The organism is Streptomyces sp. NPDC048291, assembly GCF_043201715.1.
Taxonomy (GTDB): Bacteria; Actinomycetota; Actinomycetes; order Streptomycetales; family Streptomycetaceae; genus Streptomyces.
In genome coordinates, this window is sequence record NZ_JBICZC010000016.1 from 226,581 (window position 1) to 270,798 (window position 44,218).

The window sequence follows — 44,218 nt, forward strand, 5'->3', positions numbered from 1 at the left end:
GCAGCGGCGGTGTCCACGGACCAAGCCCAGCAGACCGCAAGGGCAATGGCCAAGGCCGTTGCACACAACCGGCCGGAACGAGTCCCCGGGGCGGACATGACCGGTACGGGCGGCGAGAATCCACACGCCAGAACAACAAGCCGAGGGAGAGTCCGTGAACAGACCGGATCCGCGCCGCGCCACGGTCCTGTACGCGATGTCCGCGACCTGTGCCGCCATAGGCGCCCTGCTGTGGGTGCGCGGCCGGACCAGCACGCCCCCCAGGGTCTACGGGTCCTTCCTGGCAGCCGACTCCTACACCTCGTCAGCCTGGCAAGTGTGGTCACAGACAGTGCCCGAAGAACGCCTTGGCCTCTACCTCGTCATGGCCGGGCTGGTGTTGGCTGTGGCGGGGCGATTGCTCTCCGACCGGCGTGACTGAGCATCTCCGGGATGACGGCTTCTGCCACTGCACGAGTTCCGGCCGGTAGCTTGATCGGTATGGATCAGGGGCGGGTGGTCGAAGCGTTTCGTCTGGAGGCGGGCGAGCTTGCGCGGGCGATGACCGGGGTCTCAGCGGCCGAATGGGGTCTGCCGACACGGTGCGTGCCGTGGAACGTGAGTGACCTGCTGGCTCACATCCGAGTGGTGATCGCCTGGCTGCCGGGCATGCTGGCCGCGCCAGCACCACCGCCCCGTGCCGAGGTCTCGGCTGCGGAGTACTACCGGCCCGACGACCGCTTCGCTCCTGATACCAACGCGACCCGGATCGCCCTGGCCCAGGACCACGCGGCCGCACAGCTCAACGGCGCCGCGCTCGCCGACGACTTCAACACCGTGTGGCAACAGGTGGACCGACTGTGCCGGACCGAACCCGAAGGGCGTGTGGTTCGCACCCGGCACGGCGATCCGATGCTCCTGTCGGAGTTCCTGCTGACGCGGGTGGTCGAGGTCGCCGTGCACGGCTTGGACCTGGCCGACGCCCTGGGGCGCGAACCGTGGCTGACCTCCCAGGCAGCAGATTTGGTGCAGAGTCTTCTGCTCGGTGGCCCGGAGGGGGCGGCGGGGCTGGACGAGCTGGGCTGGGGTCGACTTCGCTTCCTGCGCAAGGCGACGGGGCGCGAGCCGATCACCAGCGAGGAAGCGTTGGACGTCGGCCGTCTGGGAATCCGATGGCTCACCCTGGGTTGAAATGACCTGACCTGCGAAGTTATTACTGCATCAGCAAGGGTTGACCGACGACTCGCGCAGCGCGGCGACCGGGGCGAGTTCGGCGCGGGTCTGGGCCCACAGGACCAGGCCGTAGGCGAAGACGGACAGGAGCGCGCCGGAGAGTCCCAGGACCGCGAACGGGCGCGCCGCGGTGAGGAGTTCACCGCGTCTGCGGTACAGGGCGTACGCGGGGATCGCGAGGCCCTGGAGGGCCATCAGCCAGGCGATGTAGCCGACGGAGGATCCCGAGGCCCGCACTCCGAGGCCGTCGAGGACGGTGTACGCGGCGATCGTCAGGCCGGTGGCGAGCGCGGCGCCGAGCGCCGTCCAGTCGGGGCGGCGGCCGCGCAGCCCCCACAGGGCGACGCCGGTGAGCCCGGCGCAGGACACGGCGATGCCCGCGGCGGCCGGGGCGTCGGGCACCTCGTGCACGAACACGGCGGCGAAGAGCGTGACGAGGAGCGGCGCGGTGCCGCGCGCGATCGGGTAGGCCTGGCCGAAGTCGCCGAGCCGGAAGGAGAGCATCAGCAGCGCGAAGTAGGCGACGTGGACGACGGCCGAGGCGATCAGGTACGGCCATGCGCCCGCCGCCGGGACCGCGGTGAACGGCATCAGCAGCAGCCCGATCAGCACGCCGCCGCCGGCGATCAGCGAGGAGCCGACGAGTTTGTCGCTGATCCGGTGGGCGATCGCGTTCCAGCCGGCGTGCGTGACCGCGGCGAGCAGGACGGCCGCGGTGACCGCCGGGGTCACGCCGTGGGCTCGCGTACGTCCGCGACGGTGGCGCCGGCGTGCTCCACCAGGGCGGCGGGGGCGATCGGGAAGACGGCGTGCGGGTTGCCGGCGGCGGCCCACACCACGTCGTGGCGGAGCAGCGCCCGGTCGGCGAGGACGCGGGTGCGGGTGCGGTGCCCGAAGGGCGGTACGCCGCCGATGGCGTACCCGGTCGTCTCGCGTACGACGTCCGCCTCGGCCCGGGTCACCTTCGCGGCGCCGAGTTCCTTGCGGACGAGTTCCACGTCGACCCGGGAGGCGCCGTCCATCAGCACCAGCACGGGCACCCCGTCGGCCGCGAAGATCAGGGACTTGCAGATCTCGCTCAGCTCGCAGCCGACCGCGGCGGCGGCCTCGGCGGCGGTACGGGTGGCGTCCGGGAACCGCCGGATCCGCGAGGTCAGTTCCCCGAGGCCCAGCTCCTCCAGGGCGGCGGCGAAACGAGGATGGGCTCCGGAGCCCTGGGCGTCGGCGTCAGTGGCGGCTGTCGTCATGGGGGCACGCTAACGGGGCGGGGGAAGGCGCGGCGAGTGGTTAAGTGCGGGATACACGAGGAAGCCGGTGGGGCACGAGGAAGCCGGTGAGGGCGCCCCGTCCCCACGGACCCTCACCGGCGGTCTGTCACGAGCCGTACGTCAGACGCGTACGAGCTCCCGGTCCTCGTCGTCGTGGCCGGCCTTCTCGTCGGACAGGGCGCGCAGGCCCTCGCCCTCGACGTCGACGTTGGGCAGCGCCCGGTCCAGCCACTTCGGCAGCCACCAGGCGCGCTTGCCGAGCAGGGCGAGCACCGCCGGGACGATCGCCATGCGGACGACGAACGCGTCGAAGAAGACGGCGATGGCGAGGCCGAAGCCGATCATCTTGATCATCGACTCGCTGGAGGTGATGAAGCCGCTGAAGACGGACATCATGATGATCGCGGCGGCGGCCACGACCCGGGCGCTGTGCCGGAAGCCGGTCACCACGGCCTGGCCGGGCGTCTCGCCGTGGACGTACGCCTCCCGCATCCGGGTCACCAGGAACACCTCGTAGTCCATGGCGAGACCGAAGACCACGCCCACCATGAAGATCGGCATCATCGACATGATCGGGCCGGTCTGCTCGACGCCGAGCAGGCCGCCGAGCCAGCCCCACTGGAAGACCGCGACGACGGCGCCGAGCGCGGCGAGCACGCTGAGCAGGAAGCCGAGGGCCGCCTTCAGCGGGACCAGGATGGAGCGGAAGACCGCGATCAGGAGGAGGAAGGCGAGGCCGACGACCAGCGCCAGGTACGGGACCAGCGCGTCGTTGAGCTTCTGCGAGAAGTCGATGTTCATCGCGGTGGTGCCGGTGACCAGGACCCGCGCGCCGGTGTCGGCCTTGACGTCGGCGCTCTGGTCGCGGATGGCGTGCACCAGGTCCTCGGTCTGCGCGGAGGACGGCTTGGAGTCCGGGATCACTGTGATCGTCGCGGTGTCGCCGGCCTTGTTGAACGCCGCCGGGGTCACCGTCACGACGTCCTTGAGGCCCTTGATGTCGTCGGCCACCCTGGTGGCCGCGGCCTTGGGGGTGTCGCTGTCCTTCGCGTCGACCACGATCATCAGCGGCCCGTTGAAGCCCGGGCCGAAGCCCTCGGACAGCAGGTCGTAGGCCCGGCGCTGGGTCGTGGAGGTGGGCTGCGAGCCGTCGTCGGGCAGGCCCAGTTCGAGCTGGGTGGCGGGGAGGGCGATGGCGCCGAGTCCGGCCACGCCGAGCAGCAGTACGGCCGCCGGGCGGCGGACCACGAAGCTCGCCCAGCGGGCGCCCAGGCCGGGCTTGTCCTGCCGGGCGGCGCGGGTGCCCGTCCGGCGCTTCTCGCCCGTGGCCCTGACCCGGCGGCCCGCGTAGCCGAGCATCGCCGGGATCATGGTGAGCGCGATGAGGACGGAGACCACGACCGTGCCCGCCGCCGCGAGGCCCATCTTGGTCAGCATCGGCACGCCGACGACCGAGAGACCCGCGAGCGCGATCACGACCGTGAGGCCCGCGAAGACCACCGCCGAGCCGGCCGTGCCGGCGGCGCGGCCGACCGCCTCCTCGCGGTCGCGGCCCTCGGCCAGCTCGCTGCGGTAGCGGGAGACGATGAACAGCGCGTAGTCGATGCCGACCGCGAGGCCGAGCATCAGCGCCAGGGTGGACGTGGTGTCGCCGAGGTCGAGCGTCTTGGCGAGGGCGGTGATGGTGGAGACGCCGATGCCGACGCCGATGATCGCCGTCAGCAGCGGCAGTCCGGCCGCGACCAGCGAGCCCAGGGTGACGACGAGGACGACGGCGGCGATGGCGAGACCGATGGCCTCTCCGGCGCCGCCCGCGTCGGCTCCGGCCTGGAGCGCGTCACCGCCGACCTCGACGGTGAGTCCGGCCTTCTCGGCGTCGTGCCCGGCCGTCTCCAGCGCGTCGCGGGAGGAGTCCTTGAGCTCGGTGCCGGAGACCTCGTAGCGCACCGAGGCGTAGGCGACCGTGCCGTCCTTGCTGACGGCGTGCTGCTGGTAGGGGTCGGTGACGGAGGTGACCTCCGAGCCGTCGCCCAGTTCCTTCAGGGTCTTCTTGACGGTGGCCTTGTTGAGCTTGTCCGTCATCTTCTCGCCGGCCGGCGCCTTGAAGACGACCCGCGCGGTGGCGCCGTCGGAGCTGGAACCGGGGAAGCGCTGGTCCAGCAGGTCGAAGGCCTTCTGGGCCTCGGTGCCGGGGATCGAGAACGAGCTGGAGCCGGCCGCGGGGGCGGAGGCGGCGGCGACGCCGGCGAGGGTCAGCAGCGCCACCCATATGAGGGCGACGAAGTGCCGTCGCCGAAAGGCGAACCGGCCCAGTTTGTAGAGAAACGTGGCCACGAGGGCGTACTCCCGGTCAGGTCGTGGGGTTTTCGGGGCAGGGGTGATCGGCCTGATGGGTGGCAGGCGTGATCGGCCCGACGACGTGAGCGGAGACGTCAGGTGGACTGGCTGTGGGGAGGGGTCAGCTGGTGGGTGCGCCGAGGGCGGGAAGCACCACGGCGTCGATGTACGACAGCAGGAAGGCCTGGGTGGGCGGCTGCTCGTCGATGAGCGAGCGGGCGGCGAACCCACCGATCATCATGTGCATCACGAAGCCGATCGCGGGGTTGTCCGCGCGGACCTCGCCACGGTCGATGGCCCGTTGCAGCACCTGGCGGAACTGGGCCATCTCGGGCTCGATCAGATGCTCCTTGAACGCCTGCAGGAGGTCCGGGTTGCCGTGGACCGCCATGGCGAGGCCACGCATCAACGCGGAGTTCTGCTCCATCTCGCAGTCGTCCGAACGCATCGTGAGGGTGTGCAGGTCACCCCGGAGCGACCCGGTGTCGATCTCGCCGAGGGAGCCCCCCGGCTTCTGGTACCGCACCGCTCTGGCCACCAGCTCGGCCTTGCCGCCCCACTGGCGGTAGAGGGTGGCCTTGCTGGACTTGGTGCGGGCGGCGACGGCGTCCATGGTGAGGGCGTCGTAGCCGACCTCGCGGAGCAGGTCGAGCACGGCCTCGTACAGCTCGGCCTCACGCTCGGGCGTGATCCGACTGCGACGCGCCGTTGCGACCTCAGTCATGCCACTCACCCTTCACCGCTCCATCGGTACCTTCGTTCTTACGTCTCGAAGATACCCTGCGATCTACAGAAACGAAACCGTTTCGTACGTGTGCTGTCTCACGTGGCTGAGAAATCCGTGAGTTCCCACGAGTTGCTGCCCATCCGCCCCCGGAAAAGCATGGGGAGGTGAGCTATCTGCGCCTGCCGCATCTCAGCGGCGACCTGTTGTGCTTCGTGGCCGAGGACGACCTCTGGCTGACCTCGCTCGACGCCCCGGGCCGCGCCTGGCGGCTCACCGTCGACCGCACCAAAGTGGGTCATCCGCGCTTCTCCCCCGACGGCCGCCGGATCGCGTACACGAGCTGGCGGAGCCTGGTGCCCGAGATCCACCTGGTCGACGCCGACGGCGGCCCCGGCCGGCAGCTGACGTACTGGGGCAGCGCCGACACCCAGGTGTGCGGCTGGACGCCCCCCGACAGGGACGGCACGGCGGACATCCTGGCGGTCGCCTCGCACGGGCAGCCCTTCTCCTATTTCACCTGGGCCTACAAGGTCTCCCCCGACGGCGACCCGGGCCGCAAACTGCCCTGGGGGCCGGTCGCCGACATCCAGGTCGCCGACATCGCCGACGAACGCAGGACCCTGCTGCTCACCGGCACCCCGCCGCACGAACCGGCCGGCTGGAAGCGCTACCGGGGCGGCGCCATGGGCCGGCTGTGGCTGCACGGGCAGCGGCTGCTCGAAGGAATCGGCGGCCATCTGGACTCCCCGATGTTCGTCGGCGGCCGGATCGCCTTCCTCTCCGACCACGAGGGCGTCGGCAACCTCTACTCCTGCGCCTACGACGGCTCCGACCTGCGCCGCCACACCGACCACGACGCCTTCTACGCCCGGCACGCCGCCAGCGACGGCACGCGTGTGGTCTACCAGTGCGCGGGCGACCTCTGGCTCGTCGACGACCTCGGCCCGGACGCGGCACCGCGCCGGCTCGACGTACGGCTCTCCGGGCCCCGGGCCGGGCGCCGCCCCTACCAGGTGCCGGCCGCCCAGCACGTCGACGGCGTCTCCGTCGACGAGACGGGACGGGCCGGCGCCGTCGTCGTACGCGGCAGCCTGTACTGGCTCACCCACCGCGACGGACCGGCCCGCACCATCGCCGACACCCCCGGGGTACGGGTACGGCTCCCGGAGATGCTCGGCTCGACCGGGCAGATCGCCTACGTCACCGACGCCTGCGGCGAGGACGCCGTCGAGATCGCCCACCTGCCCCGGGCGACCGGCGCCCGCCCACCGCGCCGCCTTGCCTGCGGAAAGCTGGGCCGGGTGCTCGAACTGGTCTCGGACCCGCTGGGCGAACGGCTGGCGGTGGCGGCCCACGACGGCCGGCTGCTGCTCATCGACGCGACCGAGGAGGTGGGCGACGTTGACGGGGTTGTCGATGACGTTGAGGGTGTTGACGGAGTTGACGGCGCTGACGCTTCCGTCGCCGTCAACGTTGACCATATTGATGATGCGGGGTCCGACGACGTGGTCACCGAGCTGATCCAGTCGGTCAACGGACCGGTCCGTGATCTGGCCTTCTCACCGGACGGGTCATGGTTGACCTGGTCGCATCCGGGCATCGGCCGTTCGCTCCGGCAGATCAAGATGGCCCGTATCAGCGACCGGCTCGTCATCGACGTCACCAACGGCCGCTTCGAGGACGAGAACCCGGTCTTCACCCGCGACGGCCGCTACCTCGCCTTCCTGTCCTGGCGCGGCTTCGACCCGGTGTACGACGTGCACACCGGCGACCTGTCCTTCCCGCTCGGCTGCCGCCCCTACCTGGTCCCGCTCTCGTCGGCGACCCCCTCCCCGTTCGCGCTCAACCCGGACGGACGGCCGGCCGCCGGCGGCCTGGACCCCATGGAGGACGAGGAGCCCGGCGAGGGCGGCGCGGTGACGGTCGAGGTGGAGGGGCTGGAGAGCCGGGTGACGCCGTTCCCGGTCACCGCCTCCAAGTACTCGGCGCTGTACCCGGTCGCCGGCGGCGGCCTGGTCTGGCTGCGCTGGCCGATCTCGGGCGCGCTGGGCGAGACCTTCGTCAACCCGGCCGACACCAGCGGGCGGCCGACCCTGGAGTACTTCAACATCAGCAAGGCGAAGAAGTCCGAACTGGTGGACCACCTCGACTGGTTCACGGTCAGCGGCGACGGCAGCCGGCTGGTCGTGGTCGACGAGGGCGAGCTGCGGGCCGTGCCGTCGACCGAGTCCGGCGACGGCGACACGACCGTCTGGATCGACCTGCGCCGCATCCTCCACGAGGTCGACCCGCCCGCCGAGTGGCGCCAGTCGTACGCCGAGGCCGGCCGCCTCATCCGGGACTACTTCTGGGACCCCGGGATGTGCGGCATCGACTGGGACGGGGTGCTCGACCAGTACCGCCCGCTGGTCGAACGGGTCGCCTCCCCCGACGACTTCGCCGACCTCCTCCGCGAACTCCTCGGCGAGCTCGGCACCTCGCACGCCTACGTCACCCCGGCCCGCCGCAACGAGGGCCCGCCGCACTACCAGCGCCTCCAGGGCCTGCTCGGCGCCAACTTCGTACGCCGGGACGGCGGCTGGGCGGTCAAGCGGATCCTGCCCGGCGACTCCTCCGACTCCAAGGCGCGTTCCCCGCTGGCCGGCACCGGCATCCGGGAGGGCGCGGTCCTCACCCACGTCGACGGCAGGCCGGTGGACCCGGTGACCGGGCCGTTCCCGCTGCTCGCCGGGGCGGGGGCCACGACGGTGGAGCTGACGTTCACCCCGGGCGAGGGCGAGTCGGGGCCGCCGCGCCGGGTCGCCGTCCTCCCGCTGATCGACGAACGGCCGCTGCGCTACCAGGACTGGGTGGCCAAACGCCGCGAGGTGGTACGGGAGATGAGCGGCGGCAAGTGCGGCTACCTGCACATCCCGGACATGGGCGGCTCGGGCTGGGCCCAGTTCAACCGCGATCTGCGGATGGAGGTCTCCCGCCCTGCGCTCATCGTGGACGTGCGCGGCAACGCGGGCGGCCACATCAGCGAACTCGTGGTGGAGAAGCTCACCCGGACCATCCTCGGCTGGGACCTGACGAGGAACGCGCAGCCGGTGTCGTACGCCTCCAACGCCCCGCGCGGCCCGATCGTCGCGCTCGCCGACGAGGCCACTTCCTCCGACGGCGACATGATCACGGCCGCGATCAAGCTGCTGAAGCTCGGGCCGGTCGTCGGGCAGCGCACCTGGGGCGGAGTGGTCGGCATGACCGGCCGCCACCGCCTGGGCGACGGCACGGTGATCACGGTGCCGATGAACGCGGCCTGGTTCGAGGACTACGGCTGGTCCGTCGAGAACCACGGCGTCGCCCCCGACATCGAGGTCCTGCGCACCCCGATGGACTGGGCGGAGGGCCGCCACGTCGAGATGGACGACGCCATCCAACTGGCCCTGGACCTCCTGACCGACCACCCGGCAGCGGTCCCGCCCGACCACAGCGAAGTCCCGAACAGGGCCCGCCCGATGCTTCCCCCGAGGCCGACGGCCACTTGAGACGCCGGGGAGCGTCCTTGCCAGAGGGGCGCGGGGAACTGCGCGACAAGCCCCCACCGGGGCGCACCCGCCCCCAACCGCCACCACCCCGAAACCAACGTGGGGCACCCTCCAAAAGAAGGGCGCCCCACGCCGTTTCGGCCAAACCAAGTGCAACGACTACGCGTCGTAGTCCTGGTCGAACCGGTCCTGCATCTCCTGCTCGGTGTCGTCCATGTTCTGACGACCCCGCTCAGCCGCCTGCCGGCCGCGCTCCTGCGTCTGCTGCCCGCGCTGCTGCGTGTGCTGGGCACCCTGCTGGCCACGCTGCTGCGCCTGCTGACCGCGCTGCTGGGCCTGCTGGCCGTGCTGCTGCGCCTGCTGCTGGCCCTCGTGCATCTTCTGCTTGGCCTGTCCCTGCGTCTTGCCGGCCTTGTCCTTCATACCCATGTGGGTTCACTCCTGTGGAGGGTGAGGGGATCGGCCCTCAGTGGGGCCTCGACCAGACTCACACGGGCCGACTACGCGCGCATTTCGATCAGTTACGGTGCGTAGCACGCGCCTCCTCGTCGGCCGCCCCACCTGCACCGACGAGCCCCGTACGCATGCCCTGCAACCGGGGCGCGAACCGCTTCATCTCCCGCTGCCCGACCGTGCCGATCAGCGTCGGCAGATACCCGCGCACGCCCTGCATGCCCCGCAGCCAGCGCTGCCCGTACACGTGCGCCGAGCGCCGCTCGATGCCGGCCACGATCCGGTCCACGGCCGGACCCAGCGGGTACGTCTTGTTCGCCGGCCACGGCAGCCTCTGCCGCAACTCCCGCATCACCTCGTCCTGGTCGGCTCCGCGCACCATGTCGGTGTCCGTCCAGGACAGGTACCCGACCCCGACCCGCACGCCCTGGTGGCCGACCTCGGCGCGCAGGCTGTGCGCGTACGCCTCCACGCCCGCCTTGGACGCGCAGTAGGCCGTCATCATCGGGGCCGGCGTGATCGCGGCCAGCGAGGCGATCTGCAACAGGTAGCCGCGGCTCTCGGTGAGAACCGGCAGGAACGCGCGCGCCGTCACCGCCGAGCCGATCAGGTTGACCTCGATCACCCGCCGCCAGGCCACCGGGTCCGACTCGGCGAACGGACCGCCGTTCGCCACCCCGGCGTTGGCCACCACGATGTCGACCTTCCCGAACCGCTCCTTGACCTCCCGCGCGACCCGGCCCATCGCCTCGTGGTCGGTGACGTCGGCGTACCAGTACGCGCTGTCGCCGTGCAGCCTGCCGGAGACCTCCTTGAGGGCCTCCTCCTCCAGCCCGACCAGGGCGACCGTGGCCCCGCGCGCGGAGAGCTTGCGGGCGAGCAACTCCCCGACCCCGCGCGCCGCTCCGGTGACGACGGCGACCTGTCCTTCGAGACCGACCCTGCTCATGAGCCCTCCTTGATCCGCGCGGGCCCGTCGGCGCCGGCTTCCTCAGGGGCGTCGGTCACGTACGCGGTGACCAGCTCCCGGATCTTTCCGTTGACCAGCCCCGGTGCCTCGACCGGCGTCATGTGGCCCATGCCCGGCAGTTCGGTGAGGCCGAGGGGGTGCGGCAGCGCGGCGATCAGCGCGCGGGCGTGCACCGGGGGCGTGAGCCGGTCGGCCGTGCCGGTGACGACCGCCGTGGGCGCGCTCAACTCCCGTACGCCGTGGTCGAGGTCGAGCTGCGCGAGAACGCGAGCCCAGGTGTGGCGCACGGCGCTCGGGCAGGCGTGCACGATCCGTGCGCACGCCTCGACCATGTGCGGGGCGGAACCCGGGCCCATGGTCGCGTACTTGAGGATGCGCCGCGCGAGGGGCGTGACCGGCCCGAGCGGGGCGCGCGAGGCCAGGACACCCGCCGTCAGCCGGGTGCGCAGGCCACCGGCGCGCAACGGCAGTACGCGCGCTTCCTCGACCAGCCGCGAACTGCCGGTGCTGCACAGCAGGACGGCGGCGGCGTGCTCGCGGAAACGGGGGCGCCCGGCGGCCGCCATGACGGTCATGCCGCCCATCGAGTGGCCGACGATCACGGCACGCTCCCCGCGGGCGAGGGTCCCCGCGAGCACCGCTTCGAGGTCGTCCGCCAGCGCCCGGGTACTGCACGCGGGGCTCGCGGGACTGCGCCCGTGCCCCCGCTGGTCGTACGCGATGACCCGGTGGTCGACGGCCAGTTCCCGTGTCTGCGCGGCCCAGAAGGCGGTCGAGCAGGTCCAGCCGTGGGCGAGGACGACGGGGGGCGCGTCCTCGGCGCCGTGCACCTCGACGTGCAGGCGGGCGCCGTCGGCGGAGACCACGGTGAGTTCGCGGGCGGGCGCGGGCGGCGCGTACGGCCCGGAGGTCACATGGGTGAGCCGGCTCACGCGCCCACCTCCGCGTCCGCGGCCCGCTCGCCGCCGGTGCTGACGGCGCCGGTGCTGTCGGCGCCGGTGCTGTCGGCGCCGGTGCTGTCGGCGCCGGTCGGCTGGGGCGCGCGGATCACGTCGTACTCCGCGAGATCCACCCGCTGGGTCGCGCGCCGGAACTCCGTGGTCGTGCCGGGCCAGATGGTGGTGTTGCGGCCGCTCGGGTCCAGGTACCAGCTGGTGCAGCCGCCGGTGTTCCAGACGGTGCGCTTCATGCGCTCCTGGACCTTGTGGTTCCAGGCGGCCACGGCACCGGGGCGCGCGTCCAGGGCGGCCCGCCCGCCGAGGACGCGGAGCTGGCGCAGGTAGTCGGCCATGTAGTTCAGCTGGGACTCGATCATGAGGATCATGGAGGAGTTCCCGAGGCCGGTGTTGGGCCCGATGATCGTCATCCAGTTCGGGAACCCGGCGGCCGAGGCGCCGCGCAGCGCCTCCATGCCGCCCTTCCAGGTCTCCGCGAGGGTCCGTCCGTCGGCGCCGACGACCCGTTCGGCGATGGGCATGTCGGTGACGTGGAAGCCGGTGCCGAAGACGATCGCGTCGACCTCGGCGCTGGTGCCGTCGGCGGCGACGACCGTCGACCCGCGGATCTCGCCGAGCCCGCTCGCCACCACGTCCACGTTCGGCCGGGCCAGCGCCGGATAGTAGGTGCTGGAGAGCAGGATCCGCTTGCAGCCGATGCGGTAGTCCGGGGTCAGCTTGGCGCGCAGCGCGGGGTCCTTGATCGCGCGGGCCATGTTGCGCTTGGCGAGGCTCTCCACCAGGCCGAGTTCGTCGGGCCGCTTGGTGAAGGCCTGGACCTGGAGCTCCCGGATGCCCCACAGGAGGCCGCGCCTGGCCTGGGTGGTGAAGGGCAGCGCGCGGTGCAGCCGGCGTTCGGCGGCGCTGATGGCCCGGTCGACGCGGGGCATCACCCACGGCGGGGTGCGCTGGAAGAGGGTGAGGTGTGCGACCTCGGGCTGGACGGCCGGCACGATCTGGATCGCGGAGGCGCCGGTGCCGACCATGGCGACCCGCTTGCCGCGCAGGTCGTAGTCGTGGTCCCAGCGGGCCGAGTGGAAGACCTTGCCGGGGAAAGAGTCCAGCCCCGGGATCTCGGGGATCTTCGGGTCGGAGAGCGGCCCGGTGGCGGAGACGACGACGTCGGCGGAGAAGGTGCCGGCGGCGGTCTCGATCTCCCAGCGCAGCGCCTCCGCGTCCCAGGCCATCCGCTTGACCTCGGCATCGAAGCGGAGGTGGGGGCGGAGTCCGAACACGTCGGTGACGTGCTCCAGGTAGGCGCGGATGTGCTCCTGCCCGGAGAAGGTGCGCGGCCAGTCGGGGTTGGGCGCGAAGGAGAAGGAGTACAGGTGGGAGGGCACGTCGCAGGCGCACCCCGGATAGCTGTTGTCCCGCCAGGTACCACCGACGCTGCCGGCCCGTTCCAGGACGACGAAGTCGGTGATCCCCTCCCTGCGCAACCGCACGGCCGCGCCCAGCCCGCCGAACCCGGACCCGATCACCGCCACCCGTACATGCTCGTGCTGGGCCATCCCTGAGCCTCCACACCTCGCCCGCAATTACGCCAGTGAACACTGGCACGGTTGGACTGTAGAGCAGCTCCGTACCGATGGGTAGGGTCTGCACGAGGGAAAGTTACCGGCGGTACAACATAGGCTGCGCCCGTGGCAGACGACGACGGACCGCGCGAGTACCGCATGGAGGAACTGGCCGCACTGGCCGGCATCACCGTGCGCACCCTGCGCTTCTACCGCGAGCGCAAGCTGATCCGGCCGCCCCGCCGCGAGGGCCGTATCGCCTGGTACGACGACCACCACCTGGCCCGGCTGCGCACGATCTCGGCGCTCCTGGAGCGCGGCCACACCCTGAACGGCATCGCCGAGCTGGCGGAGGCCCTCGACCACGGCAAGGACGTCGCCGAACTGCTCGGCGTCGACACCCCCACCGAGGAGGAGCCGGTCCGCCTGACCCCCGAGGAGCTCGCCGCCCGCTTCGAGGGCGAGGTCACCCCGGAGAACCTCGCCGCCGCGATGGACCTCGGCTACCTCGGCACCGACGGCGACGACATCGTCCACATCAGCCGCCGCCTGCTGGACGCCTCCGAGGCCCTGGTCCGCGAGGGCTTCCCGCTCGCCGAGGTCCTGGCGGCCGGCCGCAGCGTCCGCGAACACGCCGACGCCCTCGCCGAACTCTTCGCCGACCTCGTCCTGCGCCACGGCCCCGAGCAGGACATGGAACGCCTGCGCCCGCTGGCCCGCAGCGTGGTGGAGGCAGAGGTGTCACTGGCGCTGGACCGCAGGCTGCGGAAGAACCCGTAGCAGGATCGGTCGGAGGCCGTCAGAAGTCGTCGGAGGCCGTCAGAGGTCGTACACGACGGTGACCGGCGCATGGTCGGACCACCGCTCGGCATGCGTGGCCGCCCGCTCCACGAACCCCTTGACCGCCTTGCCCGCGAGCCCGGGCGTGCCCAGCTGGTAGTCGATGCGCCATCCGGAATCGTTGTCGAAGGCCCGGCCCCGGTACGACCACCAGGTGTACGGCCCCTCCGCCTCCGGATGCAGCGCGCGCACGACGTCGACGTAGCCGCCGTCGGCCGGGTCCAGGACCTTGCCGAGCCATTCCCGCTCCTCCGGGAGGAAGCCGGAGTTCTTGGTGTTGCCGCGCCAGTTCTTCAGGTCGGCCTGCTGGTGGGCGATGTTCCAGTCGCCGCAGACGACGACCTCGCGCCCGTCGGCGGCGGCCCGCTCGCGCAGGTCCTTCAGATGGGCGAGGAACTCGGTCATGAACCGGTACTTCTCGTCCTGCCGCTCGGTGCCCACCTCGCCGGAGGGGAGGTAGAGCGAGACGACGGTGACCCCGGGCAGGTCGGCCTCGACGTAGCGGCCGCTCGTGTCGAACTCGTCCGACCCGAAGCCGACGCGCACGCGGTCCGGCTCACGCCGGGTGTACAGGGAGACGCCCGCGCGCCCCTTGGCCGCCGCGGGGGCGTGCACCACGTGCCAGCCGCCGGGCGCGCGCACCTCTTCCGGGAGCTGCTGCGGCTCCGCGCGCACCTCCTGGAGGCAGAGCACGTCCGCGGAGGTCTCGGCGAGCCACTCCACGAAGCCCTTCTTGGCGGCGGCCCGCAGCCCGTTCACATTCACCGTGGTCACAGTCAGCACCAGGGCACGATACCGGCACACTGGACGGAGTCCCGATGCCCACCGCGCTCGCCGCCCGCACGAATATACGATGCCTCACATGAATATACGCCCGGTTGCCTTCGACCACCCCGACGCCGTCAAGCTGAACGACGAGGTCCAGGCCGAGTACCAGCAGCGCTACGGCGACGGCGGCGACGCCACCGTCCTCGGCACGGCCGACTTCAGGCCGCCGAACGGCGTCTACCTGATCGCGTACGACGAGTCCGACCGCCCGGTGGCCACCGGCGGCTGGCGCAGCCAGGACGCGAACGGCGAGGGCAACGAGGACGGCGACGCCGAGCTCAAGCGCATGTTCGTCGTCGAGGGGATGCGCGGCCGGGGTCTCGCCCGCCGCATGCTCACGGCCCTCGAGGCCGACGCCCGCGCGGCCGGCCGCATCCGCATGGTCCTGGAAACCGGCACCAAGCAGCCGGAGGCCATCGCCCTGTACACCTCCAGCGGCTACGAACCGTGCGTCAAGTTCGGCTACTACCGCGCATACGAATCGAGCCGCTGCTTCGCGAAGGCCCTGCGGACGGATCCGCCGGCCGGCCTGTAGGGCGCGTCACCCCCTCAAGCGTGCCGGTGGTAGGCCTTGTTGGCGATGCGCCAGCCGTCGCCGCCGCGGACCAGCAGGAAGATGTCGGTGAACGTGTCCGCGCCGTGGACGAGCGTCATGGTCGCGGTGGCGACGGTGCCGTGGACGTCGACGGCGTCGATACGGCGGGAGCGCGTCGGTTCGTCCGGGGCCGGCCGGCCCGGGAAGAGCGCGCAGTACCGGTCGAGGGGCCACGAGACGAACACGCCGTCCCGCATCCCTTCGACGTGGGCGGTGGGCAGGAACGCGTCGCGGAAGTGGGCGGGGTCGCCGGTGGCGTGTCCGCGGATGTAGGCGTGGAGCGGTTCGAGCACGGCAGCGTCGGCGGCGGGGGCCGTGGCAAGCGTGTGCGGTGCGGTCATACGAGCCACGGTGGTGCACCGTGACGGCTGCGACAAGCGCAGATCTCGCAGGGCAGCTCTGCGAGAGCCGCATGTCGGCTGGATACTGGGGTCATGGAGCTGACGGTGTGGCGGACCTTCGTGACCGTGTGCCGGCTCCGGTCGCTGTCGGCGGCGGCCGTCGAGCTCAGCCACACGCAGTCGGCGGTCTCCCGGCAGATCGCCGGACTGGAGCGGCAGCTCGGCGTACCGCTCCTTGAACGCCATGCGCGCGGCGTACGACCGACAGCGGCGGGCGAGGTGTTCCGGCGCCATGCCCTGGCCACGCTCACCGAGGCCGACCGCACGGTGCGCGCCGTACGGGATGTCCGTGACGGGGCGTTCGAACGGCCCCTGGCGGTCGGCGCGACGCCCTCTCTCGCCGCGGGGATGGTCCCGGAGGCCGTCCGGGCGCTGCTGAGGCAGTCCGGATCGATCCGCTGGAGCCTGCCGCCCGGCCTCAGCGCGCAGCTGCACCACCGTGTGACCGCCGGTGATCTCGACCTCGCCGTCGTCACCGACGCACCGCCCGGGCTGCCCCACGACCAGCGGGTCGAACAGTTGTTCCTCGGGCTGGACGACATGGTCGTCGTACTGCCCGTCGGTCATCCGCGGGCCGGGCGCGGTCCCGTGCGCATGCAGACGCTGGCCGACGAGATCTGGGTCGAGGACAACGACGGCTCGGCAGCGCTCCTGCGCGGGCACGCCGCCCGCGCCGGGGTCGGCGCGCGCATCGATCTCACGGCGGCCGATCTGCCCGGCAAGCTGGCCCTGGTCGCGACCGGTCACGCCATCGCGCTGATACCCGGTGTGCTGACGAGCGCGCTGCGGACCGACGCCACCACCGTGGCCCTCGTCGATCCGCCGACCCGTGGGATCTACGCGATCACACCGCGCCGCGACCCCCACCCCTTCGCGGCGCCCCTGCTCGACCATCTCGCCGCGGCCTACGAAGCGTCAGCAGGTCGCACTCGGCGGGGAAGTCGGCAGGGCACCTCCGAGAACGACGAAGACCCCACACGATCTTGACGATCGTGCGGGGTCTCACCGTGCAGTGGACCTGAGGGGATTCGAACCCCTGGCCCCCTCGATGCGAACGAGGTGCGCTACCGGACTGCGCCACAGGCCCTTGCAACGAGTGAAACTCTAGCATCCCCGTCAGGGTGCTTGGAAATCCGTTCCCTGACTGGTCAGGAGCGGGGTGCCGAGGCGCCCCGCGCCCTCGCCGTCAGGTCACTCGTTGGCCGCACGGGGGCGGTCGCCGTCCTCGTACTGGTCGAAGAGGGGGGTGCGGCCGCGTTCCCGGGCCCGGCGGGCGGAGGCCGCGCGGCGGGCGTCGGTGCGGCCGTCCGCCGGTGCCGTCCGGTCGTCGTCGGCCGGCTCGGCCTCCTCCGCCTCGGCCTGGGGCTCCGCCGGCCTGCTCTCCTGCTCCGGCGCGACGGCGCTGGACCGCGCCGAGCTCCACGCGTCCGGCGCTCCCAGGTCCACGTCCGAGGTGGCGCGTGGGGCGACCGGTGCGGTCACGTACGTCGGCAGGGGTACCGGCACCGGGTCCCAGCTCTCCCCGTGTCCGGGCCGCCGCTGCCGCTCGCGCTGCTGGTCGACCCACTCGGCGTGGTCGGTCTGCTCGACGAGGGCGCGCCGGTCGGCGGCGAGCGCGGACAGGCCGGGGTCGGTTGCGGTCGCTGGTCCCTCCTCCGGTTCGTCCGCGCGGGCGCCCGCGGGGTCGAGGGGCGCGCGTCGGCGCGGCTGGCGTTCGCGCAACCGCTGTGCGGCGGCCTCGGCCTGACGCCGGTCCATCTGGTAGGCGAAGCGGCGGCGTTCCTGTGCGCGCAGGTAGGCGATGTAGGCGCTGAGCATGACGGCGGGCACGCCCGGTGCCCACAGGAAGGCGAGTCCCCCGACGGCGGCGACGATCGCGCCCAGCGTGAAGGCGACGAAGAGCATGACGGTGGTGCGCCGGCGGCGGGCGAGCGCCTTCGAACGCCGGGCGCGTTCCGCCGCCGCCTGTGGGGAAGGCGCGCGCCGGGGGGTCGGAATCTGTTTACGGGCGTGCGTGGAGCCCGACTTGGGCGCGGGCGTGGAGCCCGACTTGGGCGCGGAGGTGGAGGCGGATGCCGGGGCCGGTACGGATGCGGCGCCCGTCTGACGGGGCGGCGCGGACGCGGACTTGGCCGCCGGCGCGGCCGTCTGGTCGCGCGCCGGTTCCTGGCGTCCGGGCGCCTCCTGCTCCTTCTCCGCCTGGACGTCCGCCCGGACCTGACGGCGGGTCGGAGGCATGGCGAAGGCCCGGACGTCCACCGAGTCGGTGGCGGCGTCCGGTTCGCCGGCGTCCTGCTCCCCCTCCGAGGCGGAGCGCGCCCGCAGGTCCTTGGCGTACCGGCGCTCCATCCCCGCCCGTCCGGACAGCAGCCGGATGGCGGTGCTGAAGCGTTCCGTCGGACGGGCCTCGTTCAGCTCGTCCTGCCTACGGAGCCACATCGGCACCAAGTAGGCGGCCCAGGCCCCGACAATGACTGCGTAGATGAGGCCGCTGCTGCTCACGCCTCACACGGTAGAGGGGTTTGCGTGGGGCCATCTGCCAATTGCGCCGGTGTGTCGCACGATCCGGCTGATATTTCGAGCTTTTTTTGTGACCGATGCGATCAGTAGGCCGCCGGAGCCGCGAATTCAACGCCCCGAGACGGTCAAGAACCGATCAATTTCGAACACGCATTCAATTTGTTCGGCTAGCCGGGATTCCCCGGGGTGTTCTGCGGATTGCGGGGCCCGTGCGGAGTGCCGGAACGCGCCCGCTGCCAGCGGCCGAGCAACCCCTCGGGCACCTCTTCCGCGGTGAGCGCGTAGACGAGGTGGTCGCGCCATGCGCCGTCGATGTGGAGATAACGCGGCCGCAGCCCCTCCTCGCGGAATCCGAGTTTCTCCACGACCCGTCGGCTGGGCCGGTTCTCGGGGCGAATGCAGACCTCGATGCGGTGCAGACCAACGGTGCGGAAACAGTGGTCCACCACGAGCGCGACGGCCGTCGGCATCACCCCGCGGCCGGCCACCGACTGGTCCACCCAGTAGCCGACGTGCCCCGAGCACATCGACCCCCAGGTGATCCCGGCGACGGTCAACTGCCCGACCAGGCGCCCCTGGTACTCGATGACGAACGGCAGCATGCGGCCGGAGTTCGCCTCGGACCGCAGGTGCCGGACCATCTGCCGGTAGGTCGGCCGGTGCGCGATCGGCCCGCTGGGCGTGGGCGGCGGGATGGTGGCCTCCCAGGGGCGCAGCCAGTCCCGGTTGCGCCGGTTGACCTCGCGCCAGGCCCGCTGGTCACGCACCCTTATGGGCCGGAGGACGACGTCGCCGTCCACCAGCACGACGGGCCAGGACAGGCTGTTCAGCTCGCACCCCCACTGCTCGGCCCGGGGTGGTCGCCGCCGCGGATCTGGTCGACGGCGTGCGCCAGCAGCGGTTCCAGGACGGCGAGGCCGTCCCGCACCCCGCCGGTGGACCCCGGAAGGTTGACGATCAGTGTCCGGCCCGCCACCCCGGCCAGACCCCGGGAGAGCACGGCGGTGGGCACCTTCTCCCGTCCGAACGCCCGGACGGCCTCGGCGATGCCCGGCACCTCGTAGTCGAGCACCGCGCGGGTCGCCTCCGGCGTCCGGTCGGTGGGCGAGATGCCGGTGCCGCCGGTGGTGACGACGACGTCGTACCCGGCCTCGACCCCGGCGCGCAGCTCGGCCGCCACGGGTTCCCCGTCGGGCACGACCCGCGGCCCGTCCACGGTGAACCCGAGGCCCGCCAGGCCCGCCGCGACCAGCGGTCCGCCCCTGTCCTCGTAGACACCGGCGGCGGCCCGGTTGGAGGCGGTCACGACCAGCGCGCGATACGGCGCGCGCGGCGCGGCGTCGGCGCCCGGCACGGCGTTCACGGCCGGCTCCAGTCGCCCGACTTCCCGCCCGTCTTCTCCTCCACGCGTACGTCCGTGATGACCGCTCCCTTGTCGACCGCCTTGACCATGTCGATCACGGTGAGCGCCGCGACGGAGACCGCCGTGAGCGCCTCCATCTCGACACCCGTGCGGTCCGTCGTCCGCACCGTGGCCAGGATCTCCACCGCGTCGTCCGCGACCGCCAGATCCAGTTTCACACCGGAGAGGGCCAAGGGGTGACACAGCGGGATCAGGTCCGGGGTGCGTTTGGCCCCCATGATCCCGGCGATGCGCGCGGTGGCGAGGGCGTCGCCCTTCGGTACGCCGTCGCCGCGCAGCAGCTCGACGACGCGGGGCGAGACGAGGACGCGTCCGCTGGCGCGGGCGGTGCGCGCGGTCACGTCCTTGCCGGACACGTCGACCATGCGGGCGGCGCCCGCGTCGTCGAGGTGCGTCAGTCGGTCTGGTGCGGAGGGTCCGGGGGTGTCCCCCCGGAAGGGCTCAGTCATGCTGTGTGGCGCTCCCGGTCCTGGCCCGTCGCGGTGCGGCGCTCGGGCCTGCTGTGCGCGACACGGTACCGCCAAGACGGCCCGCACCAGCGGGCAGGACCGCCCGGCGGGCGGGCAGGGGTACCCGGGTCAGCCGAGCAGGACGACCTCGACGTCGGTGCCGGGCTCGACGGACTCCACGTCCTCGGGTACGACGATCAGCGCGTCGGCGTGGGCCAGGGCCGCGACCAGGTGCGAACCGGCGCCGCCCACGGCGGTCACCTCGCCGTTGGCGTACTTCCCGCGCAGGAACTGCCTGCGCCCCTTGGGCGAGCTCAGCGCCTTGCCGGCCCTGAGGGTCGCCGTGGTCCGGGGCCGGTGGGCGTCGTCGAGGCCCATCAGGGTGCGGATGGCGGGGCGGACGAACAGCTCGAAGGAGACGTACGACGACACGGGGTTGCCCGGAAGCGCCAGCAGAGGCGTGTGGTCGGGGCCGATGGTGCCGAAGCCCTGGGGCTTGCCGGGCTGCATGGCGAGCTTGCGGAAGTCGATGCCGCTGCCCGGCTCGTCCTCGTCGCCGACGTGCGCCAGGGCCTCCTTGACGACGTCGTACGCGCCCACGCTGACACCGCCGGTGGTGACCAGCAGGTCGGCGCGGACGAGCTGGTCCTCGATGGTGGCGCGCAGGGTCTCGGCGTCGTCGACGACGGCGCCCACCCGGTAGGCGATGGCGCCCGCGTCCCGGGCGGCGGCGGTGAGGGCGAAGCTGTTGGAGTCGTAGATCTGGCCGCTGCCGAGCGCCTCGTCGGGCTGGACGAGTTCGCTGCCGGTGGAGACGACGACCACGCGCGGGCGCGGGCGCACGCGTGCCGTGCCGCGGCCGATCGCGGCGAGCAGTGCGATCTGCGGCGGGCCGAGGACGGTGCCGGCGGCCAGGGCGAGGTCGCCGGCCTTCACGTCGCTGCCCCGCGCGCGTACGTGCGCGCGTGCCTCGGCCGGCCGGTGCACCCGCACGTGCCCCTCGGCACCCTCGGGCGCGAGGCTGCGCGCCCGCATCCCGGCGACCGGTCCCTCGCCGAGTCCGCCGTCGGTCCACTCCACGGGGACGACGGCCTCGGCGCCGGGCGGCAGCGGGGCGCCGGTCATGATGCGGACCGCCTGGCCGGGGCCCACCGGGGTCAGCTCGGCCGCGCCCGCCGCGACGTCCCCGACGACCTCCAGGACGGCCGGGAACTCCTCGCTCGCGCCCGCCACGTCCGCGACCCGTACCGCGTACCCGTCCATGGAGCTGTTGTCGAACGGCGGCAGCGACAGCGGCACCGTGACGTCGTCGACCAGGACGCAACCCTGGGCGTCGAGGAGTTGCAGCTCGATGGGTTCCAGGGGGCGGACGGCGGTGAGGATGTCCTCCAGGTGCTCGTCCACCGACCACAGGTGGTCCGGGCCGGCGGGGCGGGTCGCGGCGGTGCTCAACTCTGCTGCATCTCCTCGGCTACGTAACTGCGAAGCCAGGTCCGGAAGTCCGGGCCCAGGTCTTCACGTTCGCACGCGAGCCGGACAATGGCACGCAGGTAGTCGCCGCGGTCACCGGTGTCATAGCGGCGCCCCTTGAAGACGACGCCGTGCACGGGACCGCCGACCTTCTCGTCCTGGGCGAGCTGCTGGAGGGCGTCGGTGAGCTGGATCTCGCCGCCGCGGCCCGGCTCGGTGCGCCGCAGTATGTCGAAGACGTGCGGGTCGAGGACGTAGCGGCCGATCACCGCGTAGCTGGACGGGGCGTCCGCCGGGTCCGGCTTCTCGACCAGGCCGGTCACCTTGACGACGTCACTGTCGGCGGTGGTCTCCACGGCGGCGGAGCCGTAGAGGTGGATCTGCTCGGGGTCGACCTCCATGAGCGCGATCACGCTGCCGCCGTGCCGCTCCTGGACCTCGATCATGCGCTGGAGCAGGGGGTCGCGGGGGTCGATCAGGTCGTCGCCGAGCAGGACGGCGAAGGGCTCGTGGCCCACGTGCGGGGCGGCGCAGAGCACGGCGTGCCCGAGGCCCCTGGGGTCGCCCTGGCGGACGTAGTGCATGGTGGCCAGGTCGCTGGACTCCTGCACCTTGGCGAGCCGGCCGGCGTCGCCCTTCTTCTGGAGCGCCGACTCCAGCTCGTAGTTGCGGTCGAAGTGGTCTTCCAGGGGGCGCTTGTTGCGTCCGGTGATCATGAGGACGTCGTCGAGCCCCGCCGACACGGCCTCCTCGACCACGTACTGGATCGCCGGCTTGTCGACGACCGGCAGCATCTCCTTGGGAGTGGCCTTGGTGGCCGGCAGGAACCGGGTGCCGAGGCCTGCCGCGGGGATGACAGCCTTGCTGATCCTGGGGTGCGACTGAGTCATGTCCGCAACCTTATCCGGTGCCTTTGTGGAGAATCTGTGGCTCCGGGCAATTGGCACTCATATGAGCAGATTGAGGAAAGGTGCGGGAACGACCTGTGGAGCACGGCGGACCTGAAGCCGAGGGTGACAAGCGAACGTTGCGCCGAGAATTCCTCGGGGTGAGGAACAGGTTGACGGCGGATGTCGTCGGGGAGGCGGCCGACGCGCTGGCCGGGCACGCGCTGGAACTGCCCGAGTTGGCTCATGCGCGCACGGTGGCGGCGTACGTCTCGGTCGGGCCCGAGCCCGGCACGCGCACGCTGCTGGACGCGCTGGTCACGCGGGGGGTGCGCGTCCTGCTCCCCGCCCTGCTGCCGGACCACGACCTGGACTGGGGCGCGTACACCGGGGAGGACTCCCTCGCCCGGGTCCAACACGGCGGCAAAATGGCGCTGTTCGAACCCTCCGGTGAACGCCTCGGGCCGGACGCCGTGCTCGGCGCGGACGTCGTGCTGCTGCCGGGGCTCGCGGTGGACGCGCGCGGGATGCGGCTGGGGCGCGGCGGAGGGTCGTACGACCGGGTGGTGGCGCGTCTGGAGCGCGCGGGCGCGCGCCCGGCGCTCGTGGTGCTGCTGTACGACACGGAGGTCGTCGGGCGGGTGCCCGCCCAGGCGCACGACCGGCCGGTGCAGGCGGTGGTGACGCCGTCGGGGGTACGCCGGTTCACGAGCCCCTGAGCCTCCGTCGGCCGCCCCATGCGAAACGGCCCTCCACGCGTGCGTGGAGGGCCGTTTCAGCGCCGGGTGACCGTCGGGCTCGGATCGTCGAGCCCAGGGCCGTCGGGCTCAGGGTTTGAGGACGAGGGTGTCGCTGGTGCTGCTGTCGACCGCCTTGTCCGAGAACGACCACGGGAGCAGTTCGCCGTCGGCCCACTTGCCCGTCTGGTCGGTGTAGTGCGAGCTGAAGGCGTGCCCGGAGGCTCCGGTGAGGTTGATCCACTTGGACTTGTCCAGGTCGTCGAGGTTGACGACCATCCGCATGGAGGGCACCCACACGACGCCGTAGCCGCCGGCGGCGTTCCAGCCGGTCGCGTCGACCGTGGCCTCGCCGCCGCTGAGCTTCCAGGGGCCGCGGTTGAGGATGTACTTGACGACGGCCGGGCCGTCGGTGCCCAGGGTCTGGTTCTTCAGGAACAGGCGGTGCAGCCGGCCCCAGCTCCAGGTGTCGATGTCCTTGCCGAGCTTGGCGGTCAGCTCCCAGCGGGCGTCGATCATGGCGCGCCTGAAGAGCTGGTCCATGTTGTCGGCCTTGGGGCGGTCGCCCGCGCCGGCCGGCGTCTTCCACCAGTCGCTGTCCGGCTTGTTCATGAGGTTGCGGACCACCTCGAACCAGCGGTCGCCGCCGTCCGGCTGGGCCTGGTCGGCGTCGCGCTCGCCGCACTCGCGCACCTTGGTGTCGTCGTCCACCGGACCGGTGCTGTCGACCTTGTCGACCCACAGGCACTGGCCCTTGACCCGCAGCTCCTTGGGCAGCTTGTTGCCGAAGGCGAGCTTGAGGACGTTGCGCCAGACCGCGTTGAAGTAGGCCGCGGCGGCGGAGTCGGCGTCCTGGGTGTAGTCCCAGCCCTCCAGGAGTTTCTGCGCCTCGCGGACGTCCTTGTCGTCCAGGTTGATCTTCAGCAGCTTGGGCACCAGCAGCTTGGCGATCTCGCTGCTGTTGTCCGTCTGCATCTGGCGCATGTCGTCCGTGGAGATCTTGCCGCCGTCCTTGATCTTCGACTCGATCAGGTCGGTGATGCGCTGGCTGCGGGTGCCGTAGCCCCAGTCCGTGGTGAGCGTGTAGGGGTACTTGTCCTTGTCGATCACGGCCTGGTTGGCGGTGACGATGTAGCCGCGCTTCGGGTTGTACTCGTAGGGCAGCTCGTCCTGCTTGATGAAGCCGGTCCACTTGTACTTGGAGTCCCAGCCCGGGGCCGGGATGGAGCCGTCGTCCACCGAGGAGCGGGTGGGGATCCTGCCGGGCAGCGTGTAGCCGATGTTGTTCTTGGTGTCGGCGTAGATCAGGTTCTGCGACGGCACGTCGAACTGGGCGGCCGCGCCCCGGAAGGAGTCCCAGTCGGACGCCTTGTCGAGCGCGAAGACGGCGTCCATGGTGGTGCCCGGGTCCAGGGCGGTCCAGCGCAGGGCGATTCCGTAGCCGTCGCCGCGGTCGGGTGCGGCGGTGTCGACGGTGGCCTTCTTGCCGACCTGGACGAGTTCGTCGTCACGGTCGGACAGCAGTGGCATGCCGTCGGCGGTCTGGCGTACGACGATCTTCTTGGACGTGCCGCCGGCGACCTTGATGGTCTCCGTCCGGCTCGTGAAGGGCCTGGTCTTGCCGTCGTACAGGTAGCCGTCGCCGGAGAGCTTCTCCAGGTAGAGGTCGGTGACGTCGACCCCGGAGTTGGTCATGCCCCAGGCGATGTCCGCGTTGTGGCCGATGACCACGCCGGGCATGCCGGCGAAGGTGTAGCCGGTGACGTCGTACTGGCACTTGCTGGAGATCGTGGTGCAGTGCAGGCCCATCTGGTACCAGACGGACGGCAGCGACGCCGACAGGTGCGGGTCGTTGGCGAGCAGCGGCTTGCCGGTGATGGTGTACTGGCCCCGGACGACCCAGGAGTTGGAGCCGATGCCCTGGCCGTTCACGCCGACGGCCGTGGGGACGTCGTCCAGGACGTTGTAGAGGCTCTCCAGCTGGCTCGTGAGCGCCGAACCGGTGGACGAGGAGGTCGTGGTGCCGCCCGTGTCCGTCGAGGCCCCCGAGCCGCTGGTGGAGCCGCTCTGCTCGAACGTCTTGGTGACCTCGTCGTACTGGCCCTGCTGGACGATCGGCTGGTTCCGGCTGTACGGGTAGTCCGGGTAGAGGTCCTTGATCTGCTGCGGGCCGAGACGGCTGGTCATCAGCGCGCGGTCGATCTCGTCGTCCATGTTGCCGCGCAGGTCCCAGGCCATCGCCTTCAGCCAGGAGACCGAGTCGACGGGGGTCCACTGCTCGGGCTTGTAGTCGTTGACGAAGCCGAGGGCCGCGTACTCCAGGGAGATGTCCTTGCCGTCCTTGCCCTGGAGGTAGGCGTTGACCCCCTTGGAGTAGGCCTGGAGGTACTTCTTCGTGGAGTCCGACAGCTTGGTTTCGTACTCCTCCTTCGCGACCCGGTCCCAGCCCATGGTGCGCAGGAACTCGTCGTTCTTCACCTGGCCCTTGCCGAACATCTCCGACAGGCGCCCGGAGGTCATGTGGCGGCGCACGTCCATCTCGTAGAACCGGTCCTGCGCCTGGACGTAGCCCTGCGCCATGAACAGGTCCTCGTCGGTCGAGGCGTAGATCTGCGGGATGCCGTAGCCGTCCCGCTTCACGGTCACGGGCCCGGAGAGACCTTCGAGCGTGATCGAACCCTTGGTCTGCGGGAAGGACGCGCGGACCGTGCTGACCGACCAGTACGCCCCGTAGAAGACGCCACCGACGACGGCGAGGACGAGCACCAGCACGACCAGTCGGGCTCTGCGCCCCTTCTTCCTGCCGGACTTGCCAGGCTTGTCACCCGTTGTGGCGGTGGTGTTGGGGGGCATCGCTGTCCTTGCTGTCCTAACGCGAGCGGCAGGCGGGCATGTGCTTTTGACTGAGCGCTGGAGCAACCATAGGCGCAGGGCCTCACGCCACTTGACCCGGTGTGGGGAACCTGCGGGCACGGGCGTTCGATCTTGCCGCGGGAAGCGTCAAGAAAGCGTCAAGAGTTAGGTAAGGTAATGAAGTACTTGGGTGCGGAGTGCCGCACTCTCGGTCCTGTGTACGTGAGCTTCCGCGTCCCCCGCGCGCAAGCCAAGGAAGGGAACCGCCGCTGACTGTCCACCATCTCAACCAGCTTCTGCTCGTCTGCTCCCTGGTCCTGCTCGTCGCCGTCGCGGCCGTCCGGATCTCCTCGCGCAGCGGGCTCCCCAGCCTGCTCGTGTACCTGGGGATCGGCGTCCTCATGGGCCAGGACGGCATCGGGAACATCCACTTCAGCAACGCCGAGCTGACCCAGGTCATCGGGTACGCGGCCCTGGTCGTGATCCTGGCCGAGGGCGGTCTCGGCACGAAGTGGAAGGAGGTCGAACCCGTCCTGGCGTCGGCCTCCATGCTGGCCCTCGTCGGGGTCGGCGTGAGCGTCGGCGTCACCGCGGCCGGCGCGCACTATCTCGTCGGGCTGGAATGGCGGCAGGCGCTCATCATCGGAGCGGTGGTGTCCTCGACGGACGCGGCGGCGGTGTTCTCGGTGCTGCGGCGCATTCCGCTGCCCGCGCGCGTGACGGGCACGCTGGAGGCGGAGTCCGGCTTCAACGACGCCCCGGTGGTCATCCTGGTCGTCGCCTTCTCCACCGCGGGACCGATCGAGCACTGGTACGTGCTGCTGGGCGAGATAGCCATGGAGCTGGCCATCGGCGCGGCCATAGGCCTCGCGGTCGGCTGGCTCGGCGCCTGGGGGCTGCGACACGTCGCGCTGCCCGCCTCTGGCCTCTACCCGATCGCCGTGATGGCCATCGCGGTCACGGCCTACGCCGCCGGCGCGCTGGCGCACGGCAGCGGCTTCCTCGCGGTCTACCTGGCCGCCATGGTGCTCGGCAACGCCAAGCTGCCGCACTGGCCGGCCACCCGCGGTTTCGCCGAGGGGCTCGGCTGGATCGCCCAGATCGGCATGTTCGTGCTGCTCGGCCTGCTGGTCACCCCGCACGAGCTCGGCGACGACTTCCTGCCCGCACTGGTCATCGGGCTGGTGCTCACCATGGTGGCGCGGCCACTGAGCGTGGTCCTCAGCCTCGCGCCCTTCCGGGTGCCCTGGGGGGAGCAGACCCTGATGTCCTGGGCCGGGCTGCGCGGCGCCGTGCCCATCATCCTGGCGACGATCCCCATGGTGAACGGCGTCGACACCAGCCACCGGATCTTCAACATCGTCTTCGTCCTGGTCGTCGTCTACACCCTCGTCCAGGGGCCGACCCTGCCCTGGCTGGCCCGCAAGCTGCGGCTCGGCGAGGGCCCCGAGGCCGCCGACCTCGGCATCGAGTCCGCGCCCCTGGAGCGGCTGCGCGGGCATCTGCTGTCCGTCTCCATCCCCGAGGGCTCCCGGATGCACGGCGTGGAGATCAACGAGCTGCGGCTGCCCGCCGGAGCCGCCGTCACCCTGGTCGTCCGCGAAGGAAAATCGTTTGTCCCGCTGCCCGCGACGGTGCTGCGGCGCGGGGACGAACTCCTCGTGGTCGCCACCGACCCGGTGCGGGACGCCGCGGAACAGCGGCTGCGCGCGGTCGGCGCCGGGGGCAAGCTGGCCGGCTGGCTGGGCGCGAACGGGACGGCGGGCGCGGGGTCCGGCGGCGCGCCGAACGCGCGTTAGCCGAGCGTGCGTTAAGGGCGCGTTTCGGATAGTTCACAGCCCGGCCAATCCCAGGCGAACGGGCCTCACGGTGCTGGTTTTCACAGGCGTACCGGGCTTTCACCCCTGTACGATGAAAGAACCTGATCGAACCAACTCTGCCTGACGCAGAGCTGGCGCGACCGTATGGCGGCCGGATCGCTCCTCGCAGTGGACGCCGGTATCTACCGCAGTTCCGCGCAAGAGGACAGCTCTCGGCGCCGCCCCCTGATCCGGAGGGGCCGCGCTACCAGGCGGCAGAAAGGCACGGGCCGTGGCATCCACGGTCACCACCGAGCCGTCGGAGAACCCGGCGGCGCCGCCCCGCCCGGGATACGGACAGCTGCTGCGCACCCGCGGCGCCTGGACGTTCCTGCTCCCCGGTTTCGCGGCGCGCCAGCCGTTCGCGATGCTCACCATCTCCATCGTGCTGCTCGTGCAGCACACCACCGGCTCGTACGGCGCCGCGGGCGCCGCCGCGGCCGTCACCGGCGTCTCCATGGCCCTGTTCGCGCCCTACAGCGGCCGGCTGGCCGACCGGCACGGGCAGCGCGCGGTGCTGGTCCCCGGCGTCCTCGTGCACACCCTGTCGGGCCTCACCCTGACGGCGCTCGCGCTGGCGCACGCGCCCCTGTGGGCCCTGTTCGCGGCGGCCGTGCCGACCGGCGCCTCGGTGCCGCAGATCGGCCCCATGGTGCGCGCCCGCTGGGGCGTGCGACTCCAGGACTCCCCTCTGATGTCCACCGCGGCGGCCTTCGAGTCCGTCACCGACGAGCTCACCTTCGTGTTCGGCCCGCTGCTCGCCACCGCCCTGTGCACCACCGTGGCCCCGGCCGCCGGCCTGGTCACGGAGGCCGCGCTCACCCTGGCCGGCGGCCTGCTGTTCGCCGCCCGGAAGAGCACCCAGCCGCAGGTGACCGGCGCCGGCCACGCGCGCGTGCGGCACGCCTCCGCGCTCCGCGTCCCGGGCATCCGCGTGCTGGTCGTCGCCTTCCTGGGCATCGGCTCCGTCTTCGGCGGCATGCAGGTCTCCCTCGCGGCGTTCACCGAGTCGATCGGCGAGCCCGGCCTGAACGGCGTCCTGTACGGCACCTTCGCCGCGGGGAACATGCTCTCCGGCATCGTCTGCGGCGCGCTCGCCTGGAAGGCCGCCCCGCACCGGCGCCTGGTCGTCGGCTACGCGGCGCTCGCGCTGACCGCGTCGGCGCTGTGGACGTCCCACTCGGTGCTCGTCCTGGCCGGCCTCGGCCTGCTGGTCGGCATGTGCATCGCGCCCGCCCTGATCACCGGCTACACGCTGGTCGAGGGCCTGGTCCCGGCCGGCGCCCGCACGGAGGCGTTCACCTGGCTGACCGGCGCGGTGGCGCTCGGCCAGGCCGCCGCGGTCACGGTCGCCGGACAGCTGGAGGACCGCCTGTGGGGCGGCGCCGGGTTCCTGGTGCCGATGGCGGGCACCCTGCTCGCCCTGGTGACCCTTCTGGCGCTGCGTTCGCGGCTCGTCACCCGGCCCCGGAACCGTACGGTCGCACGTGGCGTCGGTCACCGCGTACCGCTGACGGTGGACTGATCCTCGGGAATACGTCAGTATGGACCGTCGTTAGCACTCACTGAGTGAGAGTGCCAGGAGGAAGACAGTGCCGACCTACCAGTACCAGTGCACCGAGTGCGGCGAGGGCCTCGAGGCGGTGCAGAAGTTCACCGACGACGCCCTGACCGAGTGCCCCAACTGCGGTGGCCGCCTGAAGAAGGTGTTCTCCGCGGTCGGCATTGTCTTCAAGGGCTCGGGCTTCTACCGCAACGACAGCCGCGGCTCCTCGTCGAGCAGCAGCCCCGCGTCGAAGCCGTCCGGCTCCACGCCGTCGAGCGGATCCTCCGACGCGAAGACGTCCGAGTCGAAGTCCTCGACCTCGTCGTCCTCGACGTCGTCCTCGTCGGGCTCGGCCAGCAGCTCCGCCGCCTGAGACGTCATCCCTGGGACCCCGCCGTCGAACGACGGCGGGGTCCCAGGCGTTCCCGGACACCGGCTGCTGCCCGCTCGGACGGCCAGCTAGTGTGCTGCGCATGGTGAACGCAGAGATCGGCGTAATCGGCGGTTCCGGCTTCTACTCGTTCCTCGAGGACGTGACCGAGATCCAGGTCGACACGCCCTACGGGCCGCCCAGCGACTCCCTCTTCCTCGGCGAGATCGCCGGCCGCCGGGTCGCCTTCCTGCCCCGCCACGGCCGCGGCCACCATCTGCCGCCGCACCGGATCAACTACCGCGCCAACCTCTGGGCGCTGCGCTCCGTCGGCGCGCGCCAGGTGCTCGGCCCGTGCGCGGTGGGCGGTCTGCGCCCCGAGTACGGCCCGGGCACGCTGCTCGTGCCGGACCAGCTGGTGGACCGTACGAAGTCCCGGGCGCAGTCGTACTTCGACGGGCTCCCGCTGCCCGACGGCGCGGTGCCGAACGTGGTGCACGTCTCGCTGGCCGACCCCTACTGCCCCACCGGACGGGCGGCGGCGCTGAAGGCGGCCCGCGGCCGGGACTGGGAGCCGGTGGACGGGGGCACGCTGGTGGTGGTCGAGGGGCCGCGCTTCTCGACCCGCGCCGAATCGATCTGGCACCAGGCGCAGGGCTGGTCGGTGGTGGGCATGACCGGTCACCCCGAGGCGGCGCTCGCCCGTGAGCTGGAGCTCTGCTACACGTCGTTGACGCTGGTCACGGACCTGGACGCGGGCGCCGAGACCGGTGAGGGCGTCTCGCACGACGAGGTGCTGCAGGTGTTCGCGGCCAACGTGGACCGGCTCCGGGGCGTGCTGTTCGACGCGGTGGCGGCCCTGCCGGAGAGCTCGGCCCGGGACTGCCTGTGCACGAGCGCGCTCGGCGGCATGGACCCGGGGTTCGAGCTGCCGTGACCCGGGCCGGGCTGCGGGGGCTTTCCGCAGGGCGGACACGGGCGGAACTCCTCGTTCGGGTGGCGGAGTTGTCCACAACCGGGCGGTAGCCCACCGGCTCCGGCGGGTTTCGGCGCGAGACCTCATCGTGGTCTCGCAAGCCGATTCCTCGTCGCAGGTGGTGATCCCCTTGTCCGTCCCCCCTTCCCTGTCCCCCGCCTTCCCCCCTCCCCTCCGCGTCCCGCGCCCGCTGGGCACGGACGCCCCCGCCACCTGCGAGGTCCCGCACTTCGAGCCGGTGCGGGTACGCGGCGCGGGGTATCGGCTGGACCGGCTGCTGCGGCACCGCGGGCGGGCCCTCGCGGCGGGCCTCGCGGTCACGGCGGCGGCGCTCGTCGCGGCGGGACCGCGTACCGCCCTCGACCCCCTGCGGGCCGAGCCGCCCCGGGGACACCCGGCCGTCGCCGAGCCCGCCCAGCCGGTACGACGGCACGCCCCGCCCGTGGACATGGTGACGGCACCGGTGCGGATCGCCGACGCGGCCACCGTCCGGCTGCTGCGCCCCGGCGACCGGGTGGACGTCATCGCCGCCGGGGATCCCGCGGCCGGCGGACAGGCCCGGGTGATCGCGCGCGGGGTACGGGTGACCAGGCTGCCGGAGCCGGTCGACGCGGCTGCGGAGAGCGGCGCGCTGGTCGTCCTCTCGGTCCCGCGGACCGCCGCGGCACAGCTGGTCGGCGCGAGCGCCACGGCGCGGCTGGCGGTGACCCTGTGTTGAACAACCTGGGGCAATTTCCGGGACGCTCTGTGTCAAGTCGCTCGTTCGAGCTGCGGAATTGGGCGCAATGGCCGCACGGTGCCGTAGGTTGCGGATCGCTTTGTTCCACACCCTGTGCATGTGAGGAGAGTCCCCGAGGTGAGCGCGAAGAAGGAACCGAGTGTCTGGCAGGGCTTCAAGGCCTTCCTGATGCGCGGAAACGTCGTCGATCTGGCAGTCGCGGTGGTCATCGGCGCCGCCTTCACGAACATCGTCAACTCGGTGGTGAAGGGGCTGATCAACCCGCTGGTCGGCGCGATCGGCACGCAGAATCTGGACAGCTACAGCACGTGCATCAAGGAGCCGTGCACGCTGAACGCGGACGGCACCGTGAAGAGCGGTGTCCAGATCATGTGGGGCTCGGTGCTGGGCGCCACGCTCTCCTTCGTGATCACCGCGGCGGTCGTGTACTTCCTGATGGTTCTGCCGATGGCGAAGTACCTGGCCCGGGTGGAGGCCCGCAGGAAGGCGAAGGAGGGCACGCACGAGGTGGTCGAGGTGAGCGAGCTGGAGGTGCTCAAGGAGATCCGCGACGCGCTGGTCGCGCAGCGCGGAAACGGCCACAACCAGCGTTAGCGGCGCTGCCGCGGAGGCTGCGGGCGGTCGCGCGGGCGGCTCAGAGGTGGTGGGGCGGCTTCTCGTCGAGGAAGCGCTTGAGGTCGGCCGCGGAGTCGCCCTCCGGGCGGTCGCCCCAGCCGCGGTCCGTGTCGTCCGCCGACTGCCGGTCGAGGGGGTCGTCGAAGATCAGCACGGGCTTCGGGTCGCGCGGCGCGGGCTCGGGGGCGGTGGTCATGCCTCAAGACTACGGCGCCCACGCCTCGGGCCCGCCTGCGGCTCCGTTCGCAAGCCGGTGCGCTTTTCTGCTCTGCTGGACGCATGACGTCGAGTTCTCCTCAGGCTCCCGCCCCACAGCACGCACCCCAGCCCCTCCGGCCGCTGCGCCGCCTGACCGCCCGGGGGCGCGAGGAGTCCCACCGGGTCTCCTCGCCACTCGAGCTCTTCTTCGACCTGTGCTTCGTGGTGGCCATCGCGCAGGCGGGCGTGGAGCTGGTGCACGCCGTTGCCGCGGGGCACGCGGGCGAGGGCGTCCTGAACTACGCGATGGTGTTCTTCGCGATCTGGTGGGCCTGGATGAACTTCACCTGGTTCGCTTCGGCCTACGACAACGACGACGCCCTCTACCGGGTCGTCACCCTGGTCCAGATCGCGGGCGTGCTGGTGCTGGCGGCCGGTGTCTCGCGGGCCTTCGCGGACCACGACTTCGCACTGGTCCTGATCGGCTACGTGATCATGCGGCTGGCGCTGGCCTCGCAGTGGCTGCGGGCCGCGCGGGAGGCCGAGGGGGCGGAGCGGACCATGGCGCTCCGGTACGCGGGCGGGGTGCTGCTGTGCCAGGTCGGCTGGATCGGTCTCGTGGTGCTGCCGGCGCCCGCGCGAGCCTGGGTGTTCCTGGTGATGGCGATCGCCGAGCTGTGCGTGCCCCTGTACGCCGAGAAGGACCACAGCACCTCCTGGCATCCGCACCACATCGCCGAGCGGTTCGGGCTGTTCACGATCATCGTGCTCGGCGAGACGATCGCGGCGGCGACGGTCGCCGTGAAGTCGGCCGTGGCCGAGCACGACGCGCTGGCCGAGCTGCTGCCGATCGCGGCGGGTGGCCTGCTGATCGTCTTCTCGGCGTGGTGGATCTACTTCGTGGTGCCGGTCCACGGCCATCTGCGCTCCAACAGGCAGTCCTTCCTGTGGGGTTACGGTCACTACCTGATCTTCGCGTCGGCGGCCTCGATCGGCGCGGGCATCGAGGTGGCCGTCGAGGAGACGGTCGGCAAGGCACACATCTCCACGACGGCCGCGTCGGCGGCGGTGACCGTGCCGACCGCGGTGTACCTGCTGACCGTGTGGGCGCTGCACTCACGGCACTTCAAGGTGGGCCTCGCCCAGCAGCTGGTGCTGCCGGTGACGGCGCTGCTGGTGGTCTGCTGCACGTTCCTGGGCGACTGGGCGGTGCCGGCGGCGGGCCTGGTGTCGGCGCTGGCGGTGGCGACCGGGACGACGCTGACGGCGCGCGCGGCCGGCCAGGAGCGCCCCGCGGAGACGACCACGGCCACCCCGTGACCGGCCCGGGAGCGGCCCGGGACCGCGCCGGGCTGGGCCAGACTGGCCGTCATGACAGTTGACGCACTGACGGACGTGGCCGGGCTGCGGGTGGGGCACGCCACCCGCACCGGCGGGGGATGGCTCACCGGCACGACGGTCGTCCTCGCCCCCGAGGGCGGCGCGGTGGCCGCCGTGGACGTGCGGGGCGGGGGTCCTGGCACCAAGGAGACGGACGCGCTCGACCCGCGCAACCTCGTGCAGCGGGTGGAGGCGATCGTGCTCACGGGCGGCAGCGCGTACGGGCTCGACGCGGCGTCCGGGGTGATGGCCTGGCTGGAGGAGCGGGGGCGCGGGGTACGGGTGGGGCCGGATCCGGCGCAGGTGGTGCCGGTGGTGCCCGCCGCCTGCGTCTTCGATCTGGGGCGGGGCGGGGACTTCCGGGCCCGGCCGGACGCGGCGACGGGGCGGGCCGCGGTGGAGGCGGCCGCGGCGAGCGAGCCGGGCGCCCGGGTGCGGGAGGGGTGCGTGGGCGCCGGTACGGGCGCGGTGGCCGGGGCGGTGAAGGGCGGGGTGGGCAGCGCGAGCACCGTGCTGGAGTCGGGGATCACGGTGGCCGCGCTGGTGGTGGCCAACGCGGCAGGCGCGGTCCTCGATCCGGAAACGGGGGTGTTGTACGGGGAGTTGTTCGAGGGGCGTGTGACGTATCCCGAGGAGCGGGTGCACGAGGCCGCGCGCCGGAGGCTCGCCGAGACCGCCGCCCGGAACGGGCTGCCGCCGCTCAACACGACGCTGGCGGTGGTCGCGACCGATGCCGGGCTCTCCAAGGCGCAGGCACAGAAGCTGGCCGGGACGGCGCACGACGGGATCGCGCGCGCCGTGCGGCCGGTGCACCTGCTGCACGACGGGGACACGGTGTTCGCGCTGGCGACGGGCGCGCGGCCGCTCGACGCGGGCCCGGTCGCGCTCAACGAGATCCTCGCGGCCGGCGCGGACCTGGTGACCCGCGCGATCGTACGGGCCGTGCGGGCCGCCGGACCGGTCGACGGACCGGGCGGGGCGTGGCCGTCGTACCGGGAGCTGTACGGGGAGCCGTCGCGCGAGCGATGACGGGAGCGGACGCGTCCGGATCCTTTCGCTTGGCTGTCGATTGTCCCGGTTCTGTCACGTGCTGATCCCCAGGGCCCACGGCGGGAACCTCCACCCGGGCCGGTGCCCTCTTTCTCCACGCACTGGAACGGATCACGCACATCACAAGAACTGGAGCAGCCCGTGACAACGCCGGACATTGCAGCGCGGCGGGGACTGGTGGCCTGTGCCGCCCTCGTGGTCGGCGCACTCGCCCTCACCGCCTGCGGTGGCAACGCCAACGCCAACGACAAGACCGACGGCGCCAAGGGCGGGCAGCAGGACACCGCCGCCAGGACGTCGGCCGCGAAGATCGTGATCTCGGCGAAGGACGGTTCGACCGGCGCGTCCATCAACACGACCGGCGTGCAGGTCAGCGACGGGAAGCTGACCGACGTCAAGATGACCGTGGCGGGGTCGGGGCAGGCCGTGGACGGCACCCTCTCGGCGGACGGCGGCACCTGGAAGCCGAAGGAGCAGCTGGAGCGCGGCACGAAGTACGAGATATCGGCGACCGCCAAGGACTCCAAGGGGCTCACGGCGGCGGCCAACGCCATCTTCACCACCGTCAACTCGGCCAACAGCTACATCGGCACGTACACGCCGGACGACGGGACGACGGTCGGCGTGGGGATGCCGGTGTCGTTCAACTTCGACAAGGTCATCACCGACAAGAAGGCCGTGCAGTCGCACATCACGGTCACGTCCAGCAGCGGCCAGCAGGTGGTGGGCCACTGGTTCGGGGCGCAGCGGCTGGACTTCCGGCCGCAGGACTACTGGAAGGCCGGCTCCAAGGTCACGATGAAGATCGACCTGGACGGCGTCGAGGGCGCGAACGGCGTCTACGGGGTGCAGAAGAAGACGGTGTCGTTCACCGTCGGCCGTTCGCAGGTCTCCACGGTGGACGCGAACACGCAGACCATGACCGTGATGCGGGACGGCAAGCTCCTCAAGTCGGTGCCGGTGTCCACGGGCAGCCCGGAGCACACGACGTACAACGGGCAGATGGTGATCTCCGAGAAGTTCACCCAGACCCGGATGAACAGCCAGACGGTCGGCCTGGGCGGGGAGTACGACATCCCGGACGTGCCGCACGCGATGCGGCTGACGACGTCGGGGACGTTCATCCACGGCAACTACTGGTACAACAGGTCCAACCCGCCGTTCGGGCAGCAGGGCACCAGCCACGGCTGCGTGGGCATGGCGGACGTGCAGGGGGCGCAGGGCGACACCACGGCCAAGTGGTTCTACGACAACTCGCTGATCGGGGACGTCGTGATCGTGAAGAACTCCCCCGACAAGACCGTGCAGGCGGACAACGGGCTCAACGGGTGGAACCTGTCGTGGAGCGAGTGGACCGCGGGAAGTGCCGTCTGACCGGCACCTTTTGACTGATCGTCGGGCCGCGCGGGAACTTTTCGCGCGGCCCGCGCGTTTTCCCGGCGTACGTTTTCTCGGTTCCCGGACATGATGTCCGACCGAGGGGCTACGGTATGCACCCACAAGGTGACATGCAGCAACGCCGGGAGAAACCTTGAGCGTTCCGTACGAGACGGCAGCGTACGAACCAGCCGAGTCGCCCGAGTCTCCGGAGGAGCACCTCGCGCGGCTCCTCGGCCGTGCCCTGAACTCCTTCGAGCTGCCGGACGAGGCCATAAGGCAGCTGGACTGCGCGCTGGCGCACGACAGTTCGCTGCACTCCGCGCACCACAGCGCGGGGCTGCACCGGGAGACGTACCGGCACACCTGGCTGCTGGCCGACGGCTCGGCGGTCACGCTGTGGGAGCTCGTGCACAACACCGTGCCGGGCAGCGACCCGCAGCACGAGGTGTACGTCGACGAGGAGGAGCTGCGGGCGGCGACCGCGCGGCTGCCGCTGCCGCCGGACGCCCCGGACTTCGAGCTGCCGGTGCTGGTGACGCTGGCGCCGGTCCCGGAGCCCCGGCACGTGTACGTACCGGACGACTCGGCGGACCACGCGCGCCGGCTGCTGCGCCGGGCGGAGAACGCCGACCGGCCGGGCGCGGAGACGGCCGAGGCGCTGTCGGCGGCGTTCGCCCACCAGATCACCCAGGCGTTCGGACGGCCGGGGCGGACGGGCCGGCCGGGGCTGACCTTCTCGCTCTACGAGCACGCGTTCCTGCTGCGGGACGGCCGGGAGCTGTCCCTGTGGGAGGTCGAGCACACGGCGACACCGGACGGCCGGCACATGTGCGAGGTGTACCCGTCGGAGGACGCGGCCAGGAACGCGATGGAGCGGCGGGCGACGCGGAGCTAGCCCCGCTCCCCTGCCGGGAGGCTCAGCGGCTGCCCAGGCGTCGTACCAGGCCCGCGAAGGCGTCCTGTTCGGCGGGGGTCAGTTCGACGGTCTCGCGTGACGGCGCGGGCTTGAGCCGGTGCGGGAAGGCGGGGAGGGCGCGCGCGGCGTGCCAGGCGAGGGCCTCGCGGCGGTTGCGGCGCAGCAGGCGCGTCACGACGGCCGCCCAGGCGACGGTGGCCAGGGTGAGCGCGGTCATGCCGATCAGCTGGAGGGTCGAGACGTGCGCGGGCATACGCCCCAGTACACACCACGGTCCGGGACTTTGGTCCCGGACCGTGACGTATCTCGCAGGTGCCGTGAACAACTCACAGCGAATCAAAGGGACAAGACGGCGGCGCGGTGCGGGGATCAGGCCGCGACCGGCTGCCTGTCCTCCTTCGCGGTGGCGGACGTCCCGGCGGCGGAGCCGCCCGCCGAGGCCTGCTGAGCCTGCTTGCGCAGGCCCTTGAGGACGACGACCAGGGCCGTGGTGACACAGACACCGGCGGCGATGGCGATCAGGTAGAGGAACGGGTTGCCGATCAGCGGGACCACGAAGATGCCGCCGTGCGGGGCGCGCAGGGTGGCGCCGAAGGCCATCGACAGGGCGCCGGTGATGGCGCCGCCCACCATCGAGGACGGGATGACGCGCAGCGGGTCGGCCGCCGCGAACGGGATCGCGCCCTCGGAGATGAAGGAGGCGCCGAGGACCCAGGCGGCCTTGCCGTTCTCGCGCTCGGTCTCGGTGAAGAGCTTGCCGCGCACGGTGGTGGCCAGGGCCATCGCCAGCGGCGGGACCATGCCGGCCGCCATGACCGCCGCCATGATCTTCATCGCGGAGTCACTGGGGTTGGAGACCGCGATGCCGGCGGTGGCGAAGGTGTACGCGACCTTGTTGACGGGTCCGCCGAGGTCGAAGCACATCATCAGGCCGAGCAGGGAGCCGAGCAGGATGGCGTTGGAGCCGGAGAGGCCGTTCAGCCAGTCGGTCATGCCCTTCTGGGCGGAGGCGATGGGCTTGCCGACCACGACGAACATCAGGAAGCCGACGATCGCGGTGGAGATCAGCGGGATCACCACCACCGGCATGATGCCGCGCAGCACCTTCGGGATGTCGATCTTCTGGATCGCCATCACCACGCCACCGGCCAGCAGACCGGCGACCAGGCCGCCGAGGAAGCCGGCGTTGATCGTGGAGGCGATCATGCCGCCCACGAAACCGGGGACCAGGCCGGGCCGGTCCGCCATGCCGTAGGCGATGTAGCCGGCCAGGACCGGGACCAGGAAGCCGAAGGCGACGGCGCCGATCTGGAACATCAGGGCGGCCCAGCTGTCGGTCTGCGTCCACACGAAGTGGTCGAGGACCGAGGGCGCCGACTTGATCTCGTAGCCGCCGATCGCGAAGCCGAGGGCGATCAGCAGACCGCCGGCCGCGACGAAGGGGACCATGTAGCTGACGCCGGACATCAGCCACTTGCGCAGCTTGGTGCCGTAGCCCTCGCCGGCCTCGCCCGCGCGCTCCACCGGGGTGGCCGGCGCGGAGCCGGAGGTGACCTCGCCGCGGGCCGCCTTCGTGCGGACCTCGCCGATCAGCTCGGCGGGGCGGTTGATGCCCGCCTTCACGCCGACGTCGACGGTCGGCTTGCCGGCGAAGCGGTCCTTTTCGCGGACGGGCACGTCGTGCGCGAAGATCACGCCGTCGGCCGCCGCGATGACCTCGGGGTCGAGCCGGGTGAAGCCGGCCGAGCCCTGCGTCTCGACGACGAGCTCGACGCCCGCCTCGCGGCCCGCGTTCTCCAGGGACTCCGCCGCCATGTAGGTGTGGGCGATGCCGGTGGGGCAGGAGGTGACGGCGACGATGCGGAACGGGCGCTCGCCGGTCTCCGGGCCCGCGCCCTCGGTGGCCGCTGCGGTGCCGGCGGAGGCCGCCGCCGGCGCCGCAGCGGTGTTCTGGGAGCCGCCCTCGGCGCTCGCGGTCGCCGCCGCGCTCTCCGCGCCCTTCTCGCCCTTCTCGGGCGTCGGCGTCTCGTCGCCGCGGATCAGCGCCGCCGCCGTCCCCGCGTCGCCGACCGCCCGCAGCGCGTCCGTGAACTCGCTGTTCATCAGCTGGCGGGCCAGGGCGGAGAGGATCGTGAGGTGGGCGTCGTCGGCGCCGGCGGGGGCCGCGATCAGGAAGATCAGGTCGGCCGGGCCGTCCGGGGCGCCGAAGTCGACGCCCGCGGCGCTGCGCCCGAAGGCGAGCGTCGGCTCGGTGACGTGGGCGCTGCGGCAGTGCGGGATGCCGATGCCGCCGTCGAGGCCGGTCGGCATCTGGGCTTCGCGGGCGGCCACGTCGGCGAGGAAGCCCTCCAGGTCGGTCACCCGGCCCAGGGCCACCATGCGCTCGGCGAGGGCACGCGCCGCCGCTTCCTTCGTATCGGCGGACAGGTCGAGATCGACCAGGTCCGCGGTGATCATGTCGCTCATCGCGGGCTCCAATGCACGCGTATCGCCCGGGGTGTGGGGTGGGCGGGTTCTTCGGGGACGGGGGTGCCGTGGGGGGCGGGGTGGGAGGCGGGGCCGGGGAAGCCCCGCCCCCCGGGGACGGCGGGGCGGCTCAGGGTGCCCCGACGGCCCGTCGGCGCGGCGGGTAACGAGACGCCTTGCCGCTCCCGGGCCGGTTTTCGGCGGGCCGCGCCGGGGAGGAGTGCGGCGGGGTGAGCGGTCGTACCGGTCTGGGTCTTCATGACACTGGTCTGGGTCTTCATGACACCGGCTCCGTCAGTTCGCGGTCGACGGGGACGACGTCGGTGACGGTGACCGCCGTCGGGTCCAGGTCGGCCGGGGTGGGCATCACGCTGCCGGGCAGCTGGACGGCGGCGGCGCCGTGCGCGACGGCGGAGGCGAGGGCCTTCGGGCCGCTGCCGCCCGCGATGAGGAAACCGGCGAGGGAGGAGTCGCCGGCGCCGACGTTGCTGCGGACGGTGTGCACGCGGGCGCTCGCGAACCAGGCGCCCTCGTCCTCCACGAGGAGCTGGCCGTCGGCGCCCAGGCTGGCCAGGACGGCACGGGCGCCCATGCCGCGCAGCTCCTCGGCCGCCTTCAGCGCGTCGCCCACGGTGGCCAGGGGGCGCCCGACCGCTTCCGCGAGCTCCTCGGCGTTCGGCTTCACCACGTCGGGCCGCGCGCGCAGCGCTTCGAGCAGCGCGCGCCCCGAGGTGTCCAGCGCGATGCGCGCGCCCCCGGCGTGCGCCCGCGCTACGACGTCGGCGTACCAGGAGGGCGCGAGGCCGCGCGGCAGGCTGCCGCAGCAGGCGATCCAGTCGGCGTCGCGGGACTGCTCGCGCACGGTGTCCAGGAGCAGTTCCTGCTCCTCGGCCGAGAGTTCCGGGCCCGGCGCGTTGATCTTGGTGAGCACCCCGTCGGACTCGGCGAGGGCGATGTTGGAGCGGGTGGCCCCGGCGACCGGGACCGGCGCGACCTCGATGCCCTGGGCGTCGAGCAGGTCGGCGACGAGCGCGCCCGGCGCTCCGCCCAGCGGCAGCACGGCGACCGTGCGGCGGCCGGCGGCGGCGACCGCGCGGGAGACGTTGACACCCTTGCCGCCGGGGTCCATGCGTTCGCCGGAGGCACGGATGACCTCGCCCCGCTCCAGGGCGGGGACCTCGTAGGTCCGGTCGAGGGAGGGGTTGGGGGTGACGGTGAGGATCATGCCGGTACCGATCGTGGTGCTCGTGGTGCTCATGCTCGTACTACTTCCGTGCCGCCGCGCTCGATGGCGGCGGCGTCCTCGGGGCTCAGCCCGCTGTCGGTGATCAGCAGGTCCACGTCGCCCATGTCGCCGAAGCGGGCGAAGTGCTCCTGGCCGTGCTTGGCGGAGTCGGCGAGCAGGACCACCCGGCGGGCCGCGGCGACGGCCGCCCGCTTGACCGCGGCCTCGGCGAGGTCGGGGGTGGTCAGGCCCTGGTCGGCGGAGAAGCCGTTGGCGGCGACGAAGAGGACGTCCGCCCGGATCTCGCCGTACGCGCGCAGCGCCCAGGCGTCCACGGCGGCGCGCGTACGGTGCCGTACGCGCCCTCCGACCAGGTGGAGCTGGATGCCCGGGTGGTCGGCGAGGCGGGCCGCGATCGGGAGGCTGTGGGTGACGACGGTGAGGGACGCCTCCAGCGGGATGGCCGCGGCGAGGCGGGCGACCGTCGAACCGGCGTCGAGGATCAGGGTGCCCTCGGTCGGCAGTTCGGAGACGGCGGCCTTGGCGATGCGGTCCTTCTCGTCGGCCGAGGTGGACTCGCGTTCGGCGAGGTCCGGCTCGAAGTCGAGCCGCCCGGCCGGGATGGCACCGCCGTGCACCCGGCGGACGAGACCGGCGCGGTCGAGGGCCTTCAGGTCACGGCGGATCGTCTCCTGCGTGACCTGGAACTCCTCGGCGAGCGACACGACGTCCACCCGGCCGCCGTCACGGGCGAGCCGGAGGATCTCCTGCTGCCGCTCCGGTGCGTACATGCCCTGCGCCTCCACTCAAACGTACGTCCGACCATGTCCGATCACGTCTGACTTATGCCCGAACTTGTGGTTTCGAGGGGAGGCTACGCCCGCATTTCCAGAAAGTAAACAGGTTCGGGCATGAGGCAGACACATACGGGCGTGGGGCCCCGGATCAGCCGTGCCGTTGAGCCGTGATCCTCTGCTCGGCGGCGATGACGGCGCGGGCCAGTTCGCCCCGCGCGGCCTCCTGCCGCATGGCGCCGACGAGCTGGGCGCGGTGCTCCGCGACGGTGACCCGGGCGGCGGGGCCCGGCTCGGGCAGCGCGGCCGCGACGTAGACGTCGACCCGTTCCACGACCGCCGTCAGTTCGGGGCGGAGGGGCCCCATGTGGTCGGCGATCCCCCTGATCATGTTGCCGGTCCGGGAGATCTCCTCGAAGTCGTCGGCCCGGCAGGGCTTCAGGGCGAGGCCGCACTGGGCCCGGTAGAGGTCGGCGAGCCACTCGGCCGGCCTGTCGAGTTCGGCGTTCGCCTCGTCCCTGGCGCGGACCTTCCGCATCCAGGCGAAGACCTGCCGGTGGTGCAGGAGGGTGTACGTGGCGAGGACACCCGTGACGAGAGCGGAGACGGCGGTGAGGACGAGAGTGCCGGCACTGGTGCCGATCGCCAGCGTGGTGGTGCTGGTCATCATGCGTGATCCGTTCGGGGGCGGAGCGTGAGCGGCGGAGGCCGGTGCGCCGGGCCGGGGTACCCGGCGCACACGGGCGGGATCAGTGCCGGGTGGCGTGGTGGCGCAGCGCGTCGATGTCGTGGACGACGAACTGGCGGTACCGCGCCTCGATGATCCCGTGGTAGCGCAGGGTCCGGATCGCGTTCTCCGTGGTGGAGGTGGCGAGCTGGAGGGCGGCGGCGATGTCCTTCTGGCTCGGGCCGCCGATGTTGGTGCAGTCCGTCCGGGGGCCCGCGACACCCACGGTGTCGGCGAGGTGCGCCAGCAGTCCGCTGACGCGCTCCAGGGGCGGCCTGGTGGTCATGGCGTAGACGAGTTCGTCGCTGCGGCTGCGGTCCTCCAGGCTGCGCAGGAGGGCGAGCTGTATCTCGGGCCGGCGGCGCAGCAGGATGTTGAAGTGGCGGGCGCCGCAGGGGATGACCACGGTCCTGGTCAGGCAGGTGGTGAGGACGCTGGAGCGGGGGGCGATGAGCTTGGCCTCGCCGACCAGCTGGCCGGCGCCCCGGAACCGCGTCACGCTCGGGAGGTTCTCCCCCGGGCCCAGCGGGAAGCGGTCCTGCCGTACGACGCCTTCCCAGATGATGTAGACGTTCCGGTCGTCCGGTCCCAACCGCAGGTGCTCGTCCCGGGCGAAGCCGCGGCTGCGCAGCTTCGCCTCCAGCAGGACGCGCCACTCCTCGGCGGACAGCCGCTGCAGGAAGCTGCCCTCGGGCTTCTCCTCGTGCCCGAGGAGCAGGTCGATCGACCGGGCGGTGTCGGCGGTCGAAGGCACGGTCACTCCCCCGCGACGGCGACGACGGCTGCGACGGCGGCAGCGGGTGCGGGTGCGGCAGCGCGGGTGCTGGCGTGGGTACTTCGGCGCATACGGGCGCGGGTCCCCCGAGGCGCGTGCGGGTGACGGTGCGTCATGGAGCGGGGGCCGCAGGGGCCGTGGCGCGACGGCGGGAGGACGCCGTCGTCGTAGACGGTACGCACTGGTTCTGATCCCTTTCCTGCTGGTGCTCTGAAACGCCGCTGGCCAGCGGGTTTCCGGTGGTGGGTCCGGCACGTGCTCCGGCCTCCCGCTCCAGGAGGTCCGGGAGCTACGACGGGAGGTACGACAGCGCCCGGGTGGTGAGGCCGGGCGGGTTGAGACAGATGAGCGAGATAAACCGTACCGCTCGCCAGGAGCGAAGAGCCAGTTGTGTTTCGCGGGGCGCCACGAGGAATAGTGATCATGCCGGGAACCCCCCGGTTCCGGGGCTTTGTTACAGAAGACCGCGTGCGGTCCGAACGACCGATCCGCTTCGTTTCGGCGTAATTCCCGGGCCGGTTATCCCGGTTATCCGCGCGCCCCGCGGAGGGCTGCCGGAGTTCTTCCCGGTGAGCGACATATGACGCCCACTCATACCGCAGGCAAAAACGAGAGGCCCCGGGGCACCACCCCCAGGACCTCCCGGAAAGGGTCCGGACCCACCAGGGATCAGACCGGTGCCCAGTAAACACCACGGACGGCCTTTAGGTCACTCCCCATCAGCCGACAAGGAGTCCTCACCAGTCGACTTGTCGGGCGAAATCCCCGGGAGCGGGGATTCTCACGGACAGTGCCCCGCCCCCCACACGCCGTCGGCACGCTTCACCCGGCCGCACGTTTCGCCCTCTTTGTACGCACGAAGCCGCGAGGCACCCGACCGGCGCCCGAACATGACAGCGTTATCAGGTGATTGCCATCGATCAAGAGCAAACAGATCCGGCCAGCCGCCCCACACCCGGCCGGCGCACCGATCACCCCCAGGCGAGCGCGGAGAAATCCACCCGACGGGCCGCCTCCACCCCTCGAATTCACCGGTCAAGGTCCCGGCAATTCCTTTCCGAAAGGCAATCCGCGCCAACAGAAAATGCGGTGTGTGGGGGGGGGGGGGGGGGGGGGGGGGGGGGGGGGGGGGGGGGGGGGGGGGGGGGGGGGCGCGCGCCGCGGGGGGGGGGGGGGCGGCGGGGCAACCCGCG

General features: G+C 71.9%; 41 protein-coding genes, 1 tRNA gene and 1 pseudogene (1 of these 43 running past the window's edge). 17 read left to right on the forward strand and 26 right to left on the reverse strand.

The genetic code is table 11. From position 1 onward, the window contains the following. A protein-coding gene (locus tag ACGF5O_RS38905; RefSeq protein WP_393814641.1) for a class I SAM-dependent methyltransferase crosses the window boundary here: on the reverse strand, window positions 1-17 show its start. 745 nt of this gene lie to the left of the window's left edge; 17 of the gene's 762 nt are visible here — the first part of the coding sequence; the start codon lies at window positions 15-17; the stop codon falls past the left edge of the window. 137 nt (window positions 18-154) lie between these two features. On the opposite strand from ACGF5O_RS38905, the gene ACGF5O_RS38910 reads away from it, so the two are divergent. Together ACGF5O_RS38910 and ACGF5O_RS38915 are read left to right on the forward strand one after the other, a co-directional pair. After that, the gene (locus tag ACGF5O_RS38910) at window positions 155-421 is read left to right on the forward strand and encodes a hypothetical protein (protein WP_393814642.1); all 267 of its coding nucleotides are present in this window, start codon (window positions 155-157) and stop codon (window positions 419-421) included. Between the two features lie 59 nt (window positions 422-480). Next, on the forward strand, window positions 481-1,170 hold the full coding sequence (locus ACGF5O_RS38915; protein ID WP_393814643.1) for a maleylpyruvate isomerase N-terminal domain-containing protein: 690 nt from the start codon (window positions 481-483) through the stop codon (window positions 1,168-1,170). A gap of 30 nt (window positions 1,171-1,200) precedes the next feature. Here the strand turns inward: ACGF5O_RS38915 and ACGF5O_RS38920 are convergent, their stop codons facing one another. The 4 genes from ACGF5O_RS38920 to ACGF5O_RS38935 all read right to left on the reverse strand — a co-directional run bounded on the left by ACGF5O_RS38920 (window position 1,201) and on the right by ACGF5O_RS38935 (window position 5,541). Further along, window positions 1,201-1,944: an EamA family transporter gene (locus ACGF5O_RS38920; RefSeq protein WP_393814644.1), complete on the reverse strand. Its 744-nt coding sequence runs from the start codon at window positions 1,942-1,944 to the stop codon at window positions 1,201-1,203. Beyond that, window positions 1,941-2,459, reverse strand: a complete 519-nt coding sequence (locus ACGF5O_RS38925; protein ID WP_393814645.1) for a YbaK/EbsC family protein — start codon at window positions 2,457-2,459, stop codon at window positions 1,941-1,943. The genes ACGF5O_RS38920 and ACGF5O_RS38925 overlap by 4 nt, the downstream gene beginning before the upstream one ends. Window positions 2,460-2,600: 141 nt before the next feature. Next, a complete protein-coding gene (locus ACGF5O_RS38930) occupies window positions 2,601-4,814 on the reverse strand; it encodes an MMPL family transporter (protein ID WP_393814646.1) in 2,214 nt (737 codons plus the stop codon). Between the two features lie 124 nt (window positions 4,815-4,938). Beyond that, the gene (locus tag ACGF5O_RS38935; protein WP_393814647.1) at window positions 4,939-5,541 is read right to left on the reverse strand and encodes a TetR/AcrR family transcriptional regulator; all 603 of its coding nucleotides are present in this window, start codon (window positions 5,539-5,541) and stop codon (window positions 4,939-4,941) included. A 167-nt stretch (window positions 5,542-5,708) separates the two neighbouring features. Between ACGF5O_RS38935 and ACGF5O_RS38940 the strand changes: the two genes are divergently transcribed. Next, a complete protein-coding gene (locus ACGF5O_RS38940; RefSeq protein ID WP_393814648.1) occupies window positions 5,709-9,071 on the forward strand; it encodes a S41 family peptidase in 3,363 nt (1,120 codons plus the stop codon). Window positions 9,072-9,230: 159 nt separating this feature from the next. Here ACGF5O_RS38940 and ACGF5O_RS38945 read toward each other — a convergent pair whose 3' ends face one another. The 4 genes from ACGF5O_RS38945 to ACGF5O_RS38960 form a co-directional block, all read right to left on the reverse strand. Beyond that, a complete protein-coding gene (locus ACGF5O_RS38945) occupies window positions 9,231-9,500 on the reverse strand; it encodes a hypothetical protein (protein WP_393814649.1) in 270 nt (89 codons plus the stop codon). A gap of 88 nt (window positions 9,501-9,588) precedes the next feature. Then, window positions 9,589-10,473, reverse strand: a complete 885-nt coding sequence (locus ACGF5O_RS38950) for an SDR family oxidoreductase (RefSeq protein WP_393814650.1) — start codon at window positions 10,471-10,473, stop codon at window positions 9,589-9,591. After that, a complete protein-coding gene (locus ACGF5O_RS38955) occupies window positions 10,470-11,426 on the reverse strand; it encodes an alpha/beta fold hydrolase (RefSeq protein WP_393814651.1) in 957 nt (318 codons plus the stop codon). The genes ACGF5O_RS38950 and ACGF5O_RS38955 overlap by 4 nt, the downstream gene beginning before the upstream one ends. Then, window positions 11,423-13,000 carry a flavin-containing monooxygenase gene (locus ACGF5O_RS38960; protein ID WP_393814652.1) on the reverse strand — a complete coding sequence of 526 codons (1,578 nt, stop codon included), beginning with the start codon at window positions 12,998-13,000 and terminating at the stop codon, window positions 11,423-11,425. Before ACGF5O_RS38960 ends, ACGF5O_RS38955 begins: the two co-directional genes overlap by 4 nt. Window positions 13,001-13,165: 165 nt before the next feature. Between ACGF5O_RS38960 and ACGF5O_RS38965 the strand changes: the two genes are divergently transcribed. Then, window positions 13,166-13,786 carry a MerR family transcriptional regulator gene (locus ACGF5O_RS38965; RefSeq protein ID WP_393814725.1) on the forward strand — a complete coding sequence of 207 codons (621 nt, stop codon included), beginning with the start codon at window positions 13,166-13,168 and terminating at the stop codon, window positions 13,784-13,786. Window positions 13,787-13,825: 39 nt separating this feature from the next. Here ACGF5O_RS38965 and ACGF5O_RS38970 read toward each other — a convergent pair whose 3' ends face one another. Next, window positions 13,826-14,629: an exodeoxyribonuclease III gene (locus ACGF5O_RS38970; RefSeq protein ID WP_393814653.1), complete on the reverse strand. Its 804-nt coding sequence runs from the start codon at window positions 14,627-14,629 to the stop codon at window positions 13,826-13,828. A gap of 79 nt (window positions 14,630-14,708) precedes the next feature. Between ACGF5O_RS38970 and ACGF5O_RS38975 the strand changes: the two genes are divergently transcribed. Further along, entirely contained in the window at window positions 14,709-15,209 is a 501-nt protein-coding gene (locus tag ACGF5O_RS38975; protein ID WP_393814654.1) for a GNAT family N-acetyltransferase, read from the forward strand. Between the two features lie 14 nt (window positions 15,210-15,223). On the opposite strand, the pseudogene ACGF5O_RS38980 reads toward ACGF5O_RS38975, so the two are convergent. Further along, window positions 15,224-15,589: pseudogene (locus tag ACGF5O_RS38980) on the reverse strand (nuclear transport factor 2 family protein); the annotation flags it as partial. Between the two features lie 114 nt (window positions 15,590-15,703). On the opposite strand from ACGF5O_RS38980, the gene ACGF5O_RS38985 reads away from it, so the two are divergent. Beyond that, a complete protein-coding gene (locus ACGF5O_RS38985) occupies window positions 15,704-16,657 on the forward strand; it encodes a LysR family transcriptional regulator (protein WP_393814655.1) in 954 nt (317 codons plus the stop codon). 26 nt (window positions 16,658-16,683) lie between these two features. Here the strand turns inward: ACGF5O_RS38985 and ACGF5O_RS38990 are convergent. The 7 genes from ACGF5O_RS38990 to galU form a co-directional block, all read right to left on the reverse strand. Then, window positions 16,684-16,757 (reverse strand) — tRNA-Ala (locus ACGF5O_RS38990). A 104-nt stretch (window positions 16,758-16,861) separates the two neighbouring features. Beyond that, window positions 16,862-18,172 (reverse strand): gephyrin-like molybdotransferase receptor GlpR, encoded by a 1,311-nt coding sequence (gene glpR, locus ACGF5O_RS38995; protein WP_393814656.1) that lies wholly within the window; start codon window positions 18,170-18,172, stop codon window positions 16,862-16,864. A gap of 185 nt (window positions 18,173-18,357) precedes the next feature. Continuing rightward, window positions 18,358-18,996: a GNAT family N-acetyltransferase gene (locus tag ACGF5O_RS39000; protein WP_393814657.1), complete on the reverse strand. Its 639-nt coding sequence runs from the start codon at window positions 18,994-18,996 to the stop codon at window positions 18,358-18,360. A gap of 20 nt (window positions 18,997-19,016) precedes the next feature. Next, complete coding sequence (locus ACGF5O_RS39005; RefSeq protein ID WP_393814658.1) at window positions 19,017-19,553, reverse strand: molybdenum cofactor biosynthesis protein B; 537 nt, start codon at window positions 19,551-19,553, stop codon at window positions 19,017-19,019. Next, window positions 19,550-20,062 (reverse strand): cyclic pyranopterin monophosphate synthase MoaC, encoded by a 513-nt coding sequence (moaC, locus tag ACGF5O_RS39010; RefSeq protein WP_393814659.1) that lies wholly within the window; start codon window positions 20,060-20,062, stop codon window positions 19,550-19,552. The genes ACGF5O_RS39005 and moaC overlap by 4 nt, the downstream gene beginning before the upstream one ends. A gap of 129 nt (window positions 20,063-20,191) precedes the next feature. Next, on the reverse strand, window positions 20,192-21,514 hold the full coding sequence (gene glp / locus ACGF5O_RS39015; RefSeq protein WP_393814660.1) for a gephyrin-like molybdotransferase Glp: 1,323 nt from the start codon (window positions 21,512-21,514) through the stop codon (window positions 20,192-20,194). Next, window positions 21,511-22,422, reverse strand: a complete 912-nt coding sequence (gene galU, locus ACGF5O_RS39020; protein WP_393814661.1) for a UTP--glucose-1-phosphate uridylyltransferase GalU — start codon at window positions 22,420-22,422, stop codon at window positions 21,511-21,513. The genes glp and galU overlap by 4 nt, the downstream gene beginning before the upstream one ends. A gap of 158 nt (window positions 22,423-22,580) precedes the next feature. Here galU and ACGF5O_RS39025 point away from each other — a divergent pair, with 158 nt between their 5' ends. Next, entirely contained in the window at window positions 22,581-23,138 is a 558-nt protein-coding gene (locus tag ACGF5O_RS39025) for a 5-formyltetrahydrofolate cyclo-ligase (RefSeq protein ID WP_393814662.1), read from the forward strand. Window positions 23,139-23,246: 108 nt separating this feature from the next. Here ACGF5O_RS39025 and ACGF5O_RS39030 read toward each other — a convergent pair whose 3' ends face one another. Further along, a complete protein-coding gene (locus tag ACGF5O_RS39030; RefSeq protein WP_393814663.1) occupies window positions 23,247-26,009 on the reverse strand; it encodes a penicillin acylase family protein in 2,763 nt (920 codons plus the stop codon). 269 nt (window positions 26,010-26,278) lie between these two features. Here ACGF5O_RS39030 and ACGF5O_RS39035 point away from each other — a divergent pair, with 269 nt between their 5' ends. From ACGF5O_RS39035 to mscL, 6 genes are all read left to right on the forward strand, one after another. Continuing rightward, on the forward strand, window positions 26,279-27,808 hold the full coding sequence (locus ACGF5O_RS39035; protein ID WP_393814726.1) for a potassium/proton antiporter: 1,530 nt from the start codon (window positions 26,279-26,281) through the stop codon (window positions 27,806-27,808). A 292-nt stretch (window positions 27,809-28,100) separates the two neighbouring features. Further along, window positions 28,101-29,393 carry an MFS transporter gene (locus tag ACGF5O_RS39040; RefSeq protein ID WP_393814664.1) on the forward strand — a complete coding sequence of 431 codons (1,293 nt, stop codon included), beginning with the start codon at window positions 28,101-28,103 and terminating at the stop codon, window positions 29,391-29,393. Between the two features lie 67 nt (window positions 29,394-29,460). Continuing rightward, window positions 29,461-29,787 carry an FmdB family zinc ribbon protein gene (locus tag ACGF5O_RS39045; RefSeq protein ID WP_393814665.1) on the forward strand — a complete coding sequence of 109 codons (327 nt, stop codon included), beginning with the start codon at window positions 29,461-29,463 and terminating at the stop codon, window positions 29,785-29,787. 100 nt (window positions 29,788-29,887) lie between these two features. Continuing rightward, window positions 29,888-30,721 (forward strand): S-methyl-5'-thioadenosine phosphorylase, encoded by an 834-nt coding sequence (locus ACGF5O_RS39050; protein WP_393814666.1) that lies wholly within the window; start codon window positions 29,888-29,890, stop codon window positions 30,719-30,721. A 169-nt stretch (window positions 30,722-30,890) separates the two neighbouring features. Then, complete coding sequence (locus ACGF5O_RS39055) at window positions 30,891-31,478, forward strand: hypothetical protein (RefSeq protein WP_393814667.1); 588 nt, start codon at window positions 30,891-30,893, stop codon at window positions 31,476-31,478. Between the two features lie 138 nt (window positions 31,479-31,616). Further along, window positions 31,617-32,093: a large conductance mechanosensitive channel protein MscL gene (gene mscL, locus ACGF5O_RS39060; protein ID WP_393814668.1), complete on the forward strand. Its 477-nt coding sequence runs from the start codon at window positions 31,617-31,619 to the stop codon at window positions 32,091-32,093. Between the two features lie 40 nt (window positions 32,094-32,133). On the opposite strand, the gene ACGF5O_RS39065 is transcribed toward mscL, so the two are convergent. After that, on the reverse strand, window positions 32,134-32,310 hold the full coding sequence (locus ACGF5O_RS39065; RefSeq protein WP_393814669.1) for a hypothetical protein: 177 nt from the start codon (window positions 32,308-32,310) through the stop codon (window positions 32,134-32,136). Window positions 32,311-32,393: 83 nt separating this feature from the next. Between ACGF5O_RS39065 and ACGF5O_RS39070 the strand changes: the two genes are divergently transcribed. The 4 genes from ACGF5O_RS39070 to ACGF5O_RS39085 all read left to right on the forward strand — a co-directional run bounded on the left by ACGF5O_RS39070 (window position 32,394) and on the right by ACGF5O_RS39085 (window position 37,017). Continuing rightward, complete coding sequence (locus tag ACGF5O_RS39070; RefSeq protein ID WP_393814670.1) at window positions 32,394-33,632, forward strand: low temperature requirement protein A; 1,239 nt, start codon at window positions 32,394-32,396, stop codon at window positions 33,630-33,632. Window positions 33,633-33,683: 51 nt separating this feature from the next. After that, complete coding sequence (locus ACGF5O_RS39075; protein ID WP_393814671.1) at window positions 33,684-34,721, forward strand: P1 family peptidase; 1,038 nt, start codon at window positions 33,684-33,686, stop codon at window positions 34,719-34,721. Window positions 34,722-34,883: 162 nt separating this feature from the next. Further along, entirely contained in the window at window positions 34,884-36,116 is a 1,233-nt protein-coding gene (locus tag ACGF5O_RS39080) for an Ig-like domain-containing protein (RefSeq protein WP_393814672.1), read from the forward strand. 157 nt (window positions 36,117-36,273) lie between these two features. Continuing rightward, window positions 36,274-37,017, forward strand: a complete 744-nt coding sequence (locus ACGF5O_RS39085; protein WP_393814673.1) for a DUF6227 family protein — start codon at window positions 36,274-36,276, stop codon at window positions 37,015-37,017. A gap of 22 nt (window positions 37,018-37,039) precedes the next feature. Here the strand turns inward: ACGF5O_RS39085 and ACGF5O_RS39090 are convergent, their stop codons facing one another. The 6 genes from ACGF5O_RS39090 to ACGF5O_RS39115 all read right to left on the reverse strand — a co-directional run bounded on the left by ACGF5O_RS39090 (window position 37,040) and on the right by ACGF5O_RS39115 (window position 43,004). Beyond that, on the reverse strand, window positions 37,040-37,291 hold the full coding sequence (locus tag ACGF5O_RS39090) for a hypothetical protein (protein ID WP_393814674.1): 252 nt from the start codon (window positions 37,289-37,291) through the stop codon (window positions 37,040-37,042). Between the two features lie 116 nt (window positions 37,292-37,407). Beyond that, window positions 37,408-39,504 (reverse strand): fructose-specific PTS transporter subunit EIIC, encoded by a 2,097-nt coding sequence (locus ACGF5O_RS39095; protein ID WP_393814675.1) that lies wholly within the window; start codon window positions 39,502-39,504, stop codon window positions 37,408-37,410. Between the two features lie 277 nt (window positions 39,505-39,781). Then, window positions 39,782-40,729 (reverse strand): 1-phosphofructokinase, encoded by a 948-nt coding sequence (gene pfkB, locus ACGF5O_RS39100; RefSeq protein ID WP_362596281.1) that lies wholly within the window; start codon window positions 40,727-40,729, stop codon window positions 39,782-39,784. Between the two features lie 29 nt (window positions 40,730-40,758). Then, complete coding sequence (locus tag ACGF5O_RS39105; protein ID WP_362596050.1) at window positions 40,759-41,520, reverse strand: DeoR/GlpR family DNA-binding transcription regulator; 762 nt, start codon at window positions 41,518-41,520, stop codon at window positions 40,759-40,761. 154 nt (window positions 41,521-41,674) lie between these two features. Continuing rightward, window positions 41,675-42,193 carry a hypothetical protein gene (locus ACGF5O_RS39110; protein WP_393814676.1) on the reverse strand — a complete coding sequence of 173 codons (519 nt, stop codon included), beginning with the start codon at window positions 42,191-42,193 and terminating at the stop codon, window positions 41,675-41,677. Window positions 42,194-42,272: 79 nt separating this feature from the next. After that, complete coding sequence (locus ACGF5O_RS39115; protein WP_393814677.1) at window positions 42,273-43,004, reverse strand: Crp/Fnr family transcriptional regulator; 732 nt, start codon at window positions 43,002-43,004, stop codon at window positions 42,273-42,275. Window positions 43,005-44,218: the final 1,214 nt, after the last annotated feature.

What these genes read in the sequence shown, in the direction of transcription:
- ACGF5O_RS39090 (WP_393814674.1), bottom strand. Translation starts at nt 37,291, where the DNA reads ATGCCCGCGCACGTCTCGACCCTCCAGCTGATCGGCATGACCGCGCTC.
- ACGF5O_RS38945 (WP_393814649.1), bottom strand. Translation starts at nt 9,500, where the DNA reads ATGGGTATGAAGGACAAGGCCGGCAAGACGCAGGGACAGGCCAAGCAG.
- ACGF5O_RS39075 (WP_393814671.1), top strand. Translation starts at nt 33,684, where the DNA reads ATGACAGTTGACGCACTGACGGACGTGGCCGGGCTGCGGGTGGGGCAC.
- ACGF5O_RS39110 (WP_393814676.1), bottom strand. Translation starts at nt 42,193, where the DNA reads ATGATGACCAGCACCACCACGCTGGCGATCGGCACCAGTGCCGGCACT.
- ACGF5O_RS39065 (WP_393814669.1), bottom strand. Translation starts at nt 32,310, where the DNA reads ATGACCACCGCCCCCGAGCCCGCGCCGCGCGACCCGAAGCCCGTGCTG.
- ACGF5O_RS39105 (WP_362596050.1), bottom strand. Translation starts at nt 41,520, where the DNA reads ATGTACGCACCGGAGCGGCAGCAGGAGATCCTCCGGCTCGCCCGTGAC.
- ACGF5O_RS38975 (WP_393814654.1), top strand. Translation starts at nt 14,709, where the DNA reads ATGAATATACGCCCGGTTGCCTTCGACCACCCCGACGCCGTCAAGCTG.
- ACGF5O_RS39070 (WP_393814670.1), top strand. Translation starts at nt 32,394, where the DNA reads ATGACGTCGAGTTCTCCTCAGGCTCCCGCCCCACAGCACGCACCCCAG.
- ACGF5O_RS39030 (WP_393814663.1), bottom strand. Translation starts at nt 26,009, where the DNA reads ATGCCCCCCAACACCACCGCCACAACGGGTGACAAGCCTGGCAAGTCC.
- ACGF5O_RS39095 (WP_393814675.1), bottom strand. Translation starts at nt 39,504, where the DNA reads ATGAGCGACATGATCACCGCGGACCTGGTCGATCTCGACCTGTCCGCC.
- ACGF5O_RS38985 (WP_393814655.1), top strand. Translation starts at nt 15,704, where the DNA reads ATGGAGCTGACGGTGTGGCGGACCTTCGTGACCGTGTGCCGGCTCCGG.
- ACGF5O_RS38925 (WP_393814645.1), bottom strand. Translation starts at nt 2,459, where the DNA reads ATGACGACAGCCGCCACTGACGCCGACGCCCAGGGCTCCGGAGCCCAT.
- ACGF5O_RS38950 (WP_393814650.1), bottom strand. Translation starts at nt 10,473, where the DNA reads ATGAGCAGGGTCGGTCTCGAAGGACAGGTCGCCGTCGTCACCGGAGCG.
- ACGF5O_RS38915 (WP_393814643.1), top strand. Translation starts at nt 481, where the DNA reads ATGGATCAGGGGCGGGTGGTCGAAGCGTTTCGTCTGGAGGCGGGCGAG.
- ACGF5O_RS38935 (WP_393814647.1), bottom strand. Translation starts at nt 5,541, where the DNA reads ATGACTGAGGTCGCAACGGCGCGTCGCAGTCGGATCACGCCCGAGCGT.
- pfkB (WP_362596281.1), bottom strand. Translation starts at nt 40,729, where the DNA reads ATGATCCTCACCGTCACCCCCAACCCCTCCCTCGACCGGACCTACGAG.
- galU (WP_393814661.1), bottom strand. Translation starts at nt 22,422, where the DNA reads ATGACTCAGTCGCACCCCAGGATCAGCAAGGCTGTCATCCCCGCGGCA.
- ACGF5O_RS38965 (WP_393814725.1), top strand. Translation starts at nt 13,166, where the DNA reads ATGGAGGAACTGGCCGCACTGGCCGGCATCACCGTGCGCACCCTGCGC.
- moaC (WP_393814659.1), bottom strand. Translation starts at nt 20,062, where the DNA reads ATGACTGAGCCCTTCCGGGGGGACACCCCCGGACCCTCCGCACCAGAC.
- ACGF5O_RS39050 (WP_393814666.1), top strand. Translation starts at nt 29,888, where the DNA reads ATGGTGAACGCAGAGATCGGCGTAATCGGCGGTTCCGGCTTCTACTCG.
- ACGF5O_RS38960 (WP_393814652.1), bottom strand. Translation starts at nt 13,000, where the DNA reads ATGGCCCAGCACGAGCATGTACGGGTGGCGGTGATCGGGTCCGGGTTC.